Source organism: Desulfovibrio sp. (genome assembly GCA_016208105.1).
Classification (GTDB): domain Bacteria; phylum Desulfobacterota; class Desulfovibrionia; order Desulfovibrionales; family Desulfovibrionaceae; genus Fundidesulfovibrio.
In genome coordinates, this window is the sequence record JACQYS010000008.1 from 56541 (window position 1) to 114211 (window position 57671).

At 59.5% G+C, this 57671-nt stretch carries 46 protein-coding genes (1 of these 46 only partly in view); 15 read left to right on the forward strand and 31 right to left on the reverse strand.

The window, feature by feature from the left end; genetic code table 11:
• On the reverse strand, positions 1-64 hold the beginning of the coding sequence (locus tag HY795_03195; GenBank protein ID MBI4804219.1) for an MBOAT family protein. The gene continues 1325 nt to the left of window position 1, outside the view; only the first 64 of its 1389 coding nucleotides appear in the window; the start codon lies at positions 62-64; its stop codon lies beyond the left edge, outside the window.
• A gap of 247 nt (positions 65-311) precedes the next feature.
• Between HY795_03195 and HY795_03200 the strand changes: the two genes are divergently transcribed.
• A complete protein-coding gene (locus tag HY795_03200) occupies positions 312-584 on the forward strand; it encodes a hypothetical protein (GenBank protein ID MBI4804220.1) in 273 nt (90 codons plus the stop codon).
• Between the two features lie 103 nt (positions 585-687).
• On the opposite strand, the gene HY795_03205 is transcribed toward HY795_03200, so the two are convergent.
• The 3 genes from HY795_03205 to HY795_03215 all read right to left on the reverse strand — a co-directional run bounded on the left by HY795_03205 (position 688) and on the right by HY795_03215 (position 2525).
• Positions 688-1527: a ribonuclease H-like domain-containing protein gene (locus HY795_03205; protein ID MBI4804221.1), complete on the reverse strand. Its 840-nt coding sequence runs from the start codon at positions 1525-1527 to the stop codon at positions 688-690.
• An 18-nt stretch (positions 1528-1545) separates the two neighbouring features.
• Complete coding sequence (tatA, locus tag HY795_03210; GenBank protein MBI4804222.1) at positions 1546-1788, reverse strand: twin-arginine translocase TatA/TatE family subunit; 243 nt, start codon at positions 1786-1788, stop codon at positions 1546-1548.
• A gap of 149 nt (positions 1789-1937) precedes the next feature.
• On the reverse strand, positions 1938-2525 hold the full coding sequence (locus HY795_03215) for an arylesterase (protein MBI4804223.1): 588 nt from the start codon (positions 2523-2525) through the stop codon (positions 1938-1940).
• A 106-nt stretch (positions 2526-2631) separates the two neighbouring features.
• Here HY795_03215 and HY795_03220 point away from each other — a divergent pair, with 106 nt between their 5' ends.
• From HY795_03220 to rnhA, 3 genes are read left to right on the forward strand one after another with little or no spacing between them, the layout of a single operon-like run.
• Positions 2632-3297, forward strand: coding sequence for an ABC transporter ATP-binding protein (locus tag HY795_03220; GenBank protein ID MBI4804224.1), 666 nt, complete (start codon positions 2632-2634; stop codon positions 3295-3297).
• Complete coding sequence (locus HY795_03225) at positions 3294-3788, forward strand: hypothetical protein (GenBank protein MBI4804225.1); 495 nt, start codon at positions 3294-3296, stop codon at positions 3786-3788. The genes HY795_03220 and HY795_03225 overlap by 4 nt, the downstream gene beginning before the upstream one ends.
• A complete protein-coding gene (gene rnhA, locus HY795_03230) occupies positions 3775-4260 on the forward strand; it encodes a ribonuclease HI (GenBank protein MBI4804226.1) in 486 nt (161 codons plus the stop codon). Before HY795_03225 ends, rnhA begins: the two co-directional genes overlap by 14 nt.
• 306 nt (positions 4261-4566) lie before the next feature.
• Here the strand turns inward: rnhA and HY795_03235 are convergent, their stop codons facing one another.
• On the reverse strand, positions 4567-5484 hold the full coding sequence (locus HY795_03235) for a hypothetical protein (protein ID MBI4804227.1): 918 nt from the start codon (positions 5482-5484) through the stop codon (positions 4567-4569).
• A 514-nt stretch (positions 5485-5998) separates the two neighbouring features.
• Between HY795_03235 and HY795_03240 the strand changes: the two genes are divergently transcribed.
• Positions 5999-6544, forward strand: a complete 546-nt coding sequence (locus tag HY795_03240) for a hypothetical protein (GenBank protein ID MBI4804228.1) — start codon at positions 5999-6001, stop codon at positions 6542-6544.
• Positions 6545-6762: 218 nt separating this feature from the next.
• Here HY795_03240 and HY795_03245 read toward each other — a convergent pair whose 3' ends face one another.
• The 3 genes from HY795_03245 to HY795_03255 all read right to left on the reverse strand — a co-directional run bounded on the left by HY795_03245 (position 6763) and on the right by HY795_03255 (position 11791).
• The gene (locus tag HY795_03245; protein MBI4804229.1) at positions 6763-8082 is read right to left on the reverse strand and encodes a PAS domain S-box protein; all 1320 of its coding nucleotides are present in this window, start codon (positions 8080-8082) and stop codon (positions 6763-6765) included.
• A gap of 336 nt (positions 8083-8418) precedes the next feature.
• Entirely contained in the window at positions 8419-9483 is a 1065-nt protein-coding gene (locus HY795_03250; protein ID MBI4804230.1) for a phosphotransacetylase family protein, read from the reverse strand.
• A 187-nt stretch (positions 9484-9670) separates the two neighbouring features.
• Positions 9671-11791, reverse strand: coding sequence for an acetate--CoA ligase family protein (locus HY795_03255; GenBank protein MBI4804231.1), 2121 nt, complete (start codon positions 11789-11791; stop codon positions 9671-9673).
• 25 nt (positions 11792-11816) lie between these two features.
• Here HY795_03255 and rnc point away from each other — a divergent pair, with 25 nt between their 5' ends.
• Positions 11817-12506 carry a ribonuclease III gene (gene rnc, locus HY795_03260; protein MBI4804232.1) on the forward strand — a complete coding sequence of 230 codons (690 nt, stop codon included), beginning with the start codon at positions 11817-11819 and terminating at the stop codon, positions 12504-12506.
• 69 nt (positions 12507-12575) lie between these two features.
• Here rnc and HY795_03265 read toward each other — a convergent pair whose 3' ends face one another.
• The 16 genes from HY795_03265 to HY795_03340 all read right to left on the reverse strand — a co-directional run bounded on the left by HY795_03265 (position 12576) and on the right by HY795_03340 (position 32819).
• A complete protein-coding gene (locus HY795_03265; GenBank protein ID MBI4804233.1) occupies positions 12576-13472 on the reverse strand; it encodes a flagellin in 897 nt (298 codons plus the stop codon).
• 715 nt (positions 13473-14187) lie between these two features.
• Positions 14188-15825 carry a flagellar hook protein FlgE gene (locus tag HY795_03270; GenBank protein MBI4804234.1) on the reverse strand — a complete coding sequence of 546 codons (1638 nt, stop codon included), beginning with the start codon at positions 15823-15825 and terminating at the stop codon, positions 14188-14190.
• A gap of 39 nt (positions 15826-15864) precedes the next feature.
• Positions 15865-16539 (reverse strand): flagellar hook assembly protein FlgD, encoded by a 675-nt coding sequence (locus tag HY795_03275; GenBank protein MBI4804235.1) that lies wholly within the window; start codon positions 16537-16539, stop codon positions 15865-15867.
• A gap of 18 nt (positions 16540-16557) precedes the next feature.
• Positions 16558-18351, reverse strand: coding sequence for a flagellar hook-length control protein FliK (locus tag HY795_03280; GenBank protein ID MBI4804236.1), 1794 nt, complete (start codon positions 18349-18351; stop codon positions 16558-16560).
• Positions 18352-18465: 114 nt separating this feature from the next.
• Positions 18466-19863: a glycosyltransferase family 9 protein gene (locus tag HY795_03285; GenBank protein MBI4804237.1), complete on the reverse strand. Its 1398-nt coding sequence runs from the start codon at positions 19861-19863 to the stop codon at positions 18466-18468.
• A gap of 76 nt (positions 19864-19939) precedes the next feature.
• Positions 19940-21529, reverse strand: coding sequence for a glycosyltransferase (locus HY795_03290; protein MBI4804238.1), 1590 nt, complete (start codon positions 21527-21529; stop codon positions 19940-19942).
• Positions 21530-21536: 7 nt separating this feature from the next.
• A complete protein-coding gene (locus HY795_03295; GenBank protein MBI4804239.1) occupies positions 21537-21962 on the reverse strand; it encodes a hemerythrin family protein in 426 nt (141 codons plus the stop codon).
• Positions 21963-22029: 67 nt separating this feature from the next.
• The gene (locus HY795_03300; GenBank protein MBI4804240.1) at positions 22030-23220 is read right to left on the reverse strand and encodes a glycosyltransferase; all 1191 of its coding nucleotides are present in this window, start codon (positions 23218-23220) and stop codon (positions 22030-22032) included.
• Positions 23221-23226: 6 nt separating this feature from the next.
• On the reverse strand, positions 23227-23571 hold the full coding sequence (locus HY795_03305; GenBank protein ID MBI4804241.1) for an STAS domain-containing protein: 345 nt from the start codon (positions 23569-23571) through the stop codon (positions 23227-23229).
• A complete protein-coding gene (locus HY795_03310; GenBank protein MBI4804242.1) occupies positions 23559-25103 on the reverse strand; it encodes a SpoIIE family protein phosphatase in 1545 nt (514 codons plus the stop codon). The genes HY795_03305 and HY795_03310 overlap by 13 nt, the downstream gene beginning before the upstream one ends.
• Positions 25103-25570, reverse strand: a complete 468-nt coding sequence (locus HY795_03315; GenBank protein ID MBI4804243.1) for a D-tyrosyl-tRNA(Tyr) deacylase — start codon at positions 25568-25570, stop codon at positions 25103-25105. The genes HY795_03310 and HY795_03315 overlap by 1 nt, the downstream gene beginning before the upstream one ends.
• The gene (queD, locus tag HY795_03320) at positions 25567-25956 is read right to left on the reverse strand and encodes a 6-carboxytetrahydropterin synthase QueD (GenBank protein MBI4804244.1); all 390 of its coding nucleotides are present in this window, start codon (positions 25954-25956) and stop codon (positions 25567-25569) included. Before queD ends, HY795_03315 begins: the two co-directional genes overlap by 4 nt.
• Positions 25957-26001: 45 nt before the next feature.
• The gene (gene dnaE, locus HY795_03325; protein MBI4804245.1) at positions 26002-29472 is read right to left on the reverse strand and encodes a DNA polymerase III subunit alpha; all 3471 of its coding nucleotides are present in this window, start codon (positions 29470-29472) and stop codon (positions 26002-26004) included.
• A gap of 147 nt (positions 29473-29619) precedes the next feature.
• Positions 29620-31170: a type VI secretion system protein TssA gene (tssA, locus tag HY795_03330; GenBank protein ID MBI4804246.1), complete on the reverse strand. Its 1551-nt coding sequence runs from the start codon at positions 31168-31170 to the stop codon at positions 29620-29622.
• Positions 31171-31263: 93 nt separating this feature from the next.
• The gene (gene modA, locus HY795_03335; GenBank protein MBI4804247.1) at positions 31264-32022 is read right to left on the reverse strand and encodes a molybdate ABC transporter substrate-binding protein; all 759 of its coding nucleotides are present in this window, start codon (positions 32020-32022) and stop codon (positions 31264-31266) included.
• Between the two features lie 32 nt (positions 32023-32054).
• The gene (locus HY795_03340) at positions 32055-32819 is read right to left on the reverse strand and encodes an alpha/beta fold hydrolase (GenBank protein ID MBI4804248.1); all 765 of its coding nucleotides are present in this window, start codon (positions 32817-32819) and stop codon (positions 32055-32057) included.
• 420 nt (positions 32820-33239) lie between these two features.
• Between HY795_03340 and HY795_03345 the strand changes: the two genes are divergently transcribed.
• Positions 33240-34376: a TOBE domain-containing protein gene (locus HY795_03345; protein MBI4804249.1), complete on the forward strand. Its 1137-nt coding sequence runs from the start codon at positions 33240-33242 to the stop codon at positions 34374-34376.
• A gap of 12 nt (positions 34377-34388) precedes the next feature.
• Here HY795_03345 and HY795_03350 read toward each other — a convergent pair whose 3' ends face one another.
• The 5 genes from HY795_03350 to HY795_03370 form a co-directional block, all read right to left on the reverse strand.
• A complete protein-coding gene (locus tag HY795_03350; GenBank protein ID MBI4804250.1) occupies positions 34389-37880 on the reverse strand; it encodes a hypothetical protein in 3492 nt (1163 codons plus the stop codon).
• Positions 37881-37886: 6 nt separating this feature from the next.
• Positions 37887-38720 carry a DotU family type IV/VI secretion system protein gene (locus HY795_03355; GenBank protein MBI4804251.1) on the reverse strand — a complete coding sequence of 278 codons (834 nt, stop codon included), beginning with the start codon at positions 38718-38720 and terminating at the stop codon, positions 37887-37889.
• Positions 38721-40112, reverse strand: a complete 1392-nt coding sequence (gene tssK / locus HY795_03360) for a type VI secretion system baseplate subunit TssK (protein ID MBI4804252.1) — start codon at positions 40110-40112, stop codon at positions 38721-38723.
• The gene (gene tssJ / locus HY795_03365; protein ID MBI4804253.1) at positions 40109-40684 is read right to left on the reverse strand and encodes a type VI secretion system lipoprotein TssJ; all 576 of its coding nucleotides are present in this window, start codon (positions 40682-40684) and stop codon (positions 40109-40111) included. Before tssJ ends, tssK begins: the two co-directional genes overlap by 4 nt.
• A 72-nt stretch (positions 40685-40756) precedes the next feature.
• Entirely contained in the window at positions 40757-42037 is a 1281-nt protein-coding gene (locus HY795_03370; protein ID MBI4804254.1) for an SEL1-like repeat protein, read from the reverse strand.
• Between the two features lie 113 nt (positions 42038-42150).
• Between HY795_03370 and HY795_03375 the strand changes: the two genes are divergently transcribed.
• The 8 genes from HY795_03375 to HY795_03410 all read left to right on the forward strand — a co-directional run bounded on the left by HY795_03375 (position 42151) and on the right by HY795_03410 (position 56114).
• Complete coding sequence (locus tag HY795_03375; GenBank protein ID MBI4804255.1) at positions 42151-42933, forward strand: AMIN domain-containing protein; 783 nt, start codon at positions 42151-42153, stop codon at positions 42931-42933.
• Positions 42934-43210: 277 nt separating this feature from the next.
• Entirely contained in the window at positions 43211-43852 is a 642-nt protein-coding gene (locus tag HY795_03380; GenBank protein ID MBI4804256.1) for a DUF3540 domain-containing protein, read from the forward strand.
• A 17-nt stretch (positions 43853-43869) separates the two neighbouring features.
• Positions 43870-46167 (forward strand): type VI secretion system tip protein VgrG, encoded by a 2298-nt coding sequence (gene tssI, locus HY795_03385; protein ID MBI4804257.1) that lies wholly within the window; start codon positions 43870-43872, stop codon positions 46165-46167.
• 109 nt (positions 46168-46276) lie between these two features.
• Complete coding sequence (gene tssI / locus HY795_03390; protein ID MBI4804258.1) at positions 46277-48457, forward strand: type VI secretion system tip protein VgrG; 2181 nt, start codon at positions 46277-46279, stop codon at positions 48455-48457.
• Positions 48458-48477: 20 nt separating this feature from the next.
• The gene (gene tssI / locus HY795_03395) at positions 48478-50736 is read left to right on the forward strand and encodes a type VI secretion system tip protein VgrG (GenBank protein MBI4804259.1); all 2259 of its coding nucleotides are present in this window, start codon (positions 48478-48480) and stop codon (positions 50734-50736) included.
• Between the two features lie 57 nt (positions 50737-50793).
• Positions 50794-54522: a DUF2169 domain-containing protein gene (locus tag HY795_03400; protein MBI4804260.1), complete on the forward strand. Its 3729-nt coding sequence runs from the start codon at positions 50794-50796 to the stop codon at positions 54520-54522.
• A 93-nt stretch (positions 54523-54615) separates the two neighbouring features.
• The gene (locus tag HY795_03405; protein ID MBI4804261.1) at positions 54616-55698 is read left to right on the forward strand and encodes a pentapeptide repeat-containing protein; all 1083 of its coding nucleotides are present in this window, start codon (positions 54616-54618) and stop codon (positions 55696-55698) included.
• An 11-nt stretch (positions 55699-55709) separates the two neighbouring features.
• A complete protein-coding gene (locus HY795_03410) occupies positions 55710-56114 on the forward strand; it encodes a DUF4150 domain-containing protein (GenBank protein MBI4804262.1) in 405 nt (134 codons plus the stop codon).
• 202 nt (positions 56115-56316) lie between these two features.
• On the opposite strand, the gene HY795_03415 is transcribed toward HY795_03410, so the two are convergent.
• Positions 56317-57012: a hypothetical protein gene (locus HY795_03415; protein MBI4804263.1), complete on the reverse strand. Its 696-nt coding sequence runs from the start codon at positions 57010-57012 to the stop codon at positions 56317-56319.
• Complete coding sequence (locus tag HY795_03420) at positions 57009-57584, reverse strand: C40 family peptidase (GenBank protein MBI4804264.1); 576 nt, start codon at positions 57582-57584, stop codon at positions 57009-57011. Before HY795_03420 ends, HY795_03415 begins: the two co-directional genes overlap by 4 nt.
• Positions 57585-57671: the final 87 nt, after the last annotated feature.

Below are 57671 nucleotides of genomic sequence, written 5' to 3' on the forward strand. Positions count from 1 at the left end.
CGGTCCAGGCCAGGGCAAGGACCGCAAGGAAAAAGATGGCGAACTCGAGGCTAAGGAGCTGCATATGTGCCGGACATGAAACGCATGATTCTACTCGGAAGAAGACGGGCTTGACTGAGCCCTTTGCCTGTTACACTCTCGACCTGCGCCGCGCCCCTTGAGAGCGGCGTGCCTCATCAAGCAAGTCAAACTATCTCGGGCAGTTGCCACTGCCACTTTGCGGGGTGAGAGCCCCTGTCCGGCTTGGCGAGGCTATTTTACCTTTCGTGTCAAAAAAGGCAACAGCCAACCACAACCCCGGAGCCGTCCCCATGGAACAACTCTTGCGCGAACTCATTGCCATAAACAAAGAAATGTTGAACGAAATGCGGCTGTTGCGCCAGTCACTCAGCCCGGCTTCAGGCCAGACGCCAAAAATCGAACCGCTTTTCGGCCAGCAGGAGCAGGGAAAAACTCCGCCTCCTCGCTACACTCCTGAGGATCTGGAAGATATACATGGCTCTCTTGTTGAAGGGCTGAAGCAGCGCAACAAAGAGAAGAGCAACGCGTTCTCAGAATTCGAGAAGCGCCACAAGAACTGGTAAGCACGGACGGCGTTACACTAGAAAGGCCCGGCCGGTTCACTCTGCTTTCAGGGGGGAGGAGCAGTCGGGCTGACGCCTTGGACGCCTGGGAGAGGGGAACTCTTTAAAAATAGGGGCGGTAGGAGAGCCCCCGGACCTGTTGTACCACGTCCGGATCCGGCACATGGGGATTGTCGGCCAGGGCGGGTATGGGCACCGTAAGCTCCCCGGCAAATGGCGTCGCAAGAAGAAGCTCATCAAGGGCGTGGGCAAGAAGCACTTCCAGAGAAAGCACATCCGCCGCGTTATAGGCCAGAAGCGTCTCCAGCACGCGGCTGTCGCCGGTTCGCTCCCACTCCCGCCACAAGAGCACCGCGCTCCAGCCATCCACTCCGTCGAGCTCCCGCCGTGAGATCCCGTAGCGCTTTTCGCAGGCCTTGAGCCCGCCTTTAGCTCCAATTGCTCCGAGCACAAAACGCAAATCCACATGAGCCTTGGGACAACAGACGCCAAGTACGCGTTCGATGATGGGAACGTCGAAGCATTTGCCGTTGAACGTGACCAGCACCTTCACGGGGGCGAGGTCTTCTTCCAGCTCGTCCATGTTCCGGCCATGAACGTAGGTGGTAAGCCGGCCCTGGTGGTACAGGGCCACAGCCGTGACCACGGGGTGGGGTTCGCCGTCGGTTTCGATGTCCAGATAGCCGGCGTCCGGCAGAAAATGGGGGAAAAGCCTCCAGGCATTGGCCGACTTGAGCCGTGAGGCGAACCAGTCAGGATCGCCTGCTTCACGCGCGGCCAGGGACTCTTCGATTCCCTGGCGCATGAGTCCGGCCTTGCCGGCACTGACCGGCGGCACGGACGCGCAAAGGAAATCCTCCCAGCCGCGGATGCCCGCGTGCCACAGGGAGGATTCACTCTTGGGCCCCACGCCGGGGAGATGACAGAACGTATGTCCCAGCATGGCCCCAGGATACTTTGGCTAGACCTTGCTTTTGTCGGTCTGGTTCACGGTGGTGGTAGTGGTGGTGGTTGAGGCCTGAGTGGAGTGATCCTCAATCTTTTCAGGGGTGACGTCCTTGTCGTTCATCGCACCCTTGAATTCCTTGATGCTCTTGCCCAGTTCGCGGCCAAGGTTTCCTATGCGGCCCGGCCCGAAAAGCAAGATCACGATTCCCAAGATGATAAGCCACTGCCACGGGGAGTTGATAAAGCTGTAATGCATCATAAGGGTCTCCTTACTCCGAAAGGCCTCTTGATTCACATGTGCGGGATAACTAAGCCCGGCTTACGCGTTTGGCAACTACAAAACGTGAATGATGCCGTTTCGGGCCTTTACGTCGAATTTCGTCTGGCCGCCTTCTCTTGCTGGAATCATTTCCTGGAGGACAACTGCTTCATAAAGGCTTCAACATCCGGAAGAATGCGCTTCACGATTTCCTCGATGCCCCGCCCCGTTGGATGCAGGCCATCCGGCAAGTTGAGCGCCGGATCGCCGGCCACTCCTTCCAGAAAGAACGGATAAAGCCTGACCCCATGCTTCTGGGCAAGACGAGGATACACCTGCGCAAATTCTTCGCCGTAGCGTTTTCCCATGCCAGAGAGCGTGCGCATGCCCGCCAGCAGAACCGGGATGCGGGCCTGCCCGAACATCGTGAGGATCTGATCCAGGTTGGCCTCGACCAGAGCTGGATCGAAGCCGCGCAGGCCATCGTTCGCGCCAAGTTCCAAAATCACTCCGTCCGGTTTGACGGCCATAACCGCCCGCATGCGGGCCACACCTCCGGCAGTGGTGTCGCCGGAGATGCCGAAATTGATCACCTCCACATCGTATCCTCGGGCCCTCAGCTCCCGCTGGAGCACTGCCGCGAAGGATTCGTCGGGCTTCAACCCCCACCCGGCCGTAAGGCTGTCGCCAAATGCCGCGATGCGCACGGTCCCGGCATGGGCCGCGTTTTCCATCACCCCTCCCACGAACAAAAACACACATGCCGCAAGCGCGGCCAAGTACCCAATCACGTTGCCATCCCCGCTTTTCTCATGCCATGATACGCACATGGACAACGAGATGATAGTCCTTCAAAATGTTTCCCTGACCCTACAAAGCCAGGCGGGACCGGTCAACATACTGCGCAAGGCCAACCTCAAAGCCATGGCCGGCGAACATCTGACCGTGGTCGGTCCGTCCGGCGCGGGAAAGACCACCCTGCTCATGCTCATGTCCGGCCTGGAGCGCCCCACCTCGGGCATGCTGCGCGTGGCCGGGAATGAGCTCTCGTCCATGGACGAGGACCAACTGGCCCGATTCAGGCTAAACAATGTGGGTATCGTATTCCAGAATTTCCACCTGGCCCCCGCCATGACGGCTCTGGAAAACGTGGCGCTTCCCCTGGAGTTCGCCAGGCGCCCCGGGGCATTTGATCTGGCCGCAAAGGCGCTCACGCGGGTGGGGCTTTCCGCAAGAACGCACCATTACCCTGCGCAGCTTTCCGGGGGCGAACAGCAACGCGTGGCCCTGGCCCGGGCAATTGTGGCCGGACCTCGCCTTATCCTGGCGGATGAACCCACCGGCAACCTGGATCACGCCACAGGCGAGAAGGTGGTGGACATGCTCTTCGAACTGGCCGCAGAGACAAAGGCCACCATGGTGCTTGTCACCCACGACATGACCTTGGCCGACCGTTGCGGACGCAAAGCCCGCATGGAGGACGGCGTGATCGAGGACCTCTCATGACAGAGGAACGCATCGACCTGGAGGGCCCCCGAAAAAAATTTTCCGTTCCCAGGGCATTGTTGCTCGTGTGCGTTATTCTGGGCACGGTCTGGGCCTATTCCCGCCACTTCGAAGGAGTGGCCGACCGCTTCCAGCGCGTAGACGACATCCGCGACGAGACAGGCACCCTTCCCCCGGAAAAAATAAAGCTCCTGCGCGACTCTTCGCGTGCCATGCAGGACACGTACGGCGTCGCCTTGCGGGTCGTCGTGAGCCGCTCGCCCGTGTCTCCTCCCGCCCAGGACCCGAAAATATTGTTCATTGGGCTGGACGTCTCGGCAGGCAAAGCCGTTGTCGTAATCCCTCCGCTCCTGGCCAGGGCACTGCCCCCGGAGCTTGCCCAAAGGCTCTCGAGCGGCTATTTCGACCCCTTCTTCGCCGAGAACGCCTGGCCCGAGGGGCTCTACTCGTGCGTGCTCGCCATACTGGAGGCCTTACGTGAACAGCGCTGACACCGCCGATTGCCCCGTCATCATCCACACGGACGGAGCCTGCCTGGGCAACCCCGGCCCGGGCGGTTACGGGGCGGTACTCAACTGGAACGGCCGGGAGAAGGAACTCTCCGGCGGTTTCAAGCTCACCACCAACAACCGAATGGAAATCCTGGCCGTGATCGTGGCCCTGGAATCGCTGACAAAGCCCTGCAAGGTGACCGTGGTCACGGACTCCATGTACGTACGCGACGCCATCGAAAAGAAGTGGCTCACCAACTGGAAACGCAATGGCTGGAAAACCGCAGCCAAGACTGACGTGAAAAACCGCGATCTTTGGGAGCGCCTGGACAGCCATCTTGCCCTGCACACAGTGACCTTCACCTGGGTACGGGGCCATGCCGGACACGTAGAGAACGAGCGCTGCGACACCCTGGCCCGGTCAGCGGCCCAGGGCAGAGGTTTGGCTGACGATTCAGGCTACAAACGCTAGCCGACTTGCCCCCTGGCCAGCGTCTCTTTCCCGTTCCCGACTTTCCATGCAGGCAGATATAAAATGGGGATGCCCGTAAGGGCATCCCCTTGCTGATGCTCCTCCCCCCGAAGGGGTTTGCCCCGGGGAGTTGGGAGAGGGCGCCGGGTTTGAGGAGCAGGCATTCTTGGCCAAAGGCCTTCATTCTAACACTCCATGGATGTTTCACCCCCCACGGACTTGGATGATTTCGTTGCGGCCAGGCAAAAAGCTGATTCGCCATTGCCGGCGAATGTGGGCTGAGTCCCCTCTTGCATCATGCTCGCCTTATCCCGACACCATGGAAAAGAGCGTTGCCGCGGTGGAGTTTGAGCTGATGCTGGCGTTGGAATAGCTCGCCTGGCTGTTCGCAATGAGGTTTTGAAGCATGCTGAACAGGCTGTCCTCGGTGCTGGTTGTGCTCGTTTCATCAGTGGAAGAGGTCTGCGTCGGAGGCGGTGGTGGCGGGGGGGGTCCCTGAGGCTTCAGGCTGTCCATGGTGCCGGAGTTGGAAGCATCGGCAAACATTGCGGACATGCTCGAAAGCATCTGGGACGCGTTGCTGTCCGTGGAAGATGATGCCTGCAAAGCCAGGTCGGCCGAGATCTGCGCCGTAACTTCCTTGAACTTCGCGGGATCGCTTGACTGCAAAGCGGACAACTGCTCCATCAATTGCCCCATGGGATCCTGGCCGAGCTTGGAAGCCGAGGAAGCGCTCCTGAAGCTCGCATTGGACAACCCGCTGATGCTGGCATTGGATGCCCCGGACATCTCGCTCGAGATGGTGTTCAAAATCTCCCCGAACACGTCCGAACTGCTTCCGGAGCTGCCGCTCGGAGGTGGGGGCGGCGGGGAGCCTTGAGGCTTCAGGCTTTCCATTGTGCCGGTCTGGGCAGCGCTGGCGAATTGGCTGGAAAGCGTGCTCAGCGCCTGGCTCTGCTGGATGGTGGTGGCGCTTTGGGCCTGGGTGGCGAAGTCGTCGGAAATCTGCTGGGCCAATTCCTTGAACTGCTCCGTATCGGTGGTGGAAAGCTGCATGAGCTGACTCATCATCTGGCCCATCTGGGAAAAGCTAGCCTGATCCGTGGATGTTTTGGACGTGCCGCTTGAACTCGCTGTCTTTTGCTGGCTTAAGAGCTCCTCGATCTCCTGAACACTGTAGACTTGGGACGTTTGGCTGCTGCCTGTAATGCTCGTTATGCTCACTGGGGACCTCCCGGTATGCGGTTTTCAAGACTCATGGCGCCAAGCGCCGGGTCATGTTTTCCGTTATCCCCTGCGAGCAATACAAATACCTACTCATTCTACGCGTAACTCTTGTAATAAAAGAGAATTATAGTCTGTAACCTTTTGCGGAGCCAACGATCGGCACCGCCCCACCCAGGTCCTCAATAAAAGTGCTGTTATTTAATATGGTTATATCAATGGCCAATGGGCATTTTTTTCCGGACCCCTCGCTGGCCACATCCCCACATTAAAGAAATTTAACACTTGTAACCTTTTTAAATTGTTAACGAAATCCGTACAGCATACTCACACGCCCATCCCTTCGCCATCTGACAACAGACCTGAATCATTGACGTAAATCCCAAACACGCCCCTGTTTCATCTGCCGAAACGCGCTGAAAAGTCCTGTTGGACAAAGGGGTTGCGGCCATTTTGCCAGGGTAAACTCTCTGCCTGATCAGCCGATCTATGCTCCATCAACATCACAGGAGGCATGACCATTATGAGCATTTCCGGGATAACCACCAGCCAATCGTCCGCATTGAGTCTCATTTCAGGAACCAGCTACGAGTCGAACACGTCGGTGAACGACGTGCTCGCCCAGGGGCAAAGCAGCGATGCGACCACAATCTCCAAAGGCGCCCAGCAGATGAGTCAGCTGCAAAAGCTTCAGGCCAGCGATCCTGACAAATTCAAGGAGGCAGCGCAGCAGATCTCGGACGCCCTGACGGAGCAGGCCAGTTCAGCCTCAGACTCGCATGAAGCGGAAGCATTGACCGATATGGCGGCCAAATTCTCCGAAGCAGCCACATCCGGCACCATGGACAGCTTGCAGTTCAGCCCCCCGACTGACGCGTCAGCGCTTGCCGGATCGGCCTCCAACCAGCAAAAGGGGGTGTTGAAGTTCAAGAACCAGCAGGGCATCGGCAAACCCATGGCAACGATGGACAGCGTTATTTCAAACGTCTTGTCCAACATTGACTCCAGCACTACGTCTTCCATCAGCAGCGTGTCCGCCAGCAGCGAAACCGCCGCGTAGGAGCGTTCTGCCCAACTATTGCGTACCAAAGGCATCGTACGATCGTATGGTTGATGTCAGCCGGGATGCGGGAGACCATCCTGGTTTGATGCTCCACATCCCCCAACGGGGAACGTGTCCGGGGAGTCTGGAGAGGGCGCCGGACGCTGGGAGAAAAAAGAGTGGAGAGTTCAGGGAGGGCAAGAAACCACTTAGTTTACTGACTTCTCAAGAACAACTCAGAGGGAACACACCAGCTTGCTCTGCTCAATGCGCAGCACGCCTTCGTCGAACAGCTTGAGAGCCGCATTGCACACGTCCTGATCGTATTTCACCCCGGCATTCTCCGCTATCTCGTTCAAAGCCGCTTCAAGGCCCATGGCCGGACGGTACGGGCGGTGGGCGGACATAGCTTCCAGCACATCCGCAACCGCAAGAATGCGGGCGCCCAATAATATGTCCTTCCCCGAGATTCCTCTTGGGTACCCGGAACCATCCATTCTTTCGTGATGCTGCAGGATGATGTCGCTCACAGGCCAGGCGAAGGGGATGTTCTTCACTATTTCATAACCGGCTTCAGGGTGCTTCTTCATGAGCGCCATTTCTTCAGGAGACAGCACAGACGGCTTGGAGAGTATCGCCATGGGGATGCACACCTTGCCAATATCATGGAGCAGCCCGGCAATTCTCAAGCTTTCGATCTGGTCGTGCGGCAGGTTCATTTCATCAGCGATGCAGCAGCTTATCATTGAAACGATCCGCTGATGGCCAGATGTGTACAGGTCTCGTTTTTCATGCGCTGTGGAAAGTGACTCCACTGTTTCATACATCATACTCTTCAATCGTCTGTGACTTATGGTCAGTTCTTCCTCAGCCTGCCGCCGGGTGGATATGTCGCGCGAGACCATCGTAACGCCGGAAATTTCGCCCTGTGACGTCAATGGGGACAACGTTACTGAAACCGGGAAAAGATGCCCGTCTTCATGGCAATTAATGGTTTCATACCTCGAGAATGACTTTCCAGAGACAACCTCGGACATTATATGTGTGAAATCTTCTACAACACTATCTGGGACAATTTTCATTATTGAGGATTCAATAATGTTATATGACTTATAACCATATATTCTTTCAGCACCCCGATTCCAGGACATCACCCTCTTCTTCAAAGATATGCTTATTATCGCATCGTCAGATGAATCCACTATAAGAGCAAGGCGTTCAATTTCTTCAACTTGTCTTTTTTGCTCAGATATGTCTGTCAGCATAATAATAATGTGCGAACTATCCTTTGAAAAATCAACCTTAGACATCCTTATCCGAAAAAATATCCTTTCCCCGTTAGAGAGTTTAATGTCCCTCTCAAACAATTCACGCCGCAGAGGAGAAACCATGAATTCAGAGAGTTCTTTTGATAAAGACTCTACCACCAATCCAGACAATCCATCACTTCCGAAGCATTCAACGTATGCGTCATTGCGGTCAATCAGGTTTCCTTCACCGGCAAGAAGGATCGCCGGGAGAGGGAGCTCTTTAAAAACTACACGGTATTTATCCATACGATGCATCCGTCTTACCGACGCCTCCCTGCAAACAAGGCTCATCAGCCACCACGCTGATCAAAAGTTTACCTTCGCGACATGAAAGGGACATTGTTTTTCTAGCACGGTTTATACAGGGCAACAAGGAAGGCAAAGAACGAATGATCACTTTCCCGGCGAACACCTTGCCCTGGTTGTCGCCTATCAGCTGGCGCGATCAATGCCAGACATCATTCCGGCTCATGTCCGGCGGAAATGGCCTTGCCCGAACCCTCGCGACAGCAACTGTGAACAGAGGCAAAAAAAAGCGCCGGAGAACTGTTCTCCGGCGCTTTGAGATTCACGTACACTTGTCTACTTCAAACCTAATCCCTTCTTGATGTACTCGAAGTCGATGTTGGAGCTGACCAACTGCGCCCCTTGCTTGATCTTGATGATGTCGCGGAGCTTGTGCCGCTGCAGGATGGTTTCCATCTTCTTGGCCACTGAGAAGGTGTCGTCGCGCACCACGATGATTGGGATCTCCAGCACTTCGGAACGGGTGAGGATGATGTCATTGGGGTACAGGTTGCCGGTGAGCACCAGGCAGGGGCTGTCGCCCTCCAAGGCCACCAGTTGAACGTCCGAGCGGTCGCCGCCCACGATAACCGCGGCGTTCTTGTTCTTGCGGAAGTGGGTCAGGAAGTTCTCGACCTGCATGGTGCCGATGAGAAAACTCTCGACGATGCGTTCGGCCTTGTGCTGGGCGGAGATGACCTTGCCCCCCAGTTTCTCGGCCAGATCGGCAACCTTGATGGCTCCCATGAGAGGATCCTTGGGGATCACCCCCAGAACCTTCACTCCGTTGCGGTTAAGAAATGGCACGATGAGCGATTCCACCTCGTCCATGAAGTTCGGGGTGATGTCGTTTAGCACCACCCCCATGAGATGGTCGCCCAGGGATTCCTTGAGGATCACCAGATAGTCGTAGTTGAGTTCCTTCTGGAAGCGGTCGATGACGATGGCCGGTATGTCCAGGTTCTTAACCACGTCCACGCCGTCCACGCCGCAGTATTTGCCCGAGTACATGGAGCCCGAACCGGCAACCAGGGTCACGTCCTTGCCGGCTGAGAGTTTCTGGTATCCAGAGTTTATACGGCCCATGAGGTTTTCGCACTGCCCGGAGAAAGCCTTGACCTTGAAATCCTGGGTAACCAGCACCGGGGTCACTTCGGTTGGGTCTTCTTCCAGGCCAAGCACACCCTGGACGAAATTCGCGTCCTCGTCTCCGAGCTTTCCGGCAACTTCCTTGGGCATTGCCCCCACAGGCTTGTAATAGCCCACCTGGAAGCCTTCCTTCTGAAACTTAAGCCCAAGGCCCATGATGACCATGTTCTTGCCGGAATAACCCGCTGTGGAGCCAATGTAGATGCCCGCCATGGCTGATCCTCCCACCCTGCCCTGAGGTTGCGTCCTCCGCGAGACGCTTCGCGTCTGAAAAAGACGACCTGGAACCGTTGAATTCTTGCGAAATACGCGCCCACTTCTGGCGCGACATGCCGAGCAAAGCCCTCACGCAACAGCATGGGTGCCTTCTGACGACACTAGCCCTATTTACGCCTCGTGATCAACCTTCCTCTGCCCCCGGTTTGCCCAGCGTGAAACGGGCGTCCACCACGAGCGCCCCAGCCGGATTGGCCATGATCGGGTTGAAATCACACTCCTCGATCTCGGGGAAATCCACCGCGATTTGCGAGAGTGTGAGCAGAATATCCTCAATGGCGTGGAAGTCGACCGGAGCCTCGCCGCGAACTCCGCGCAGGATGGGGTAGCTCCTGATCTCCCGGACCATCTCCCCGACGTCCAGAAGAGACAGCGGGGCAAGGCGGAAAGAGATGTCCCGCAGAACTTCCACGTACACGCCGCCCAGGCCGAAAAGGATCAAGGGGCCGAACTGCGGATCGCGCTTGAATCCGGCAAAGACCTCCCGTGACCCCTTTGGGGCCATTTCCTGCACCACGCAGCCCATGACGTAGGCTTCCTTCACCCGCTTGGCCCTGTTGGTTACCGTAAGAAAAGCCTGCCGGAGTTCTTCCTCGTCTTCTATGCCCACCACCACGCCGCCCACGTCGGACTTGTGGGAGATCTGAGGCGAGGCGATCTTGATGACCACCGGAAAGCCGATGTTCTTGGCCGCCTGCACGGCCTCATCCGAGGTTCTGGCCAGTATGGTCTTGGGCACGGGCAACCCGTAAGCCTTGAGCACGTCCTGGGCCATGAATTCTACAAGCTCAGTGAAGCCTTTGGCCTTGGCCTTGGCCAGTACGTCCTGGGCCTGATACTTGTTGGATACGTAGCACACTTCCACCGGCAAGGGCCTTTTCTTCCACTCTGAGTGGCGGAAAAGGGCGTCCAGGGCCTCCACCGCAGGTTCGGGGTAGTCGTAACACGGTACGTGGGCCAGCCGCAGTATTTCCCGGGCCTTGGCCACGGTGGCCTCTCCCATGAAGCAGGCCACCATGGGCTTGCCGCTGACCTTTGCCTGCTCGGCCACGGCGCGGGCCACGGCTTCGACATCCACAGCCGGAGTCGGGGTGAGCAAAGCCAGAACCATGTGCACCATCGGGTCGGCTGCAACCACCTCCAGGGCTTTGGCGAAGCGCTCGGCGTCGGCGTCCCCGATGATGTCCACCGGGTTGTAAAGCGCCGCATATCTGGGCAGAAAGTGTTTGAGCTGGTCAACGGTCTGGCCCCGAAGCGGCGCCATGTTGAGCTTGGTCCGCTCGGCCGCGTCCGCCGCCAGGATGCCCGGCCCTCCCGAGTTCGTCACCACGCAGAGGTTCGGACCCAGTGGGAGAGGTTGGGAGGAAAAGGCAACGGCCAGATGCAGCATGTCCTCCACGCCGCGAACCCGCATGATACCGGACTGGGTGAAAGCGGCCTGATAGGCGTCCTCGGAACCGGCCATGGTTCCTGTGTGGCTGGAAGCTGCACGCGCTCCCGCAGGCGTGGTGCCTGATTTGATAACGATCACCGGTTTCACGATCGTGGATTCCTGAGCCGCCCTGATAAATGCCTGGCCGTCGGCGATGTTCTCCACGTAGCCTAAAATGACCTTGGTTTCCGGATCGTCCTTTAAGTAGGTAAGCATCCTGGTCTCATCGAGCATGGCCTTGTTGCCCAGGCTTATGAACTTGGAAAAGCCGATGCCATTGCCATGGGCCGAGTCCAAGATGGAGATGCACAGTGCGCCGGATTGGGAAAAGAAGGCGATGTTGCCTTTCACCGGGACGGCCGGCGAGAAGGTGGCGTTCAAACCGTTTGCGGTATTGACCAGCCCAAGGCAGTTGGGCCCGAGCATCACGATGCCGTGCTTTCGGCAAAGGCTTGCGGCCTCTTCTTCCAGGTAGTAGCCCTGGTGGCCGACCTCCCGGAATCCGGCGGTGATGACGATGACTGCCTTGACCGCTATGCCGGCCAGCTCTTTAAGACAAGGCAACACCTCGGGCCTGGGCACGCAAATGACGGCCAGATCCAGGCCCATAGGCAGCTCATTGACCGAGAGCGCAGCCGGGAGACCCAGGATTTCTCCGCCATGGGGGTTGACCGGAAAAATTTTCCCCTGATACCCGGCAGCCAGAAGGTTGGACACCACAAGGTACCCCACCTTGCCGGGCGAGCGGGATGCGCCGACCACCGCCACGGTGTCGGGAGAAAAGAGCGAATGCAACTGGTCGTTTCGTTCCATGCGGCCGCCGAAGGAAGGCATTGTAATGACGGAAGATGCGCTGAAAACCCTCCAAGAGTCTATTTCCTATCGCTTTGGGCAAGTCAAGCTGCTGGCGACCGCCCTCACCCACAGCTCGTTCGCCAACGAGCAGGGCTGCGACCACAACGAACGCCTGGAATTCCTGGGGGATGCGGTGCTGGAACTGGCGGTTTCCGAAGAACTCTTCAACCGTTTCCCCAATGCTCCTGAAGGCGCTCTTACAAAACTAAGGGCCAAGCTGGTCAGTATGCCAAGCCTCGCGGATTTGGCCAAAACCCTGGGCCTGGAATCCTATATCTACCTGGGCAAAGGAGAGGAAAGCCAGGGCGGCAGAGAGAGGGATTCCCTGCTTTCCGACGCGCTTGAGGCGCTCTTGGGAGCGGTATTCCTAGATGGCGGATACGAGGCGGCCAAGCATGTGGTGTTGGGGCTCTTTACTCCCAGGTGGCCCCAGGAAGTCGAACCACCCAAGACCCGGGATTACAAAAGCAGGCTCCAGGAACTGACCCAGCGCGAACACAAGTCACGCCCGATATACAGACTTTTGGGCAGCACGGGGCCGGAGCATGAGAAGCTCTTCGAGGTGGAAATCTGCCTGCCGGATGGCAGAACGGTCCTGGCCAGGGGGACAAGCGTGAAGAAAGCCGAACAGGCAGCAGCCAGACAAGCTCTTGAAATATTGGATCCTTCCTAGGTAGGCCAGGGTGGGGGCCTACTTGGCCCCCCCCTCCCTGGTCCTAGCCATTAAGAAATCGAATCAGCGCTAACCCTGGATGAGCTGCATAGCCATCTTGGGCAGGCTGTTGGCCTGGGCAAGCATGGCAACAGCTGCCTGGGTCAGGATCTGCTCGCGAACGAACTGGGTCATTTCGGTGGCCACGTCCACGTCCGAGATCCGCGATTCCGCTGCCTGCAGGTTTTCAGCCTGGATCTGCAGGTTCTGCACGGTGTTCTGCAGGCGGTTCTGGGTGGCGCCAAGCTGGGCGCGGATCTTATCCTTGGACACGATGGCCGAGTTGAGCATGGCCACGGTCTTCTGGGCGAGATCCTGTGTGGAAATGGATTGCCCTGCACCCGTGGTGTTGGCGGAGGTGTGCCCCAGGCCAAGGGCCGAGGCGGTGGAGCAGCCGATGTTGATGAAATAGTAGTCTTCGGCGCTGGAGTTGCCGGTGCCGAAGTGGATCTTGATCTTGCCCACGGGGTTCATGCCTGTACCGTCGTGGGTGGTGCCCGAAAGGTTGCCGTTAAGCAGATAGATGCCGTTAAAGTTGGTGGCGCTGGCGATACGGGTGATTTCCGAAGCCATGGCCTGATATTCGGAATCGATGATCAGACGCTGGTCGGATGTGTACGTACCGGTGGACGCCTGGGTCGCCAGCTCCTTCATGCGGATGAGCTTTTCGTCGATGACCTGGAGCGCGCCGTCGGCGGTCTGGATCATGGAGATCGCATCGTTGGCGTTGCGCACGCCTTGGTTGATGGAGCTGATGTCGGCGCGCATGAGTTCGCGAATGGCCAGGCCGGCGGCGTCGTCAGCCGCGGTGCCCACGCGAAGGCCTGAGGACAGGCGGCGAGTGGATACGCCGAGTTGGTCGTACGAGTACGCCAAGTTCCTCGAGGCGTTCATTGCCATTAAGTTGTGGTTGATGACCAGGGACATGAGAGTACCTCCTTGTGGAAAGGCAACGTTCCTTGTTGTTGACCTCCTCTTGCTTGATCCATGCCAACTCTATTTTATATAAACATTTCATACTTTTAATAGGAGGGATGCACGTTTTTCCCCCCATTTTCAAGGCTCCAGGGTCAAAGTTGCCGCGCTCAAACCCGCCCGGACGTCATGGAACAAACGCTTTGCCCAGCGGTTTACTGGTGCCCAAGTCCACGGTGGGAGGGGAACTTCGAAGCGAATATCGAAACCAGCTTTGTTGCTCTCAAGCATGATTTGAGAGTCAAAATACATGGCGCCAGCAGGATACAACTGAGGATCTCTTGGGATCAGGCAAAGGATGTAAGAATGTTGGGCGGATGAGCGGAAGCAACTGAACATTAGAAATGCTCTGGCAGCCTGAAAGAGTTTTCTCCCACACACCTTCATCATGACTGCTCAATGAGGAAGGCATCTGAACGGTACCAATCGCCAGCGCTGCTAAGCGAAAAACACTAATCTCCCTGATTTGAGCAGGAGAGTGCTTGCGGGATGCCCTCTTCGGCTGTTTGAACGCCTAGTCCCAGCAGACCTCAAGAACCTTGCGCCCAGCCCTAAATTCCACAGTTCTCGGGCAGGCAGCTTGGCGCCAAACAGCATAAGAGCTCAATAAAAATGCGCCGGGGGCTTACCCCCCGGCGCATACTGCCGTTTAATGTCCTCTTCAGTCTTAACGCTTGAGCTGTATGATTTCGCTCAGCATGGTGTCCGCAGTGGTGATAACCTTCGAGTTGGCCTGGAAGCCTCTCTGGGTGGTGATCATGTCCACCATCTGGGTGGCCATGTCCACGTTGGAGGTTTCAAGGGAGTTGCTCGATATGCTCCCGAATCGACCAGTGTTCGCCCGGCCCTCAATCGCCTCGCCCGACTCTGTCGTTTGTGCGTAGAGGTTTCCCCCCTCGCGCCTGAGTCCCCAGGGGCTGGCGAAGTCCGCCAGTGCGAGAACGTAGAGCTCTTGCGATTGGCCGTTGGAGTACTTGCCCGTAAGCACGCCGTCTGAGGAGACTGAGATGTCCTGCAATGTTCCCGGAGGATATCCGTCCTGGGACACGTACAGCGGCGCCGATGGTGCTTCGAAGTTCGTGGAGGAGAGGTTGTTTCGAATTATGTTGTCAGTGTTTATCCCCTGCAACAGGGCGGCGTTCGACAGATGCGCCTGCCCAAGCATGGATGCATCCGTGGCGGAGGTATTCCAGCTTGTCGTGGTATTCTTCAACCCGAAGTTCATCGAGATGGACACGGCGTTCGACGCTGTTGTGTAGTTCGCCCCGGACACACTTCTGAAGTTGGCAGTGAACTCCGGGTATCCGGCGGAGCTTGATATGTCTGCCAGAGTCCAGTCGCTCAGGTTGCTGACAGGGTTGGTGAAGGAATTGCCGTTGAGCGTGTAGGCGGTAATGTTCTGCAGGGCCCCGGAATCGTTGAAAGCCAGGGTGCCCAGCATGAGTACGCCGGCCTTGGAGTTGGAGATCATCTGCTGGCTTACGCCGCCGATGGTGAAGGTGCGTCCGTCCTCCAGGGGTGGGCAGGTGACCATGTATTGCCAGTACTCCCGGCCGCTCACGTCCGAGACCCTGTCGTAATAGACGGACAGGGTGTGGGAGGCGCCGCGCTGGTCGTACACCTTGATGGTGTTCTGGAAACCGAAGGCGGTGTCCGGCATGGCCGTGGCCGTTGGCTGGGCCGGGTTGAAGTTGTAGTTCTGGAACATGGAGAAGAAGGGATCCGTGGTGCTCGTCGTCTTCTGAGTGGTTCTCGGGTCGAGGTTCGAGACCAGGGACACGGCGGTTGTGGCCTGCGCCGCCAGGGCAAGGGTGTCCAGGCGCACGTCCGTGACGGTTCCCTGGGTGGGCACAGAGGTGACTGTCTCCCCGGTGGCTTCCATCTGCCGCAGGGCGTTCCTGTTAACCTGCCAACCCTGGACGGTGTAGTTGTTCGGATTGACCAGATAACCGTTCTTATTGAACGTGAAGTTGCCGGCCCGTGTATAGTGGGTGGCCTGATTATAGGCATCGCGTACTTCAAAGAAGCCTGTTCCGGAGATGGCCATGTCGGTGGTCTGGTTGGTGGTCTGCAGCGCCCCCTGGCTGAAGTCGGAAAGAATGTCCTGAATGCGCACGCCCTGTCCGAGCTGCTGGGTACCTGCCGCCGTGGCAATGGTCGTGTAGAGGAAGTCCTGGAAGTCCATCCTCTGCGACTTGTAGCCGGTGGTGTTTACGTTCGCCAGATTGTTGCCAATGACGCCCATCTTTTCGCCATGTGCGGACAGACCGGTGACACCGGTCCACATCGATGTTGAGAGACTCATATTCCACCTCCGTGATGGTCAACCCGGAAATTTGCCATTTTAAGACTTCACATCCACCACGCCAAGGACGTCAGAGAAGCTCAGGCTTCTTCCATCCTGGGTGGTCAGCACGTACGTGCCGTTGTTGTTTGCTATGCTGGAGACGATGCCGGTCACCGCTGTCTTGACCAGGGTCGAGCCCCCGCTCGCGGTCTGCGTGGTTATGCCAACCGTGTAGAGACCGTTGGCAGCGGCATTGCCCTCCGAGTCCTTGCCGTCCCACTGGAAGGCCTGCTCACCGGCCGCCTTGGCGCCCTGGTCCACGGTCCGGATGATGTTGCCGTTGGAATCCATGATGTTGATGGACACCTTGGTCGCGGCGCTGCCCAGGGTGTAGTAGAGCGAACTCACCGTATCATCGGTCTTGGCCAGCGTGTTCCCAGCGGCCTTCACCTGCTTGCCTATGAACCCCACTGCCGAGAACATCTGCTGCTGCGTGGTGGCGGCGTTCAACTTGTCGATGCCAGTATTAATGTTGGTGAGCTGCTCCAGGCTGGAGAACTGTGCCAGCTGGGCCACGAATTCCTTGTCATCCATGGGATTCAAGGGGTCCTGCACCTGCATCTGCTTGATGAGCAGGGCCAGGAAGTCGTTCTTGCCCAGTTTCGACTTGTCGGTGGTCGATGCCAGGGCCTGGCTGGCCGCTGTGCTGGAAGTAATTGTATCAACGCTCATGGGGCACCTCTGGGCGGCCTACGCCACTATGTCCAATCCGCCCTGGGAAATTTTTACCGCTGTGCCACTATACTGCATTTGATGGACCAACTCATCGCTTCCCCCAGCCAAAAGCGTCGACGTGCGCATCCGCTCCAAGGCTTCCCGCTTTTCCTGCGAGAGATTGTGCTTGTCCGCGCCAGCCCACTGCTGCCCAAGGTTGGAATCCTGGGACAGGCCCGTGCGGACTTCCAGCCTGGAGACGGTCAGTCCCTGATTCTCAAGGGCCTGCTTGAGCTGGCTCATGTTTTCCGCCAGAACCTTCTCCGCTTCGGGGGACTCCGCCCGTATGACGGCCTGAACTTCCTTTCCCTTTACCGTAAGGATCACGTTCAGCTTGCCCAGGTTTTCAGGAGAAAGCTCCAATGACAATTGCTTGGTCCCCTGCCCCAGATTCTTCAGAATGCCCGACTCCACCTGGTCCAGGAGCTGACTGGACTGGGTCGTTCCGGCATGCCCTTCCGTTGTCTGGGCCATTTTCTGAGCCTGCGAAAACAGGTTGGACGACACTCCTTGAGCGTATGCCGCGCTCCCGTCGGGCGATGTCTGGGAAGCCCCTTCCGCGCGTATCTTGCTCACGAATTCGCCCCACGATCGTTCGTGTGAACTTTTGCTCTCCTGAGAGTTTTCCTTCTCGCTGCCCGAAGACTGCGAGCCAGGCTGGCGGCCGTCTCTATGCAATGCATTGGCCTCTGGCCTCTGAGTGCCGGACTCCGCCGCCTTGTCCGGGCTGGCGGCCTTGGGAGCGTCGTTCTTGACTTCCTCCTTGACCGGAGCCGCGATGCTTTGAGGCTCTTTCAGCAGGGACGAGGTCTTCACATGAGAGGACTCCACCTTGGCGTTGATGACGTTTTGCGTGATGTCAACGCGCGCTGTGGCCTTGTCCATGGCGGGATCAACCTGATCCTTGACCAGCTTCAAAGCGTCCTTGACCTGAGACAACAGCTTCAAGGACTCGCCCTTGGCCTCACCGAGCGCCTGGCTCATGGTCTCCGGGGTCAAGGTCAGGTTTTCCTGAGGGCCGAACAACCCGAGCAGCTTCTGCTTGGACGAATCAGAGAGCTTCAAGGTATTGGCCAGAGCCTCCATTTCGCTCGCGGAAATGGTCAGGGTCTGGCTCGGGTCGAGCTCCTTGAGCTTGCCGGAAATCACATTGAACGCACGGCCGGTTTTGCCGTTGGCCAGCGCGTCGGTGAGAGCGCTGGTCTGCTTGGAATCAAAACCCAGACGGTCGAGAAGCGATGACACCTTGGACTTGTCTTCATCGCTGACAGGCTCTGCCTTGATGAACTTTTCCACCACGGCCTGCTGCACTGAAAACATGAACTGACCCCAGGTCATTCCTTCCGGGCTCTGGATCTTTTTTCCCAGTTCCTCGAGCTTTTCCTTGGAGACCCCTGCCTGCACAAGCTTGTCCGCCAGTCCGGCATAATCTTCCTGGGTCATTTTCACGTTGCGCAGCGAGGTGTCGCTCTTGGTGCTCCCCATGCTGGGCACTGCAAGCTTGGCCGTGGAAGCAGGCACGACCGAAGATGGCTTCCAGCCGGAGGCAACAAAGGTTTGTGCCGCGCTCAACACTTCATTGCTGGAATCCGAAGTTGCCTGGCCCAAATTCTGTAATGAAGCCAGCTTCCCTTTGGCAGCAGAACCCTGCGCATTCAGTTTGAGCAAGCTCTCAAAAAGGCCGACCCCCTTGCCCGCGGCATTCACTTTAGTGAAGCGATCCAGCGGGAGAATACCGAGAGTGGAGCCTACAGTGGGAAGGATTTGCATGTTTTTCTCCTGACGGCCTTACTTGTACAAAAGCCGTTCCAAGAGGATCGCATGCAATTTAAGCCAGTTAGAGATCCGGCTGGAGGGAACTATTTTCCCGATCAGCTTGAGCCTTCAGGATTGGATCGTGCGCATCAGCTCTATTGTCTCCAGGCATTGCGCCAGCGCCCCGCGCGAGAAATCGGCGTTTTCCAAATACATGTGCATGTATCCCGACAAGGGCCTTAACATGGGAGGCGAAGAGGTCCAGAAGTCCTCTCCAGGAGGAGTGCCGGACACCACCAATTCCCGAATCCGCGCGGCAAGCTTCGCCGTGGACCTTGAAAAACTCTTGGCCAAGTAGGGGTACGCGAGGGAAAGGGCCTCCCAGGATTGTTTCGGTTTCTCGGTGCCCCACAATCCGAAAAACGCCCCGAAAACACCTCTCCAGAAATCGCCAAGGTAATCCGATGCCCTTTTTTCAGCCCCGCCCAAAGGAATAAGGTCGTAAAACCCTTCAGGAGTGCGTCCAGTCCGGTACAACCGCGTTCCAGGGGGGACGAATACCTTGTTGGCGTCACGAGGGGTCAGCAAACGCCACGTCATATAGGCTACCTGGGCCGGATCGAAATGATCCAGGCAGCGGGGCGATTCGAAGCGGCAGTGCCAGCAGTCCAGGCAGGACATGTTCGCCCGCAGCACATAATGGCCCGGCGGGTATGGGCCGGTTTCCCAGGGATTCACCGGCCCCATTGAGAGGTTGAGGGTCAAGAGGCCGGACCAGGCTGCCAAATGCATGGGACCGGTATCCGGCGTGATCATCATGGAGAGGGTCTGCCCCACGGCCGCGAACTCCCGCAGGCCAAACTGCCCGCAGGCGTCCACCACCCTTCCCGTATAGAGCCGTTTGACTTCCTGGCACAGAGCCCTGTCGTCCGGTCCCCCCAACAGTACGACCTTGAGCCCCCGTTTTTCTAACTCCCTGGCTAGAGATGCCCAGAACCAGGCATCAGGGCGTTTGATCTCTTCACTTGCGCCGAGAAACAAGCCCACCGCATGGTTGTCCGAATTGTTGCTGCGGGGGAGATCGAAATGTGTGGAAGAGAAACTCCCCGGATCCACGCAGTCCAGGGCGTTGAGCTCAGACCAATGGAAACGGTTGTGCCGGTTGTTTCCGGTAAGCGCTGCCCGATACAGTTGCCACCGGCCATGTACATGCAGGCCGGACTGCGTGCGCACCGCGCCAAATTTAAGTCCGGCTTGCAAACTGCCGGCCAGCTCGGAGGCCTCAGGCCGGTGACTCAAGTTCAGGATGAGCTTGTAGCTCCTGGCAGCAAGCTCGCTGGTTGCCGTCCAGGGCAGGTAGGTGACGGGGGGAGAAACGCCCAGCAGTTCGTTGTAGAACGTCGGCTCGGCCACAACCCAGACGGGGTGGTCAGGAGAGGTGCGTTTTGTCCAGAGGAACAGCGGGAAGGACAGGATGATGTCCCCCATGCGCTGCATTTGTAAGACGAGAACCGGTTCCGTGTTCATTGCGTAAGTCTTGCTTTCGTTTGCCGTTTCTAGCTCTTTATGGGGTTGCAACACTCAAGAAGATACCTAGGGCGGTTTATGCCCCCATGTTCGCGCGCCACTTGGCCAGGGCATCTTCCCAGGCGGTCTGATCCGCTGTCAGGGCAGCCCTGGTGAAATCATCCTGTTCGAACTTTTGGTGGAGTTTGTACTGGTTGGCCCAGCCAATTCCGTATTGGGCCTGCCCCTGTGCCCCTTGGCTGCCCGTGGACTTGAAATGGCTCACAGCCAAATGCCCTTGGTAAACGGGAACTTTGCCCGCTAGAAGCAGGCGGATGTCATGATCCAGGTCGTCATACTGTGACGGGGAGTAGCGCAGGTCGAAGCCGCCGCTGGAGGCCAACTCCTTTGCCCTAAAAAAATGGCAGCACCCGGTGACCGTGGCGCAAGGCCGGACATAGGAGAACTGGCCCCGGTCCAAGGTCTGGTGGTGGCAGGATGAGAGGCTGAAGCGCCTGAGCTGTTGCCCGTCGCCCGGTAAAATTTCGAGGAAGACGTCGGCCGACTGGATGTGGGAAGGCCGCGAGAAATCGCGCACCCTTGCTCCCCAGACGCCAGCGTCGGGATACAGCGCGGCCGCTGCGCCAAGGGCAGCAAGCCAGTCCTTGGGAAGATCCACGTCATCATCAAGGAAAACCACCCAGTCGCCTGAGCGCACATGCTCAAGGCTCATGAGCCAATTACGGGCCGCCGGAGCACCCACGTTCACCGGCAGGCTCACCACTTCCATTGTCTCCGGGTCCAACCTGCCGCACCACCCTGCCAGAACGTCCGAGGTATCGTCAGTGCTGCCGTTGTCCAGCACGGTCACCCGGGCTCCACCAAGATCACTGGAGAAAACGCTCTCAAGGGTCTGATCGATGTCCCGGACCTTGTTATACGTATAGAGGAGCACTTCGACCCGGCCCGGAAGCGCTTTCCGGAGCTTTCTCTGCCCCCAGGCGATATCGTTGAGCACCAACAGGGGCTGCACTCGCCAGGGCTCCCGGACCAGACCGGCCTTAAGCCATTGCACCGCCTGAGCGAAATCTCCGCCCGCGCAATGGGCTTGGCCAAGCCGTATTTGAAGCCCCGGACACTCCCAGAGACGGGCGCATCGGGAATAATTGGCCAACGCGGCCTCGGGTTCTCCCCGCAGCATGGCCACATCTCCACCCAGAAGCCTGGCCAGGGGTTCCGGCAGGCCGGCGAGGACCGAACCGGCCCAATCCCAATCTCCGGCGTCCAGGGCATGGGTTAGGTTCAAGCGTTCCCAGAAAAGGTTGCCGGGTTCTTTTTCGCTTTGCAGGCGAAGATAGTTCCCGATCTTGGCGGTGTCGCGACGTTCAGCCAGGCGCCGGTAGTATGCGAGATCGTTTGGGGGAGCGGTATTTTGCGCCACGTGAGCCGCCAGCTCGCGAGCGGCCACGGGAGCGTGTTCAAACATCGCCGCCTGGCTGGCCAGGTCGGCGTCCAAAGGCGACTCCACCCAGGCCGCCAATGAGAGCTCACCAGCAAGACGCACATGTCCGGCGGCTCCGGCCAGACGTGCGCACGCGGCCAGATGCCCGGCACCTTCGCAGCCATGGACCAGGGCGGTTCGCAAAGGGTCAGGGAGTGTTTCGAGCAGCCAGGACATAATGGACACAATCCGCTCAATCGGTCCGCAACCTGTCCGACAGGCCGCGATCCAGCAGATGCTTGGCCAGGGTTTGGTCAATTCCGGTGGTGTGTTTCACGAACCAGACCACGATGTAGTCTAAGAACTCTTTCAGATCGAAGTCATGGTCGTGAACGAACCGCCGGTGGAATTCGAGCGCTTTCATGGAACACTCCAGATGCTCCTTCACCTGGGTGAAGTATTCCGGATATGTGGCGTGATCCATGAGGGACTCTTCGGTTTGGAAGTGGGTGATTGTATAATTATAAAACTTTCTGATGAATCTCGATATCTCTGTCTGACTCGCGCTGCGTTCGATGGCGTCGCCGATGCTGTTTATCAAGACCACGAGTTCCCGGTGCTGCTCATCTATCAGGTACAGCCCGATCGACATGCTCTCGTCCCACTCGACTATCGGCATAGTGAGCTCCTTGTTCCCCGACACCCTTGTTCCGTACAACGAAGATTACATTCGCCTATGGCTACGCTCAGGTGAACGTGGTCCGCATCACGTCCAAAAGCTGTCCCATCCGGATCACATATGTATGTTCGGCCAGCACCCGTTCCCTGGCCGCCTTCGCTATTCTGTCGCGTTCGCCTTGATGAGCCAGGTAATGTCTCACCATGTCCGGAATCTCTCCGGGGTGCGAGTACACGGCGACCTCCCTGCCGGGTTCGAAAAGCCGCTCCATCTGGGCCCGGTGGTCGGTCAGCAAAAAAGCGCCGCAGGCGGGAACGTCGAACACGCGCTGGTTCACCGCCCCCTTCATTTGCAGGCTGGTGCAGTTGAAATTCAATTTGGAGAGAGGATAAAACCCAGGGAGCTGGTCGTAGTAGGCCAGCTCCGGAAGCCTGCGCCACCTGCGCCCCTCGTCCGCGAAGGTCTGGAGCCACCCGGCATCACCCACTATGACCGGAGAAAACTCCATCACCTTGCCCAGGCACTCCTCACGATACTGACGCGTGGACTCCCAGATGACGGCGGTTTCGAAGGCCAGCTGGCGCTGAGGCGTGCCAAGCGCCTCGAAATCCTCCACCAGTTGAGGGAAATGGTCGGCAATGAAGGCCCTGACGCTCCATTCCGGATGCTGCCCGAAAGCCCTGGCCAGCTCGGACACGGCACCCAGGAGCCTTTCGCCCGGATTGGCATAAAGAAGGCGTTTGCCTGTTTTTATCACCATGGAATTGCCCACAAAGCTCACATCGGCACGCCAAGGATGATCCTGAGGCAAGGGAGCGGGTGGAGGGACGAACCGGAGTTCATCCGTGGCCAGCGGGAGGTAGAAAACGTGTTCGAAGCCTTGGGCCCGCAAGGGCTCCATGTTGTCGGCGTCCCAGGTGAAGACTGCGGTGCGTTTTGCAGCCGGGTCGGAGTACAGGGCCAGGGCCAGGGCGGGATTGTCCACGAACCAGGACGCCAGGGGGATGTCCAGCCGCGAAAGAAGCCCTGTGAGCACCCCTTCGTGGTCCACCCCCAGGTGGTTGACCGTAAGGGCGAAATGGGGCCTGAACTCCTTTATGGTCGTGACCAGGGTCCTAAGATAGTCATCCAGCACGAGTTCGTCGCCGCCGGTATCCAGGTAGCGGTAGGCGACGCCCATGCGGTCGAAGGCCGCCATGACCTCGCCCAAGAGAAAGAAGCGGCTGGTGACCAGAAGCACCCTGGGAGCATCAGGCATCAGGCGTCACTTCCCGGTCAGAACGTCCAGTTCCTGCTGATTCTCTACCACCTTGAAAAATTCCATGAGCTGTACGAGCTCAAGGGTCTTTCTTACCTGCGCGCTAGGGGAAAAAAGCACCAGGGTTTTACCCGAAGACTGCAACCGGGTGTTGCACGCAACCAGGAAACCGATGCCCGAGGAATCCATGAAGCTTATCTCGGAAAGATCCAACACCAGAAGAGAAGACGTGCCGTCCTCAAGAACCTTCTCCACCTCACGCTTGAAGGACTGGGTGATCTCCATGGTGATCTCGCCGGAATACTTCCCCATGAGGCTTTCGCCCTTGTGAATCCAGGTCAGGTTTTCCACAGGTCCTTCCTAATCAGTTTGACCACGCGCAGGACGTTTTCGCTGCCGCGGCGTTTGAGTTCGCAGACATCGGAAAGTTTACAGATGATGAACATTCCACGGCCGCATTCCGACTCGGGAGCGGCGTTCTTGAAGCTCACGTTGTCGCCGAAGCCCTTGCCCCAATCCGCCACCTCGAACTCGACCGAACGGCCAGGATGCAGACGCAGACGCACCTCCAAGGCTCCTTCGCCTCCTTGGTACGCATGCCGGCTGACGTTTGCGCAGGCCTCGGTGAGCACAATGTCCAGATCGTGAAGGATGTCCGGGTCGGATATGTATTCGCCCACAACCGCAACGGCGTCCTTGGCCAAGCTCCGGCTGGCGGATGCAGAGGATATCCCCTTGAACACCCGGGTCAAAGGGCTGCCCACGTTGACCCACAGGGCTGTCACGTCATCGATGAACACCGGCCCGGACCGCTCGCCGCATAAATTTTCCAGAAGAGTCTGCAGAGTGAAACGGCCGGAAGACAGGAGGTTTTCGGCGAGCAGCTTGAAGTTCTCCAGGCCGAAAATCTCCCGTTCCAGCCCCCGCCACTCGTACCAGCCGTCCGTATAAAGAAAAAGCCCGGCCGGTTTGGTGAAAGAGATGGTTCGGGTTTTGAATTCCTGTTCGAAAAAGCCCAGCACCGACCCGGTCGGGTCAAGCCATTGGGGTTTGCCGTCACTCCACAAGAGCGGTGGGCAGTGCCCCGCGTTGACGTAGGTCAGCGTGCACGTGTTGGGATCGATGTCCGCCGCGGCCAGGGTCACGAAGTCCGGTTCCTCACCGATGGATGACAAAAGATGGTGGCTGGCCAGGGAGAGCGTTTCCCCCAGGGAGAGATAGTGGGTTTGGGAGACGCGCACCAGGGTTCGCACCACGGCCATGAGAAAGGCGGCCCGCGCCCCGTGCCCGGACACGTCCGCCACGACGACCCGCATGGTTCCGTCGGGAAGAGTAAAGAAGTCGTAGTAGTCGCCGCTGGCCCTGCCCGAAGGGCGGTAGAGGCACTCCACCGTGTTCTCCCCCAAAAGCGGAGTGCAGTCCGGCAAAAGCCGCCTCTGCAGCCCGGCCACCAAGTCAATCTCGCGGCTTATGCGCTCATACGCCTGCCTGAGCCGCCTGTTCAGATTCACCTGTCTGGCGGCGGCTCCCACCCGGGCCAGGAGTTCCTCCCGGTCGAAGGGCTTGCCCAGAAAATCGTTGGCCCCGGCGGCGAAGGCCTTGGCCTTGAGAGCCTTGGTGTCCTGGGCCGTGAGCACGATGATCTGCACTTCGTGGTCCTGGGCCACCCCCCGGATGTGCTGCATCACTTCCAAGCCGGACTTGACGGGCATGTTCATGTCCAGGATGATCACATCGGGCTTGAAGGTGGCGTGGGCCTCGATGGCCTCGTGACCGTCTTCGGCAGACTGGAGCCGGTACTGCTGCCCAAGAATGTAGGTGAGCAGACGAAGGACTGTTTTGGAGTCGTCCACCACCAGGACGCGGATGTCCTCGGAGGTCATCAAGCGAAGTCCCTGCTGTCGAGCATGATGGTCACAGGGCCGCAGTTGGTGAGGGCAACAGACATGTCCGCCCCGAAAACACCGGTTTTCACCCGGCCTGGCAGGAGCGCTTCCATATCGGAGCACAGGCGGTCGAAAAGACTCCTGGCCACTTCAGGGGGGGCGGCTGAGGAGAAGGAAGGACGAAGTCCCTTGCGGCAATCGGCGTACAAGGTGAATTGGGACACAAGCAGAAGCTCGCCGGATGCCTCGGAAAGATTCAGGTTCATCTTGCCTGCTTCGTCGGCAAAGATCCGCAGTTTTGGGAGCTTTTCCACCATGGCCCTCCACCACGGGGATTCAGGGGCCTGCGGGCCGTCGTCCGGCCCGAACCCGGCAAACACAAGAAACCCCTTGGATATGGAGGCCACGCACGCGCCCGACACCTCCACCGAGGCCCCGGCCACACGCTGGATAAGAAGCCTCATGACACCTCGGAATAGGTGGCCTTGCTTGTGGACTTCTCGAAAACGCTCACCTCGTGTATTCCGGCGGGCAACCCCTCAAGGAGCCTTCCCAGCTCCCAGTAAATGTAGCGGGCCAGATTCTCGGCCGTGGGATTGCGGCGCTGAAAATAGGGAACGTTGTTCAAATGGGTATGATCCAGTTTGTCCAGAACCTGTTTCAAAAAACCCTTGAGGTCCTTGAAATCCATGAGCATCTCCGTGTCATGGGTGAGGCGTTCACCCTGGAACACGGCTTCGACCACGAAGTTGTGTCCATGCAGCGCCTCGCAGGGTCCGTCGTAGTTACGCAGACAGTGCGAGGAGGAGAATTCGTCGGTGATGGACAGCCTGAACACGCCACGACGCATGGGCTGCCGCTCGGCAACGGTTTTTGAAGTCACGTTGAGTCCCCTTTAAGCCGTGGCCTTGCTTGCCTCAGAGGCCAGGCAGTCGTCCACGGCTTGCCAGAATTCCGGACAAGGCCCCACCGAGAGGTCCTCGGAGAGCCCGGCCAGACATTCCAAATCGTCGAAAACCAGACGCAGCCTGACCTTGGCTGGACCTGGATACTTATTAAAGATTTCCTTGAGTCCCGCAAGGGTGCGGCAGGCGTTGGCCTCCACCCTCACCTCCAGAGGTTCGTCGCCTGCGGCAACGGCCTCGGAAAGCGACCGGGCGGACTGCACCACCAGCTTGAGCTTCACCGGGTGGTCGCCGGGCTCCTCGTTCTCCTTGCCGATCTTGGCGGTGATGAGAAGCGGCTGGTCTCCGGCCAGAAGGTCCCGGCATTTGGCGAAGGCCTCCGGGAAGAAGATGGCTTCGCCGTCGCCAGCGATGTCCTCCAGGCCGCAGAAGGCCATCTTGTCGCCCTTCTTGGTGATGTGCTCTTTCTTGGTGGTGATCACGGCGGCCACGGTCACTTCGCTGTCCGGAGTGTATCCCTTGCACTCGGAAAGGGTCTTTATGCCCATGCGCCTGATGTCGCGCGCGTAGACCTTGAGCGGATGGCTGGTGAGGTAGAAGCCCAGGGCCTCCTTTTCCTTGGCCATGAGTTCCTCGTGCCCCCACTCGGGCACCAGGGCCTCCTCGCAGTTCAGGCCGATGCCCGTGCTCTTGGACTTGGGCACCGGGGCCAGGCTCATGAGCGAAAACTGGCCGGAATTCTTGTCCTCGGCCCGCTTCTGGCCCTGGGCCACGGCCTTGTCCAGCCCGGCGGCCAGGCATGCCCGCGGCGCGCCGAAGCTGTCCATGGCTCCGGCCTTTATGAGAAACTCCAGCACCCGCTTGGTGGTTTTGCGCAGATTCACCCTGGAGGTCAGGTCCACCAGGCTTTCATAGGGCCCGTTCTCCTCGCGCTCGCGCACGATCTCATTTATGGCTTCGCCGCCCACGTTCTTGATGCCAGCCAGGCCGTAGACGATCTTGTCTTCCTTCACGCTGAAATGGCGCATGGAGAGGTTCACGTCCGGGGGCAGCACCTCGATGTCGCGGTCCGTGCAGTCGGAAATGTACTTCAGGACCTTGTCCTGGTTTTCAATGTCGGACGTGATCAGCGCGGCCATGAAGGCCACGGGGAAGTGGGTCTTCAAAAAGGCCGTGTGGTAGGAGATGAGCGCGTAGGCCGCCGAGTGGGATTTGTTGAACCCGTACTCGGCGAACTTCTCCATGAGGTCGAAGATTTCATTGGCCTGGGCGTCCGGAATGCCCTTCTTCTGGGTTCCCTCCAGAAAACGCGTGCGCTGCTTGGCCATTTCCTCGGGGTTTTTCTTGCCCATGGCCCGGCGCAGCAGGTCGCCCTCTCCCAGGGAGTATCCCGAGAGCACCTGGGCGATCTGCATGACCTGCTCCTGGTACACGATGACTCCGTAGGTGGGCTTGAGCACCGGCTCCAGGTCCGGGTGGGGGTATTTCACCTCCACTATGCCGTGCTTGCGGTCGATGAACTCCTGCACCATGCCCGACCCCAAGGGGCCCGGACGGTACAGGGCCAGCATGGCGATGATGTCCTCGAAGCAGTTGGGCTTGAGCTGGCGCAGATACTTGCGCATGCCGTCGGATTCCACCTGGAAGATGCCGTCGGTGTCGCCCCTGGAAAAGAGCTTGTAGGTTTCCTCGTCCGTCAGGGGCAGGTTGTCCAGGTCCGGCGGCTCGTGACCCATCTCCCTGATGATGTCCAGGGCGTCCTGGATCACGGTCATGGTTTTAAGACCCAGGAAGTCGAACTTGACCAGGCCGATCTTCTCCACCCGCTTCATGTCCCACTGGGTGACTATTTCCTGGTTCTTGCCCTGATAGAGAGGAACGTACTCGGTCATGGCCTTGTCCGAGATGACCACCCCGGCTGCGTGGGTGGAGGCATGGCGGGAAAGCCCTTCCAGACGGCGCGACACGTCGATGAGCCTTGCGATCTGAGGATCCTGGTCCACGAGTACGGCGAGTTCCGGCTCCATGTTGAGGGCCTTGTCGATGGTCATCTTCAGGTCTTCGGGGATGAGCTTGGCTATGCGGTCGGTCTCGCCGTAGCTCATGCCGAGCGCCCGGCCCACGTCGCGGACCACGGCCTTGGCCTTCATGGTGCCGAAGGTGGTTATCTGGGCCACGGAATCTCGCCCGTACTTCTCGGACACGTAGCGTATGACCTCGGCGCGGCGGCGCTCGCAGAAGTCCACGTCGATATCAGGCAAGGAGATGCGTTCGATATTGAGGAAACGCTCGAAAAGAAGATCGTAGGGAAGGGGGTCCAGGTTGGTGATGCGAAGCGCGAAAGCCACAAGCGACCCGGCCGCCGAGCCGCGTCCCGGACCAACGGGGATGCCCTGGTTCTTGGCCCAGTTGATGAAGTCCTGAACGATGAGGAAATACCCTGGGAAGCCCATCTTGGCGATGACGTCCAGCTCATAGTCCAAACGGTCCCAGTAACGCTTCTCATCGTCGGGGGGGAGCTTCATCTTGGCCAGGCGCTCGGTGAGGCCCTTGCGCGCCATGTCCGCCATCTCGTCGTCCAGGGTCTTGCCCTGGGGCACCTCGTATACAGGAAAATGGTGGGTTTTGAGATCAAGCTCCAGGTCAATGCGCTCGGCAATCTCACAGGTGTTGGCCAGGGCCTGGGGAAGCTCGGGAAAGGCTACGGCCATTTCAGCCGGGGAGCGGTAGTAGAGCTCCTGGGTTGTGAAGCGCATGCGCTTCTCGTCATCCACCTGGGCCTGGGTCTGGATGCACAGGAGCACGTCGTGGGCCGCTGCGTCTCCGGCTTCCAGGTAATGGCAGTCGTTGGTGGCCACCAAGGGGAGCTTCATCTCGTCGGCCAGCTCAATGACCATCTTATTGAGCTGGGCCTGCTCGGGCAGGTCGTTGGCCTGGAGTTCCAGGTAGAGCCGGTCCGGGAAAAGCGACATGTACTGGCGGGCCATCTCGCGCCCGGCGTCCATGCCTTCCTTAAGCAGAGCCTGATGAATTTCGCCCTTCAGGCAGGCTGACAGGGCGATGATCCCTTCGCCGTGCGCTGCCAGCAGGGCTTTGTCCACCCTGGGTTTGTAATGGAAGCCGGAAAGATACCCCTCTGAGGAAAGCTTGAGGAGATTCCTGAATCCAGTCAGGTTCTGGGCCAGCAGGACAAGATGGTACCCGGCGTCGCGCGGGGAGCGGGCGTTCTTCTCGGCCCGGCCGCCCTTGGCCACATAGACCTCGCAGCCCACGATGGGCTTTATGCCGGCCTTCTTGCAGTATTCGTAGAACACCAGAGCGCCGTGCATGTTGCCGTGGTCGGTTATGGCCGCTGCCGGGCACCCGAATTCCTTGGCGCGTTTGACGAGATCTCCGATGCGTATGGCACCGTCGAGCAGGGAATATTCTGTATGGCAATGAAGATGCACGAAATCAGACATTTATAACTACCTGTAAATGCGTGATTATTTTTGAGACTGGAAGAGCCGCTCCGCCCATACCCCTAGCCCATTACACGCGGAAAGCCAATCCTTGGAGGATTCTTAGGGCACTCGACCAGTCCGGCGCCCGCCAGGAATGGGAGCCCCCTACCCGCTCACCCGCATGGCCGCCGCCGGATTGATCCTGGCGATGCGCGACAGCACCTGGCGCGTATGGGACTTGCCTTCGTCGCTCACGTCCAGGGACAACACGTCGTAAGCGGCCAGCAGCGCGCGCAGAGCCGTGTCCGGCTCCCACTGTTCCAGCTTGTACTGGTCGATAAGGCTTAGGAGCTCGTCGATGTTCGGCCCGGCCAGGTCTGCCCGGCCGGACTGGGAAAGCATTCCGGCAATGGCGATGAGGCAGTCGAAGCGTTCCCGGCCTGACCGGGATTGCCTGAGCGCCTCCTGCAGGGTGGTCACGGCGTCGACGAATTTTTTCTGCGCCGCCAGGGCCTGGGCCGACTCAAACGCCTTGCCCAGGGGCGAATCCGAAGACGCGGCTTCCATGGAGGAGCCTGCCCCCAGAGCGATGGACTTGAGCCAGGTTCTTGTTTCGGCGTCGGCAAAGGGCGTCCCGTCCGAGAAGCTCATGGCTTCGATGCCCTTGAGCCGCGCGACGTAGAGCGCGGTCTGGGCCTTGAGCGAATCCAGGGCCGGGGCCCCTTTGGCGCCAAGTGAATCCAGGGCCTGGGCGGACAGGCGGGAAAGGTCCAGCCAGAAGAGATACACCGGCACCTGCGATTCTGCCCGGCGCGCGGCTTCCTCGTACTGCCTGCCTGAGACCAACTGGGCGATGGAGGATTTGATGCTCTCGTCGGGCGCCGGGATCATGGTCTGGCCCTTGTCCGCGGGAGGGAGCCCGTCCACCTTGATCCATGCCCCGAGACGGTTCAGCACATAGGCCCTGGGATCGCTGGCATCGGCTTCCAATAGAACTGCCGCGGTGGAAACCATCTGGCCAAGGCAGGCCTCCAGGCTGGCGGCCGGATCCGCAGGTCTGGCTGGCTGTGAAGGAGCGGAGCTGGCCGGGCGCGGTTGAGCCTGGGCGACAGGCTGCGCTGTTTGTTGGACGTCGTTTCCGGTTTCGGGTGCTGGCGGCGCCTCCTCCTTGGGAGTCTCCACGGGAAGGCGCTTGGCGAATTCCAGCAGATCGCGGAGCCCCGGGCCGTCCGGTACGTTCTCGGCCACGAACTTGTCCAGGGTATCGAACCCCGAGACCAGCCGTTGCACCACGTCCTGAGGAAAGGTGGAATCCGTGGTGAAGGCATCCACAAAGGCCTGCACCTGGTCTCTGAACCAACCTATGGCGTTGGCCCGGCCACGCATGCGGTTCTTGGGGGGAAAAAGGGTATCCCAGTAGGTGGTGGTCACGTCCGCCAGCAGGTTCACTCCGTCCGCCAGACCTGGGATGGCGTTTTTCTTCAGAAGCGCCACGGCCATGTACGCGGCTGTGGGCAGGTGCTTGCCTTTGGTGGTGAGGATGGTCTCCGAGAGTTTGAGAACATTTTCCCAGTCGATACCCTGCTTGTTCGCCGAGGGCATGGAAAGCTTGTCTATCTCGGCCTGAAGCTGTTCGAACTCCGGTTCATAGGAGGGATCGATTCCGGCCGGCTGAGCGGCGGAAATGGGGGTTTTGCCAACGTCTTGTATGTCCATGGCGCATCTCGGTTGGTGTTAAGCGGGCGAGGTCCGTGATGACTCGCGGCCCCCGCCCTCCATCTAACCCGAATACGCCGCAGGCAACAACACCTAAGGCTTTTGGAATCCGTATTTGGCCAATATGGCCTGCCCTTCTGAACTCAACACGAACTGAACAAAGGCTTCAGCAGCCTGCTTGTCTTTCGAGGTCTGAACAATGGCCAGGGGATACAGTACCGGAGATTTGGTGGGTATTGCCGCCACCATCTCAACAGAGTCTTTGGCTATCATGGCGTCCGTTGCGAACACGAAGCCCGCGTCCACCTCGGCCCGGGTAAGATAATCCAACACCTGTTTCACGTTGTTTCCGAAAATAAGTTTTTGCTGCAGGGAGTCCCACAATCCAGCTGCCATGAGCGCTTCGCGGGTGTAGCGCCCGACCGGCACGGTCTCCGGCTGTCCCATGCCGATGCGCGCCACCTCCGGCTTGCTCAAATCCTGCAGGGAGGTCACCTTGCCCCCGCCAGTCTTGGGCCTGGCCAGCACCAGGGAGTTGGCCACGAAATCCTTCCGGGATTCCTTCACGATCAAATCCTTTGCTTGGGCGCGGTCCATGGTCTCCTGGTCAGCGGAAGCGAACACGTCCACAGGAGCTCCCGCCTCTATCTGGGCCAAAAGCGCCCCGGAGGCCGCAAAGTTGGTGTGCACCGTGAACCCCGGGTTGGCCTTTTCGAAGGCCTGTTTGATCCCGGTAAAGGCGGCTGTCAGGCTCGCGGCTCCGGACACGGTCACCGATTGAGCCCAAATTTCAGCGGACGAACCCAACACCATCGTGAACAAGAGCATGGGCAGCACGAAAAATTTCTTCATATACAACTCCTGGAATTCATCGATTGACTTCTTCAATGGTTCCGGGTTTGCCACGCCGGCTCCTGGCCGTTTTTTCTGACGGGATTACCATTCCCCATGTGCCGGACAATCGAATCCAACGTTTTGGCCAAACGACCGGGATTGGTAACCATTGGCAATGGCCCTGTGGCCAGTTCCAACACCCTCATGCCCGTAAGCGCCGCTCTGGCTGCCTGAGCCCCGACTGCCGGATCATCCAGGACAGTGGTGCGCAGATAGATGCACGGTTTTTCCCTGTCTCTTGTTCCATAAGGGTAAGGGGTGCCGAGGCATTGGCGAGGGAACGGCTGAAGCCGAACCGATAACCAGCGCGCCATCTCCCGGCATCTCACTCCAAAGGTCTCCACAGGAGGCGGAGCAACGAGCCACTCCGAGCCGTTCTGCCGCGCGCTCAACCTGCCGCCTCCCTTGCCGGATGCCTCAAGAAAAGTCGCCCCTCGCTCAGGGACCACTCCGTCAAGGTGCACCACTCCGGCAACCTTTCCGCCGTGCCTGTGGGCCACTGCCGAGGCGATCATTCCCCCATAGCCATGGCCCACAAGTATCGCCTGATCCAAATCCTCGTGAAAGAGCATCTGGGCCACGTCCTCCACATGCATGGCCAGGACGATCTCCGGACGTAGAAGGTGCGCGCGCTCTCCGCATCCCGTAAGGGTTGGCCGATGCACGTCATGCCCCAGCGCGCGCAAGGCCTTGGCTGTACGGCCCCAAATCCATCCGCCGGTGAACGCCCCGTGGATCAGAACGAAGACGGCCACCTCAGCTCGCTCCCCTGCCGCTGAAACCGGCAGTAACGCTGTGAACCAGACTTTTGCCGATCCGTGTGTGCGGCGCAGCCGGGCCTGGTTCGCTGAAACCGTTGTCCTTCACTCTCGGCGTGGTGTGTTTGAAACCGATCGCCTTCATTGTTGAACCTTGTTTGCAGGGCCTAGTATGAAGCCATTAAGCAAACACTCTGCCAACATGAAAAGAACCGCCACACCTGTGTTCCTCAAACAGAACATGAATATGCGGGCTACAAAACTGAACCACCCAGTACAATTTTGTCCATGCACCATCCCTACAATGTATTGCCACATGACATGAAAAAAACTATCTTAAAACTACAAATAATGATCACGGGAAATACAAAACAAGTGACAGCAATACAAAATCGTTAGAGTCGCCACCTTCACAGCATGAACACCCTGCCAACCGAAATCGAAGGGCTTTTGGCAAAGCTCGACCGCAGCCAACTTGCCTTCCTGGCGAATCGCGCCCTGGAGTTGGCCGGCGAGGCAAAGCCCTGCCCGGCTAAACTCTTCGTAACCGCCGAAGGTGTTAAGCACTTAAGCGACACCCAATTGGTCAGCCTGACCGAGGCGTTCCGCAACTGGCTGACGGCCGCCCGGCCAGCGAACAGACTTGCCAGGCAGCGTATGTGGTTCGTCTACCTCATGCTTCGGTTCACCGGCGCCAGGCTGGGAGAGGTGCTCACCCTGGACGGAGCCCAGGATATCCGCCTGCCCGAGGGCGTGGTCACGTTCAAGGGAGGGGGCGAGGGAGAAGGCAGAGAGGTCCTCCTGCCCCCGGAAGTTGCGGCCGAGCTGCACGCGTGCATTTCAGCCCAGGACAGCCGATCCGTCGCCAGAGAGCTCTTCAAGCTGGACCAGGGCTACGTTCGGCGCAAATTCCAGGAGCGCGCCAGGGATGCCGGACTTCCCCCGGATTTGGCCAACCCGAGAACGCTTCGGCACACCCGGGCGGTGGAGCTCTTGCGAGAGGGCGTTCCGCTGGTGGTTCTCCAGCGGCTCCTGGGGCACAGCTCCGCCGATCTTACGGCCGGGTATCTGAACTTCAGCCCGGCCGACGAGCAGCGCATCCTCAACTACCATATTCAACGGGAACTCATCATGAAGACCAGCGCCCGCAATCTCTTCATCGGCAAGGTGACGCACATCGCCGAGAACGGCCTCCTGGCCGAGGTGGACGTGACCACCGGAGGCGGGCTCACGGTCACGGCGCTCATCACTGAAAGAAGCTTGAAGAAGATGGGAATAACCGAGGGCGGGCAGGTGACCGCCCTGGTGAAAGCCCCGTTCGTGCTGGTGGATACCGGGGAAGACGCCCCCGCTGCATCGGCCAGCAACTGCTACCGCGCCGAAGTGAGCCAGGTTCTATGCGACGGGGTGGTCTGCGAGGTGGACATGACCCTGGCCGATAGTTCGTCAGCGGTTTCGGTGATAACCCAGTCCAGCGCCAAGAAGCTCGCCCTTGCAAAAGGGGACAAGGTCTGGTGCTACTTCAAGGCAATGTCCGTGATTCTGGTGGACTGATCATCGCCAGGGCTATCTCAAACACTCACAGATGGACTGCGGCAGGGCGGTGGGCGTAACCGACAAGAGCCGTATGACCGGCTGGTTGCCCTCGAACACCCAGTTCACCTGTATCCGTTTGACCCCCATGGAACCCAGCATGTCCCTCTGCCCCGGGAAGTCGTCCGGGGTATAGGTCTTGGAGCCGCCGTTGCGGAAATCTTTCAGGAACAGGGCGAAGCCGTTGGGGCCAGGGTAGGTCTTGGCCACCTGCATGTCGTTGAAGGTGACTGTGACCGTGGTGTCTCCGCAGCCGTCGGTCTTCCACTTGAACTGGGCGCTGTCCAAGAAGTTGTAGTTGTTGAGCGTCTGCTGCTGATTGCCGCAATTCAAGGTCAGCGTGGTCAGATAGGGCTTCTGGCGCGCCTCGGGATTCACCGTGGTGGGCACGGTTTTCACTATCACGTCATACTCGGGCAGGGCTTCCTGGGTTTCCTGTCCGCCCTCGTCAAGGAAGGTAAGGAAATTGCGATGTATGGGGAAGGCCACGTTCATCCAGGATTTTGCTGTCCACCCCCGGATTTCCTTGGTCACAAACGGCCGGGCAGGCCCGTTCACGAACTTCCAGACCAGTCCGTCCTTCTTGTCAAAGAGTCCGGCCCGGTACTTGTTCTGCGGCAACCCTTGTGCCTCTGCCAGGACCCGGCTGTCCCAAAGCCTCTGCAACTCGCAGGAGGCCAGTTCCGTCGAGTAGAGCACGAAGAAGGCCAGCGGCCCGCTGACCACCTGGCTGAACACATCAGCCGACGACCCAACCCCGATAAGGGCGTTCATGCCCATGAGAGCCGTTTCAGCCGTCTGCGACGAGGCCCTGGCCACCGGAGCGCCAGCAGCCGGCTGTGCGCTCTCTCCGGATTGGCCCATGGACGCCCCCACGAACTGGAAGGCCGTTTCTGGGCTGGCCACTGAAGGGATCATGTCCGTGAGCGCCTTCTGGTATTCCTGGAATTTTCCCGTTGCAGCCAGGAGGTTCTCGAACTGCTTGGCTTCCCTGGGGTCCACGTCACCCACTATGCGCTGTACGGCCACTTCGGCCTTTTCCTTGCTTTTTTCCAGAAGGGGCTCGTTCTTACTCTGGGCCCTGGCCTGCTCCATCACGATGTGGAACCGGAAGACCTCTGTGGCCCAGGCCGGAACTGGTCCGATCTTTTTTACAGCGTCGAGGTTCTTGGCCATGCTCTCAAGCATTGCGAAATAAGGGCTGGCGAAGGTGGGCATGCGCGCGGCCATCTTGCGCTTGTCCATGTCGTCCAGGAGGAAGCCGTAGCCCGTGTGGAAGCCCTGAGCGAAATGGCTCCAGGTGAGGAAGTACTGGTTGGCGTACCAGTTCCAGAAAGCGTCGATCTTGTTCTGGAAGGCCTTGGGGTTGTCCACGGCCTGGTCGAATTCCTTGATGAAGGAGTCGATGGCCTTCTTGCCTTCGGCCGTGAACCCGGCAGCCACGAAGGCGTCCTGCCCGGAAACCTGACCAGCCCCGCCCCAGAAGTCGTTCAAGGTGACGGGGTGCAGGTATGGCCTGGTGTTGGCCCAGTCCACCAGCCACTGCATCTGGCCGTCCTTCAGGGAGGCGAGTCTGGTGAGGCGCAGCTTGAAGTCGGCCAGGTGCTGGGCCATGGATTCGTTCCACGGCTCCCAATAAAGGTAGTCCAGATAGCAGTCGTTAAAAAACGGGGCCAGCTCGGGCACCAGTTTGGGATCCACCTGGGCCAGCACAGCGTCGGGATAAGCGGGGATCTTGCGCATCTCCGCAAGCGATGCCCCGCGCTGCTTGGCCTTCAGAAGCTCTATACGCCAGACCATGTGGCCGATGTAGAGACCGATGGCCGTTTCCGATGCCCGGTTGTCCAGCGAATCCACGGAGGCGCGCATGGACGTGTCCAGGGGGGTGAGAATCTGCTCCTTGAAGAGTTTGGCGAAGCCGAGCTTCACCCGCTCTTCCCCGGTCAGGCTCTGGGTAAGGCCCATGCGAGGCAGGAGCCAGTCCTGATTCACGGTTTCCATGTGGATGATCTGGCGGCGGAACTGGTCGATGGAGAGAAGCTTCTGGTCCATGCCGCCGCTTAGGACCGGCAGGGTCGGAAACTCCGCGGAGATGACCCGCAGGGCCCGTTCGTTGTGGGTATACGAAAGGGTGAAAAGCCCGGACACGCAGAACATGATGAAGAGCCAGGCCATCACTCCGGCGAAACGGGTCTTGGAGCGCCAGCGCAAGAATTCCAGCATGGGCGCGAAGAGGTTGCGGTCCGCGGGCAAAAACCGGGAGAAGACGTCGTGGAGAAAGGCCCCGCGCTCCGTGGCCGCCCGCTCCGAGAGCTGGGCCGCCACGTCTGTCAGGTCCTCGTCCATGACATGTGCCGGGCCTTCCTGGCGGGCGCTTGCGAAAAAGACGCCCCTGAAAAGAGGAGTTTCCAGGTAGGGGTTCTCCGCGAACAGGGACCCCACGAACACCTTGAGTTTTTCCCCAAGCAGCGTGAGTTCGTCGGGCAGCATGAGGTAGGCCGGATCCATGGAAGCCGGGTCGCAGGGGAGAATGAGCCTCAAGTCCTTGAGCCTGGAGGTGACCAGAGCCAGGCCTTCCTCCAGTGCGTTGGCCGCAGGGCGCAGGGTGTTGTTGTTGACCGCGCCCATGGCCTGAAGCAGTTCGTCGTCGGGCAGCTGGTCGATCAGGCCGTTCATGCCAAGGATCTGGTCCATCTTGGTGACCATGAGATACACCGGGAACTTTGCGCCGATCACCCGCATCAACTCGTTCACTCTGCGGCGCATGCCCTTGGCGTACTCGACGAGCACCTCATCCGAGGCGTCAACGGCCTTGTCCGCGGAGATGGTCAGCATCAGGCCATTGAGAGGCTCCTTGCGCCGGTGCTTGACCAAAAGAGCCAGGAAGCGCTCCCACTCTTCGCGGTCCCGGGCTTCGTCCTGGGGGATGGCGTAACGGCCCGCGGTATCGATGATGACCGCCTCGTCCGCGAACCAGAAATCCACGTTTCTGGTGGGAGTCGGCTGGCGGTCCTGGCCGACGTCTGTGAGGATCGAAGCCAGCTTGGCCCGGCGCAACGCCAGGGACTTGCCCGAGCCTGTTTCGCCCATGACCATGTACCAGGGCTTCACGTAGACCGGGTCGCCGTACTGTCGGAGCTGCGAACCGCGAAGTATTTCGACTGCCTTGGCGAAGCGGTCCTCCACGTCGCGCAGACGCCGCGACTGCTCGCCCTGGCTGGCAGAGATGGAGGCCGTGTCCTCCTCCACCACTTTCTTAACGAATTGGCGTTCCCTGCGCCTGAACCACCAGCGTTTGAAAAATATCGTGCCGATAATGAGCCCGGCCACACCCAGGCCGATGGCCGCGGCAGCCCAGGTGGGCCAGCCCCGCCACTGAGCCAGGTACCAGGCGCCAACGCCGATGGCCGCGAACAGAAGAAGCCACAAAAAGATCTTGAGAACGATGACGAGGATGTTCTTCATGGTGCTTTACGGACCGCCCATGAAGCCGCGCAAGGCTCCAGACAGAAGGAAGCTGTATGCGAAAAAGAGCACCGCCACCGCAAGGACGGGCAGGCCCACGACCACCATGTCCACCCAGTCCATGCCGCGCCAGAATCTGCGCCGACCCCGGGTGTCGGATCCGTCCTGGCCATAAAGCCCGGGAAAGAGCCTGGCCGCCGGATCGCGCCCGTACTTGGCCACGTTTCCAAGAGCCGCGGCCACCACTTTCTGGCGAAGGGACTTAAGAACCGCCTGGTCATCGGGGTGAAAATACTTTCCGGTAAAGCCGAGCATCAGGGTGAGCCCAAAGACCTCGAGCACGCCCTTCAACCCGATACCAACTCCGTCTTCTGAAGGAGGAGGCGCGAACGGGGCCTGGGTTTTGGGAAGGGGGCAGCTTCCTTCCTCCCGCACATCCTCGTCCCCGAAGGAAAGCTCCTCCACCGTGGCCTTCTCCCCCGGAACCGAGAAGTTGAAATCCTTGTCCATCCTGGCCAGCAGGGCCTCAAGGCGGTCGAAATACTCATCGCCAGCGTTGACCGTGCTGTACACGGTGCGCTGCAAGGGCTGATGCAGCCACAGGCTTTTTCCGCCCCACTGCGACCCGAGGATCATCTCGTCCATCCAGGCGCACACGGCGAAGCGGGCGTCCTGGAACTCGGACGCGGCCACGCCCAGGGTCTTGGCCATACGCCCGGACGAATTCAGAAGTTCCTCCACCTTGGCCCGGGCCGCTTCGTATTCGGGAAAGGACTGCGGTTTGCGCACCACGTCCAGGACGAAGGTGAGGGCGGGCGTGAAGCAATCCGCCAATCGCACCTATTTGCCCCTCAGCACGGCCAAGTGGGCGCTCAAGTCCTCCGGCGGGCTGTCCCAGAACATCGACAGAGACTTGTTGCGGACCACATCGAGCCAGAGCGGGTTGGTGGTGTCCAACAGGAAGTAATGGGTGCCGGAGCGTTTGGGGAGTCCGGCCGGGGGATTCTTGGAATAGGTGAGCGGCACGCCGGGCACGGCCTTGACCAAGAGCGTGGCCATGAGCGGCGAGGCGCAGAGCTTCACCGTGGCCAGGACTGTCTGGGGCACGGACTCGGGGGTCTGGTCGGTGCGAATAATGAGCCAGAAGCGGTTGGTGGGCGTGAGCACGCGCTCTGGAATCTCGGCCACGTAATAACTGTCCTTCTTCTGGAACACGGCCAGGAGTTCGATTGACGTGCCGATCCCCTCGATCATCCGTTCGATAAGCTTGCGGGCAGCCGTGAAGCAGGCTGTCAAATCATCGTGGTTGTAGCTGGGAACGAGCTTTTCGCCGTCGAAGCGCTCGCCGGTGGCCCCGAAATCATCCGCAAAGGTGGAGAGCTCGCCCAAAAACTGCCGGTAGGTTCCGTAGACGTCCCAGGGGTGGACGGCCAATGTTTCAACCTGGTGCAAGAAAAGCGGTGCGTAGCGGTTGAGCGTCATCAGGGCCATCAGAAAGACCATGTACCCCGGGTCGAATTCCTTGGAAGTAAGCTCCCCGCGCATCTTGTAGTCCTCCAGCGCGCGGGCGCGGGATGCCACCAGGTCGGAGACGTCTTTGACCAGCTTTTCGAGGGCGGGGCTCGAGCCTATGGTCAGGCAAGGGGGGATGAACTCCTCGTCGAAGCGGATTTTCTCCGCCTCGCGTACCACGCGGGCAACCGGGATGAGCAGGTAATCACCCAGAACGGGCAGCTCATGCTCGAAATACACGGCAACGGCGAACTGCATGGTCTTCACCTGGGCCGGCGGCCCATTGCCGTGCAGATCGGGCAGGGAATCCGCGTCGGCCTTGGTGATGAATGTGGTGGAAGGCTGGCCCGTGACCGCCAGTTCCGGCATCACGGTCACGTTGCCGCCTTGCAGGTTCACCTTCTTTATGCCCAGATACACGGTGACCGGCTTGTCCGATTCCAGGGCCGCTTCGTCCAAGGAACGGGTGCCCACCACCGCGTTGCCGGGGTAGCTGACGCACGCGCCCTCGGTGAACATGGCCTCCAGGCGAGTGACCTCGATCTTCTTGGCCGCCAGGGCGTCTTCGCGCAGTTCCAGTGCTCCGATTCCCCGGAAATAGCGCAGGGAGTACTTGTTCTGCGTGGTGAATTTGTAGTGCTGGTGCCAGTCCACCAGTTGAAAATGCTGGGGCGTAAGAAAAAGGCCCTGATGCCAGTAAAGCGGCGATTGCGCGCTCACGAGCCGTCCCCCATGGTCTGTATGCCGGTTTTGCCGAGCAGTATCTTCTTGGAAAGCTTGCCCGGCTCATAGGTGGTTTCCTTCCACCAAAGCGAGCCCGAAGTGCTGGAGCTGACCGGAATTTCATAAACACGGGTGGCAGACCCAAGGTTCAGGTCGTAGTAACCGCAGGCGATAGCCACGAACTTGGCCTTCTCGTTGCGATCCACTGTGATCGCTTCGTTGCGGCCGGGCTGCACGATCACGCGCTGCGAACTGACCACGCTGGCGTCGAAATTCGCACATTCAAGGAGTTTGGAGATGCCTGGAGCGGTGGCGGCCAGCTGCTGGAAGGCCGTGGGTGCCTGAAGCTGATAGACGCAGACAACAAGGGTATGGGCCGCGCCCTCGTACTCGTTGAGGAAGGGGTCTGAGATGAAGGTCAGTTCCAGAGCCTTGGGCGCGAAAGCCCAGTTCATGGTCTGGGGGCTGTAGGATGGATTGGTGTACTGAGACGGCGGAGCGGTCTTTCCGCCTCCGCAACCCGACGCCGCGAACGCCACCAGCGCCGCCAGTAACAACACCTTCCGCATCGAATCCTCCATGTTAGCTGAAGCAATGTTCGGCCGGGGCCAAAATGTCAAGGAGCGTTGGCAGCCGCCCTCCTATCTTTTCACGCTCCAGCCCTTGGCCATCTTCTCGGCCTGGGCCTTCTGCTTGTCTGTCAGTTTCCCGGCCGCGAATTCCAGATTGCGCTTAGCCCCGGCGTTGCCCTGCCAGGCTGCCAGCGTCAGCCACATGTACCCAGCCACCGGGTTTTTCTTCACTCCCAGCCCGTCGAAATACCGGACCCCCAGGTCGTTCTGGGCGTCCGCGTCGCCCTGATCGGCAGCCTTCAAAAGCCATTTGGCCGCCTCGGCCTGATTCTGCTTCACGCCCTGGCCCTTGGCGTACAGAACGCCCAAGGTGTACTGGCCCTCGGCACTGCCCTTCTGGGCGGCCTGGGAATACCAGCGCAGGGCCTGCGCAGGGCTTTGAGCCACGCCGTGACCTTTTTCATACCACAGCCCCAGAGTGAGCTGGGCCTGCACATCTCCCTGGCTGGCCGCCTTCTCAAGCCAGTTGGCCGCCTGGGCCGGATCGTGATGGACGCCATGCCCCTTGTCGTACTTCACGGCCAGATTGAACTGGGCGTCCGGGTCGCCCTGTTCCGCGGCCTTCTGGTACCAGCGGGCCGCCTCCTGGGGGTTGGCGTGCACGCCTTGGCCTTTGTCGAAAAGCACGCCCATCTGGAACTGGGCCGGAGCGAAACCGGCATTGGCCGCCATCTGCAACCACTTGGAGGCCTCCTGCACATTGGCCGGAACCCCTCTTCCAGTGAGAAGCATTAACCCAAGCTGGTATTGCGATTTGAAGTCGCCCTGTTCGGCAGCCTTGCGGTACCAATGCTCGGCCTGGGCCAGGGTGCCGCCGGACACCTTGCCCTTGGCGATGAGTTCGGCCAGTGCGAACTGGGCCGGCATCTCCCCGAGTTCCGCCGAACGCTTGAAGGCCGCGTCAGCCTCGCCAGGTGTGCCGGCGATCTTTGAATTCTGGTTGAGAAGCACCGCCAGATGATAGAGGGCCCTGGGGTTGTCCTGGCGGCCAGCCAGCCGGTACCATTTGGCCGCCTCGGCCGGATTCTTGGGAACGCTCATCCCGAATTCGTAGAGAAGCCCCAAATGGTACTGAGCTGAGGAGTCCCCGGCCTCGGCCAGGGGCTTCAGTTCTTTCAGGGCATTGGCGTGATCCCCGCGGTTGTAAATGGCCTCCGCGCTTTCGGCGTGGACCGTACCGGCCGGGGCCAAAAGGCAGGTCAAAAGCAGAAGCCAATGTGCCGGTTGTAAGCAGGGCATTGCCGCCACCTGATGCATTGTGGTGTTCAAACGCTGTAAGCTGTACTTCATGATGCAAATTCCTTCAATACCCGCTTGAAGCTTTTCCTCTCTCAGGCTAGAGGACTGTTGCGCATGTGTATGGCCCCGGTTTGGACTGGGGCGCGGCGCCAAGGAATTCGCACATGTTCGAGACCAAGGCCGCAGGATACTCCCGAAGCTTTTATCTCGCCGCCGTACTGACGTGGACGGCGGGTGTCGCTCTTCTGTTCATCACTGCCGTCTGGGGTGGTTTTTACGGCATGATGGACGCCATGATGAGCGCCCGGGAGGCCAAACATCTGGAGCAAAGCCTCCCTGGGGCATCACATCAAGGGCAGACTGCAACCACGCCCGTGGCCCCGAACCCCTTCGAACAGCCTGCGGCTCATCTGTCACCGACCGGATGGGCTGTTTCGGAAACCGAAAAAGGGCTGCAACACCTTGAGCTACGACTCGAAAAACTGATCCAGAACGATTTCAGCTTGGACAAACCGGCTCCCCCGCCACTTTCCAACATTGCTGTCGGCGAGGTGCGTCAGGAGATCAAAAAACCGGAACCCGCGCGCCAACATTCCGGCCCTCCTCTCATGCAGGGCGAGCTGGGGGTGGTCAAGACCGTGAAGTACGAACCCGGTGACGGCCGTTTCATGATGACCCTGCAGACCAGCGCCATGCCCGAAAAAGTAAGCTTCTTTTACCTGGACAACCCCCGGCGTCTGGCGGTCAATCTTCAGGGCGCCTGGCGCAACATGGCCCCCAGGAGCACCGATTTCGCCACAGGCCCGATCTCCAAGGCAGCGGTTGGTGAGCATCCCGACTACGTGCGCGTGACGCTCCATTTCCGGGACCCCAAAGCCCCAAAGCCCGCTGACCCGGCCATCACCAAGTTGAAAGACGGACTTGGTGTAAGCTTGACCACGAAATAGCATCCCGTTTCCTCCGCTCCTCTCACGGCGAGACCTTCGCCATTCGTCTCCTTTTCCCCTGGCAACGCTTCGGAAAATCAGATAGAGTTGGATTAATCCGTTTTGCTGTTGGGGAACGGACATGACCCATCACGAAACCCTGCGATGGAATTTGAGGTTTCGCCCTTGTCCAGAACAGTTCCTGTATCGTATACACACCACACCATCTTGGCGGGTTGAACGTAATGCCGCGCAGCCATTCCAACCAGCCTCCAAGCCTTCCTCCAGGAGTACCCGCATGCAAAAGCCCAAACACATAGCCGCACCAGCCCCCTCGTTGGAGTACGGACGTGTGAAAGCGGCAACCCCCGGCCGCATCGAGGTGGAGACTTCCTTCGGCACGGTTTCGGCCGCCAGGGCCGTCAGCTGCCTGGTGGAACCCGCTGCAGGCGACAAGGTGCTCTTAAGCGTGGACATGGCCGGGGAGGCCTACGTTCTCTCCGTTCTCGCGAGCGCGTCACCAGTGGCTCTGGCCATTGACGGCGACGTACGGCTGGCGGTTCGAAGCGGTAGTTTCACGGTAGTTGCGGACAAGGACCTCACCCTCTCCTGTCCTGGCGAGCTCACGGCCGCGTCCGGCGGGATATCCGTGCACGCATCCACTGGCAACGCGGTCATCGAGCGCATGAGCTTCATGGGCCAAGCGCTGAAAACCCAGTTCAAACGCGTGCGCAGCGTGGCCCAGAGCATGGACCAGGTGTTCAGGCGCTTCACCATGCGCGCTCAGGAGTCCAGCCGGTACGTCAAGGAACACGACGAGGTGCAGGCGGGATCCCAGCGCGTCCTGGTGGAGGACCTCTGCGCCCTGCACGCCAAGAACCACTCCGTGATGGCCGAGGAACAGGTGGTGATAAACGCCGAACAGATACACATGGGCTAACGAGAAGGGAGAAGGTAATGCCTGATCAACAGCCCCACTTCACCTTCAAGATCCAGGGGTTCGACAAGGACACCTTTCATGTGGTTCGTTTCACGGGCACCGAAGGTCTCTCCAAGCTCTACCAGTTCGAACTGACGGTCCTGTCCGAAAAGACGTCCATCGATTTCGAGCAGGCTCTTTCAGGGACCGCCACCTTCACCATCAAGCGCCAGGGCATCACCGACCTCACCTGGCACGGCATTCTGCGGGACTTCCAGCAACTCCAGCGAGCCGACAAGCACGTCTTCTACCGCGCCCTGCTGGTGCCCAAGGCCTGGGAGCTCACCCAGACCCAGCACAACCAGATTTTCTTGAACATGGACATGCCCCAGTTCCTGCAGCAGTGCCTGACCGACGGCGGCCTTTCCCCGGGCCTTGATTTCGAGGTAAACGCGACCGGCAATTATCCCAAGCGCGAATACGTGTGCCAATACAACGAGACCCACTTCAACTTCGCCTCGCGCTGGATGGAGAGAAACGGCTTCTACTTCTTCTTCGATCAGTCCGGCAGCCAGGAAAAGATGATGGTCGCAGACAGCTTGAACGTCCACACTCCCCACCCTGGCGGGGGAATACTCAAGTATGCCGAGCCCACGGGCCTGGATTCAAGCCTTACAGGCCAGGCCGCCAAGAACTTCTACTGCGAGCAGCGCCGCCTGCCAAAAGAGGTATTGCTCAAGGACTACAACTACCGGACTCCCGAGCTGGACATACAGGTCAAGGAACAGGTCAGCGAGAAGGGCTCCGGCACCGTGTACATGCACGGCGGACATTTGCGTTCCCCGACGGAAGCGGCAAATCAGGCCAAGGTCCGGGCTCAGGAACTCAAGTGCCGCGAAAAGCTCTTCTTTGGCGAGTCCAACGCCCCGTTCCTTCAGCCCGGATACACCTTCACCCTGCAGAACCACTACCGCAACGACTTCAACCAGTCTTACCTGCTCATTGAGGTCAAGCACGAAGGAGCCCAGGAAAGCTGGCTCACAGCGGGCCTGGGGACCACAGGACTTGGCGACAAACTTTTCTACCGCAACGGTTTTGTGGCCATCCCGGCCAACGTGCAGTTTAGGTCCGAGCAAAAGACCCCCGCACCCAGGATTGAAGGAACCCTCTCAGCGGTCATCGACGCCGAGGGTTCGGGCCAGTACGCCGAATTGGACGACCAGGGCCGCTACAAGGTCATCATGCCGTTTGACCTCTCGGGCAGAAAGGAAGGGCACGCTTCCGCCTGGCTGCGCATGATCCAGCCATATGCCGGCTCCGGCCACGGCATGCACTTTCCCCTGCACAAGGGTACGGAGGTGGCGGTCATCCACCACGAGGGCGACCCGGACAGACCCATCATCGCCGGTGCAGTACCCAATCCCTTGACCCAGTCCATGGTCACCAGCAATAACCAGACCCAGTCCCGCATCACCACCTCCGGCGGCAACCTCATCCACATCGAGGACCAGGAGGGCAGCCAGCGCATCCTGCTTTCAAGCCCCACCCAGCAGAGCTTCGTGCGCATCGGCTCCCACAACGACCCCGACGACCCGAAACCGCCCGCTGAAGAGAAACCGCCTTCTTACAAACCAACCAAGGGCAATCTCGGGAGTTCTCTCGAGAACTGGGAATGGGCCGAAAGTCCGGACGGCCTCAAGCTCTGCAGCGTCGGGCCGATCACCATCAAAGCCCAGGAAAGCTTTGAAACCATCTTGGGCAACGAGAACGTAATCGTGTTCGGAGTAAGTACGTCATCAACGATTGGCGCCGAGATCACTTTCGTCCTGGGCGGGTTGGTGGAATACCAATTTCCCAGCAAGCTTTCCTACTCCAGCGCGGAGACTCATTTAAAAGGAGAACTCTCGAAAATATACGCCACCCAGACCGAGGTTGCCGCAAGTCAGAACACCATCGTCGACGAAATTCTCGAACTCGTGGACGAACGGACGGATATACAGAACAACAAAATTGCCCTTTGCGCCACCAAGCAGGAACTGACCACGGCCAAAACCCAGATCGGCGCAACCATGGACGCGAACTACGCGACCAAGGAAGAACTCACTGCCACAAAGAGCGCACTTACCAGTGATCTTGAGTTCATTTGCTTGGTAGCCGAGCATACCTTTGCCACCAAGGAAGAGCTCACTGCCACAAAGAGTGAGGTATCAGGGGAAGTTAACCAGGTGCGAGGTGAACTGACCACCCAATCCGGCCAGATAACCTCCATGGCGGGAGATGTCTCCAACCTGTGGGGGGTGGTCAACGTAGTGGCTGGGGAAGTCGGCTTCGTTTGAACCAGGGGCTGGCTTCGATACGCACTGAAACACGAGAGGCTCTATGCCAACCGATGTATCCCAAAAATTTGCTTTCCAAATTCAAGGTTTCGATAAGGACACATTCCATGTGGTGCGCTTCACGGGGACCGAAGGTCTTTCCAAACTCTACCAGTTCGACCTGACGCTTCTCTCCGAAAAGACGTCCATTGATTTTAAAAAAGCTCTGTCCGGAACCGCCACCTTCACCATCAAACGCCAGGAGGGCGGCGATCTTACCTGGCACGGCATTTTGAGGGATTTCCAGCAGCTGCAGCGTTCGGACAAACACGTCTTCTATCGTGCCCTGCTGGTGCCCAAGGCCTGGGAGCTCACCCAGACCATGCACAACCAGATATTTCTGAACATGGATATGCCCGAGTTCCTGCAGCAATGCCTGACGGACGCAGGCCTTTCCCAAGGTCTCGATTTCCAGGTGAATACCACGGGCAGCTATCCCAAACGCGAGTATGTGTGCCAATACAACGAGACACACTTCAACTTCGCCTCGCGTTGGATGGAAAGAAACGGCTTCTACTTCTTCTTCGACCAGTCCGGCAGCCAGGAAAAGGTGGTGATAACCGACAGCCTGAACGTCCACACTCCGAACCCAGGGGGCGATACGCTCAAATACGCCGAGCCCACGGGGTTGGACGCGGGGCTGACCGGACAGGCCGCCAAGAACTTCTACTGTGACCAACGGCGCCTTCCCAAAGAGGTGCTGCTCAAGGACTACAACTACCGGACCCCCAGCCTGACCATCCAGGCCAAGGAACTGGTCAGCGAGAGCGGCACCGGCACCGTGTACATGCACGGTGGCCACCTGCTTACTCCAACTGAAGCCGCGAGCGAGGCCAAGATACGCACAGAAGAGTTCAAATGCCGCGAGCAGCTTTTTTTCGGCGAGTCCAACGCGCCATTCCTGCAACCCGGATACACTTTCACCCTGCAAGATCACTACCGGAGCGACTTCAACCAGTCCTACCTGCTCATCGAAGTCAAACATGAAGGCGCACAGGAGAGCTGGCTTACCGCCGGGCTGGAAGCCACTGGAGTGGGAGACAAGCTCTTTTACCGCAACAGCTTCGCGGCCATCCCGGCCAGCGTGCAATTCAGGCCGGAGGTCAAGACTCCCAAGCCCAAGATAGAAGGGCCTCTTTCAGCGGTCATCGATGCGGAAGAATCGGGTCAATACGCCGAGTTGGACGACCAGGGCCGCTACAAGGTGATCATGCCGTTCGACCTTTCAGGACGGAAGGACGGGCAGGCCTCCACCTGGCTTCGCATGATACAACCCTATGCGGGCTCCGGCCACGGCATGCATTTCCCCTTGCACAAGGGGACTGAAGTGGCGGTTATCCACTATGAAGGCGACCCTGACCGGCCGGTCATCGCCGGGGCCGTGCCCAACCCCGAGACCCAATCCATGGTCACCAGCGCCAATCAGACCATGTCCAACATCACCACCTCCGGCGGCAACCAGATCCATATCCAGGACCAGGACGGCAGCCAGCGCATCCTGCTCAACTCCACCGCCAAAGGAAATTTCATACGCATCGGCGCACACAACGACCCGGCCGTTGACTGGGGCGATGTGGGGGACACCATCAAGGAAATGGCCACCGACGGCATCAACCTCACTACGCCGCAGTGGTTCAACGTCAAGGCCGAGTTCGCCAACCAGATCGTCCTGGCGGACAACACCCAGACCACCATCGGGTTCTATTCCTGCAACTACATCGGTGGTGCGCTCACCTTTTACATAGGGCCCGCCGCCACTTTCCACGTAGGGCCGCAAAAAGATTACACCCTTACGCGCAACAGAGGCCACTTCCACTTGGAAGAAGCAGGAGCGGAAACGACCAGAACTCTCGGCGCTCTGGCGGAACAGGTTATGGACCACACCCAAACCCTGGGCGAGCATACCCAAACCATAGCCGAGCACACTCAGACCATCGGTGAACACACCGAGACCATCGCCGAACACACCGAGACCATCGCCGAACACACGGAAAATATCGGTGAGATCGACCGATGGGCGGGGAGCATCGAAGAGACCATTGGAGAGATCGACCAGTTTGCAGCCCAAGTGAACCAGACACTGGCCGACCACACCCAGACCATAGGCGAGCACACCCAGACACTGGCCGAACATACCCAGACAATTGGAGAGCTGGAGCAAAACGCCGGGGACATCAACATACTGAGTGTAACCGTCAATAACATCACCACCGACAATGTCTTCATAGCTGCCACATTCAATGTTGTGTGAGCAGCATAAGGGCGATGTACATGGCCAATGCCCAACTCAAATTCAGCTTCGAAATACAGGGGTTCGACAAGGACGCCTTCCATGTGGTGCGCTTTTCCGGAGAGGAAGGCATTTCCCAGCTCTACCACTTCGAGATCGAACTCTTCGCGAGCGACATGGACGTGGATTTCGAAAAGGCCCTCTCCAACACCGCCACGTTCAGCATTAAGCGAAAGCTCGGGGACATCCCCTTTCATGGAATCCTGAAAACCTTCGAGCAGTTGAGCCATTCCGGTCCGTACACCTTCTACCGGGCCGTGCTTGTGCCCAAGGCCTGGTGGCTCACCCAGACCACCCATAACCAGGTTTTTTTAAACCAGAACAACGAGCACTTCCTCACCGCGGTATTAAAGGACGGCGGACTAAGCCCGGGCCTGGACTTCAAGCTTTCCCTCCAGGGCTCCTACCCAACCTGGGAATACATTTGCCAGTACGACGAGACCCACTTCGATTTCGCATCGCGCTGGATGGAGCGCGACGGCCTCTATTACTTCTTTCAGCAGGGTTCGACGGGAGAGAAGATGGTCATCACGGACTCTCTCACTTCCCACGGTCCCATGCCCCAGGGTGAGACCTTCCGTTATTCCCCGCCATCCAGCATGCAGGTCGGCCACGAAGAGGAAGTGCTCACGGATTTCACCCTCACCCAGCGCAGGCTCCCCAAGAAGGTGCAGCTCAAGGACTACAACTACCAGACGCCCTCGCTGGAGCTCTCGGCGGAAACCCTGGTCAGCCAGAGCGGCCAGGGCATCCACTACCTCTACGGGCTGCACTTTATGAACACGTCCCAGGGCGAAGCCCTGGCCAAGATCCGCGCCGAGGACTTCAGGTGCCGGGAAAAGCTTTTCAACGGCGTGTCCAGCATCCCCTTCGTACGCCCGGGCTACACCTTCAAGATAGACAACCACTACCGCGGCAGCTTCAACCAATCCTACCAGACCATCGCTTGCCGCCACGAAGGCTCCCAGGAGGCCTGGCTGGTTTCCGGCCTGGGCCTCACCTTCAGCAAGGAACGCGACAACCTCCTCTTCTACCGCAACAGCTTCACCGCCATTCCGGCCTCGGTGCAATTCCGGGCGGAACTCTGCACAGAGAGACCCAAGATTTCCGGCACGTTAAACGCCAAGGTGGATGCGGCCAGCTCCGGCCAATACGCCGAAGTTGATTCCCAGGGCCGCTACAAGGTCATCTTGCCGTTCGACCTCTCGGGAAGAAAGGACGGCCACGCATCGGCCTGGGTGCGCATGGCCCAGCCCTACGCCGGGGCTGGATTTGGCATGCACATGCCCCTGCACAAAGGCTGCGAAGTGCTCATAACCTTCGAGGGCGGCGACCCGGACCGACCGGTGATTGCTGCGGCCGTACCCAACCCGGAGACCACAAGCCCGGTCACTGACCAGAACCAAACCCAGGCCTGCATCACCACCTCCGGCGGCAACCAGATCCATATCCAGGACCAGGAGGGCAGCCAACGCATCCTTCTCTCGAGCCCCACCCAACAGTCTTTCGTTCGCATCGGCTCCCATAATGACCCCGACGACGGGTACGTGAAGGGCGATCACAGCGGCAACTGGGAACAAGCCGAAGACCCCGATGGCCTCAAACTCTACAGCGGCGGTCCGCTGACGGTGAAAGCCAGCGAAAGTTTTGAAGTCATCCTGGGCAACAAAAACGAAATCACCCTTGGAGCGCTCACCGACAACGTGATCGGCGAACGACTCATCACCACTATCGCCCTGTTCCAAGAAATCGATTTGACCAAGCATGTACGGTTTGGTCCGGAAATACATGAGCTCTGGCCGGCAATGAAAAAGGCCGCCGCCGACAGGGAAGATGCCATTGCGAACCTCCGCCGCGACATTGTGACCAACACCGAGTCCATCGCGGAGCACCAAAGATTCGTGACGGCGTGTTATGAGGTATTGGAAGAACACGAAGCGACCATCGCTTCTCATCAACAGAAGATCGGCACTCTCAACAGAACCGTCGGCGAGCAGACCGACACAATCGAGAGCCACCAAAGATTCATCACGGCGTGTCAGGAAATTTTAGAGGAACACGATACGACCATCGCGACCCATACCCGGCAAATTGCGACCCATGACGAGACCATCGGCACGCACTCCAGACAGATCGGAGATATAGATGATATAGCGGGAAATGTGAGCTGGATGTATGGGGCGCTGGATGCTCTTGCCACTGACGTCGATTGGGTCATAGCGAACATGAACGTGGTGTAACAGGCGAGCGGGACACCACCGGCGCGAACATCTTGGAAACAACGAACGGGAACGTGCATGAAGATACTTAAGGACTCCCACCACAGCCCTATGTTTCTTCCCCTGGCCCTGGCCGGGAAGATGCGCCTGGTGTGCTCCGTGATGGTCTATTTCGACCTGGACGACCCGGAGAACCCCCTCCCGGACCGGGAGATGTGGCCCCAGGTGATGAAGCTGCTGCCCCAGCCCCCGGTGCTGGACCCGGGCCTGCCCAAACCCAGGGCCGAGGTGCTGGCCGCTGGCAAATGTTTCGCACCGGACGGCAAGGCCAGGCAGGCCTCCCAGGTGAGCATCTCCGTGGGCGGGGTGAAGAAGACCTTGGACGTCTTCGGCAACCGGCATTGGATAAGTACCGGCGGCGGCTCCGTCGGCATCAGCGACCCGGAACCCTTTACGGAAATGCCCCTGGTGTGGGAACGGGCCTTCGGCGGCGCGCCCGACCCGAGAAACCCCAAAGGCAGGGGTTTCCCCCCGGACAAGCCCACCGGCTCTCCCATCGCCCTGCCCAACGTGGAATACCACGCCCAGCTCATCGGCTCCCCGCAGGACAGGCCCGCCCCGGCGTCCTTTCTTCCCACGGATGTCATGCACCCCGACCGCCAGAAAATGGCCGGCACCTACGACGATGCCTGGAAGAACGAACGCTGGCCCTACTACCCGGACGACTTGAACCCCGAATTCTTTTTAAACTCCACCCAGGACCAGTGGCTTCCTGACTATTTCAAGGGCGGCGAGACCATCGAGATGGTGAACATGCACCCCAAGCGCCAGGTCATTTCGTCGCGCTTGCCTCAGTTTACGGTGCGTTTGTTCCTCACACGCAAGGAAGCTCCGAAGGCCCCTCCGGAAAAGGACATGTTCGAGGAGGTAACGCTCAGGCGCGACACACTCTGGCTCTTTCCCGAAGCGGCCAGAGGCGTGCTGATTTTCCGGGGCGCCTTCAACACGGACCGTGACGACATGGCCGACCTGCGCTTCGCATTCCTGGCCACCGAGGCCATGGGCGAAGCTCCCAAGAGTCTTGAATACTACCTGGAAGCGCAGACCAAGCGCGTGGCGGCCATGAAGCCGGTTGCGCCGGCAATCCCGGACGTAAACCAGAAGGTGAACCGGGAGCTTTTGAAATTCAACCGGGTCTACAAGGATATTGCCAAGGCCAAGGCCAGCGCCATGGGGCAGACTCCCGTCATGCCGCGCGAGCCCGAAGAATTGGCCGGCATGGGCCGTCAGGTGATAGCCACCGGCATGGCCACCTTGGACAAGATGGAGGCCATGGCCCTCAAGTTCCAGGACCAGTTCGGCTGGCGCGCCACCCTGGACCCGGCGTCATTTGCTCCCAAACGCGCCAGGCTGGAAGAAACCGCCAAGAAGATCGATACGTCCGCTGCCAAAGCCTCTCAAACCAAAGCCAGTCTCACTGCCATGAAGGCCGACATGGCCAAGGACATGGGCGCACAGATGAAAGCTTCGCTCACGCCCGAACAGCTGTCCAAGGCAGGCATAGACCCGGACAACCTGCTGCCCGAAAAGGACGACGGCTTCGGGCCCTGGCACGCCATGGGATTCCCCTTCGTGATCGCCTGCCGCCGCAATCTCGAGAACGACCCGACCCTCATGGCTCAGCTCAAATCCTGCAAGTTCTCGGGCAGAACCATTTCCTCGTCCTGGGCCGGATTCAACCCCGCCCCGGTGATTCAAAACGGCCCGGAATGGGGCTTGGCGCCCGGGGAGTTCACTCTGCCCAAGGGGCTGGTGCTGCCCAGGTTCGAGGGCAAGAAACTGGTCAGAATCCTCATCCTTAAAGACTGGCCCGTCTGCGACGAAACACCGGTTTCCTCCTGGCTGGTTCCCGGCTCGGACCCCGCCCCCCTCTGGCTCCCGGCTCCGGGAGAAACAGCCCCAGTGGTGATCGCGGCCGGCGAGTTGGAGGGTCTGCTTCTGGAGCAGGAGGTGGGGGATGTGTGCCATGTGCTGGCCCTTGCCTCCGAAAAGGCCGTTCCTCCCCCCGAAGCTGCCAAGAGCCTGAAAGCAGCGCCCGCCGTGCTGGTGACTACCCCGGAAGGTTCGCAGGAAAGCCTTTCCAAGGCAGTTCCCTATCTCCCCCTTTCCGACAAGGCTCAATGGCTGCCCTTGCCCAAGGGCACCGACTGCCTCAAGTGCAGGGCACAGGGCGCAGACCTTCGCGAACTGGTGTTCGACGCCCTGCCCCCGGCGGCAATAGGCCTGCCCGAGGATGAACCCGAGCCGCCCTTCGGCCCGGCACCTGCCAAGAAACGCCCGGCCATGCCGGACATAGCCGGGCTCATCCAGGCCACCCTCTCCGAGGTCAAGGCCTTTCACGCGGCCAAGTTCGACGGACTCAAGGCCTCCATGAAGGACCTGGAGGGCCAGGCCCGGGAGGCCCTGGCCAAGCACGGCAAGGATTACGACCAGATCATGGCCGAAGCCAAGACAGCGCCCCGCACCCCCTTCGACCAGATGGGCAAAAACATGGCCGCCGAGATCCGCTCCAGGCGCGACGCGTTGAAGGCCAAGGGGCTGCTCCCCCTGGACAAGGAAGCGGACATGACCAAGGCCGCCGAGCAGGCGGAAACGCTCGGGGCGGACTCCGAGGCCCGCTGGCAGGAAGGACAGAAAAAGCTTGCAGAAGCGGCCAAGAAGATCGAAGCGGCCAAGGCCGCCAAGCCAGGCGAAATCCCAGAGGACATGAAGGCCAAGTTCAAGGAAGCGGGCATGGACCTGGACGCCATGACCAAGCGTACCCGCGAGGAAGTGATCGAGATGCACGCTGCCGGGAAGTCCCTCTCCCAGGCCATATTGGCCGATGTGGACCTCTCGGGCCTCGACCTTTCCGGAGCCGACTTCACGGGATGCCGCCTGACCAGGGCCAACTTTTCCAAGGCCAAGCTCGACGGCTGCATCTTCGCCAAGACCATGGCCCAGAACGCGGATTTCTCCGGGGCCAGCCTGAAGAACGCCCGCTTCGACCAGGCCATGCTCATGAAAACCAGCTTCAAGAAGGCCATGCTGTCCGGAGCGAATCTGCGCCAGGCCAGCCTCAAGCAGTCGGACATGGAGGGCGCGGACCTCTCCGGGGTGGATCTGTACATGGCCACCGTAGGCAAGGCCAACCTGACCGGAGCTGTGTTTGCCGGAGCGAACCTGGCGCTCATGGCCGTGCAGGAATGCCTGGCCAAAAAAGTGGTGTTCAGAGAGGCCAAGCTGGAACGGGTTCTCATGCGCAAGACGGACCTCACCGGGGCCGACTTCACCGGAGCCATCCTGGCCAGCTCGCAATTACAGCAATGCTCGGGCCAAGGGGTCTCTTTTGCCAAAGCCACCTTCCGCAAAGGAGCTCTCGCGGACTGCGAACTGCCCGGCAGCGACTTCACCGGCGTTCAAGCCAACACCGTGAACATCCGCGGATCAAACCTCGCCGGTTCGGATTTCCGCACGGCAACTCTCACGGGCTGCCGTGTGGAAGGCACGGACCTTACCAGGGCCAAGATGAGCGGCGTCAGCGCCCGGGGGACCTCTTTCCCAGGTTCGGACCTGGAAGGGGCGGATCTGCGCGGTGCGGACCTCTTGTTCGGATCGCTCTCAAAGACTCGTATCGTGGCCGCCAACCTGAGCGACTCGAACTGTTTCGGCGTGGACTTCCATAAGGCAGTGGTGGGCAAGACACGCCTGGACAGGGCCAACCTCAAAATGACCGCCCTTCACGAGAAGGCGGACCTCCTGGAGTAACAGCATGACCGCCGCTGCATTGAGTGGGAACACTCTTCTTTTCTCCAGGGAAACACCTTCTGGTTTTCTTCTACGCTTGGAGGAGCCGCTCTTATGGCCGTAAGCAATGGACCCTACACGCGCCAGGACGTGCTGGACGCGGCCCGAAACCACCGGCCCGTCATAGGGGCCGACCTTTCGGGCCTGGACCTCTCCGGAGCCGACCTTACAGGTGGGCGCTTCGAGAAGGTGAACTTCACAGGCGCCAATCTCGCCGGAGCTACCATCAAGGATGCGGGCTTCAAGAAATGCGTTTTCACTTCCGCCATTCTTGACGGATGCGATTTCACCAAAATGAATCTCTCCAAAACGAGCTTCGCCGGGGCGAGCCTTAAACACATACAGACCCAGATGACCCTGCTCGGCGGATCGGACTTCACCGGGGCCGATCTCACGGGAGCCAGGCTCTACTGGTCGGTTATTGAAAAGGCGAAACTGGACGCCGCCAAGCTCACTGGCGCCACCCTGGAGAAGCTCACCCTGCGCGCGTCTTCGCTTGCCAAGGCTGACCTTACCGGTGCCAAGCTCATCAAGGCCATTCTTACCAAATGCGATCTCAAGGGTATCGCCTTCAAAGACGTCACGTTTGAAAAGGCCCTGCTCTCCGGCTGCGACCTTTCCGGCCAGGACTTCTCCGGGCTTAGCCTCACTCAGGTGAATCTCTCCGGATCCAACCTGTCGGGGGCGAAGTTCGTCAAGAGCAAGCTCTCCTACAGCCATTTGGGCAAGGCCAACCTGGAGGGAGCGGACTTCACCGGCGCGAGCGGCTCCAAGTCCATGTATTTGGGGGCATCGCTCAAGGGTGCCAAGCTAACGGGCGGTACGTTCGTAAGTTCCGTGTTCTCCGAGGCGGACCTGTCTGCCGCCGACTTAAGCGGCGCCACGCTCTTCAAGAGCTCCTTCGCCAAAGCAAAGTGCCGGGGGGCGAAGTTCACGGGCTGCGACCTGCGCCATGCGGACTTTTCCCACGCGGACTGTACCGCGGCGGACTTCAGCCGGGCCAACATGACCATGGCCAATGTCCACATGCTTCAGGACGAGCACGCAATTTACGACCTGACCGAACGGACCCTGCTGCGCCCGACAAACAAAGATATGGCTGAGGCCGAGGCATTCAGGCCCGTCCAGCAGGCTTAGGAGAGACCATTATGTTCGCACTGACCCTGGGTTCCGGAGTGGACTTCGCCTTCCCCGACGTATGCATTACGCCTGTGGGGCCTATACCCACACCCATCCCCTACCCCAACATCTCGGAGTCCATCACCACTCAGCCCGCTGCGGACAACATCACCATCGACTGCATGCCGGTGATCAACCTCATGTCCATGGGGCTTGTGAGCGAAGGGGACGAGCCTGGAGTTTTACTCGGAGCGGTGTCCCACATGGAGTCCGGCCAGACCGATTACACGCTGGGATGCTTCACCATTTTCATGGACGCGGCCCCATGCCAGCGGCTGACCAGCCTTACCCGGCAGAACTGTTTGGTGGAACTGCCCAACGCAGTGGGCATGACCATCGCGCCGAGCCAGGTGACGGTTCTGACGTTGGGATAGCGGGGCTCCGCCCCGGGCTCCGGCAGGGCCCTGCCCTGCACCCGCCAGGGGGATGATCCCCCTGGACCCTCAGTGAATTTCAAGGGATTCGCGATAACGCGACAAGCCAGCATCAAACGAGACGCCTCGCATCGATCAGCGCGAAGCTAAAAAGGATTCCAAAGGAACTGCGTTCCTTTGGCCGCCGGAGGCTTCCCCTTCTCTATCTCCCGGTCTTGGTTGGCGTGGGCGGATTGTCCTGAATCTGTTTGGCCGTGGCCGCGGCGGACTTGGGCGTTGGCCCTGTCTGCCCCTTGGGCGTGGCCGGAGAAGCCCTGGGCGTTCCCTGCGGCGTCTGCTTGGCGGGCGCTGTCGCTCCGGGGTCGTGCACTGGTTCTTCCTGGATGGCCAGCTGGTCGAGCGGAGAAATCTGGTCCAGCTTCATGTTGCACAAGGGGGTCGGGCTCGGCAGCTCGTCCGTGACCAGGGCCTTGGCCCAGAGAAGGTCCGGATCGTCCAGGCGCTGGTCGTCGTAGAGGCCCCAGATGCCCGAATAGACCAGCTCGGCACGCTGCTTGATGAAGTCCGGCCTGTATTGAAGAATCATGAAGGCCTGGGTGTCCGTGAGGCCTACGAACGTTCCCTCACGGGTGACGCAAGTGGCTGAATCGGTGCGGGTCTTGACCTTGGCCATGTTGTAGTAGCCGCGAACCTCCACCACCTTGCGGTTGTTGATGTCGTAGTAGACCTGCCAGGTAACGCGCTCGAAGTAGGAGTAGCGCTCCATGGCCTCTTTGACCGTGAGGGTGGTGTCGAAGGGGAAGCGGGCCGCCTGGGCCAGCTGGACGTCATTTAGGGGAACGGCCAAGGCCGCCTGAGCCCAGCAAAGCACTAACAGAGACAACAATACTCGCTTCATTGGGCCCGCCCCTCTTGCTCCAGGACGCGCCGCCCACCAGCGAAAGTGCGGCTCCAGTAGGAGCCTGAGAGGTCGTCCACGCCCACCTGCCCGGAGTTCTGCGAGCTGTGAATGAAGCGGCCCTGCGACAGATAAATGCCCACGTGGCCCACCTTGCCTCCGCGGCCGAAGAACACAAGGTCGCCCGGGCGAAGCGACTCGGCAGCCACGGGCCTTCCAGCCAGGAACTGTTCGCCCGAGGTTCTGGGAAGGCTTTGCCCGGCCTTGCCGTAAGCCCAGCTGGTGAAGCCGGAGCAGTCAAACCCGGCCGGGGTAGTCCCGCCGGGCAGGTAACCGCGCCCCATTTGCGACGAGGCCACGGCCAGCAGCTTGGACGCCATGGCCGGGTCCCTGGCCAGCCAGAATGGAAGCTCACCGCGCAGGGCATTCAGGTAGTAGGAGATGACCAGAGGATCGAACGTAGGCGAGGGATTAGCGATGGCGGATCGTTCCCGAAGCCCAATGCCAAGCGCGGCGAAGCACGCCGAGAGGGCCATGAAGATCGCCAGCACCCATTTCGCCCCGTAGGTCATCCGCTCCTCTCCGATGCGCTGGTAACTGTTGTCCTTGCCATGCGGCTTGCGCTATAGCATGTATTGAAACAAAGGAAAATGCTCATC

What these genes read in the sequence shown, in the direction of transcription:
- HY795_03240 (MBI4804228.1), top strand. Translation starts at nt 5,999, where the DNA reads ATGACCATTATGAGCATTTCCGGGATAACCACCAGCCAATCGTCCGCA.
- dnaE (MBI4804245.1), bottom strand. Translation starts at nt 29,472, where the DNA reads ATGTCTGATTTCGTGCATCTTCATTGCCATACAGAATATTCCCTGCTC.
- HY795_03350 (MBI4804250.1), bottom strand. Translation starts at nt 37,880, where the DNA reads ATGAAGAACATCCTCGTCATCGTTCTCAAGATCTTTTTGTGGCTTCTT.
- HY795_03265 (MBI4804233.1), bottom strand. Translation starts at nt 13,472, where the DNA reads ATGTCCCTGGTCATCAACCACAACTTAATGGCAATGAACGCCTCGAGG.
- tssA (MBI4804246.1), bottom strand. Translation starts at nt 31,170, where the DNA reads ATGGACATACAAGACGTTGGCAAAACCCCCATTTCCGCCGCTCAGCCG.
- HY795_03400 (MBI4804260.1), top strand. Translation starts at nt 50,794, where the DNA reads ATGAAGATACTTAAGGACTCCCACCACAGCCCTATGTTTCTTCCCCTG.
- HY795_03275 (MBI4804235.1), bottom strand. Translation starts at nt 16,539, where the DNA reads ATGAGCGTTGATACAATTACTTCCAGCACAGCGGCCAGCCAGGCCCTG.
- rnc (MBI4804232.1), top strand. Translation starts at nt 11,817, where the DNA reads ATGACGGAAGATGCGCTGAAAACCCTCCAAGAGTCTATTTCCTATCGC.
- HY795_03415 (MBI4804263.1), bottom strand. Translation starts at nt 57,012, where the DNA reads ATGAAGCGAGTATTGTTGTCTCTGTTAGTGCTTTGCTGGGCTCAGGCG.
- tssJ (MBI4804253.1), bottom strand. Translation starts at nt 40,684, where the DNA reads ATGCGGAAGGTGTTGTTACTGGCGGCGCTGGTGGCGTTCGCGGCGTCG.
- HY795_03245 (MBI4804229.1), bottom strand. Translation starts at nt 8,082, where the DNA reads ATGGATAAATACCGTGTAGTTTTTAAAGAGCTCCCTCTCCCGGCGATC.
- HY795_03300 (MBI4804240.1), bottom strand. Translation starts at nt 23,220, where the DNA reads ATGCCTGATGCTCCCAGGGTGCTTCTGGTCACCAGCCGCTTCTTTCTC.
- tssI (MBI4804257.1), top strand. Translation starts at nt 43,870, where the DNA reads ATGCCTGATCAACAGCCCCACTTCACCTTCAAGATCCAGGGGTTCGAC.
- HY795_03315 (MBI4804243.1), bottom strand. Translation starts at nt 25,570, where the DNA reads ATGAGGCTTCTTATCCAGCGTGTGGCCGGGGCCTCGGTGGAGGTGTCG.
- HY795_03420 (MBI4804264.1), bottom strand. Translation starts at nt 57,584, where the DNA reads ATGACCTACGGGGCGAAATGGGTGCTGGCGATCTTCATGGCCCTCTCG.
- HY795_03405 (MBI4804261.1), top strand. Translation starts at nt 54,616, where the DNA reads ATGGCCGTAAGCAATGGACCCTACACGCGCCAGGACGTGCTGGACGCG.
- tssI (MBI4804259.1), top strand. Translation starts at nt 48,478, where the DNA reads ATGGCCAATGCCCAACTCAAATTCAGCTTCGAAATACAGGGGTTCGAC.
- HY795_03225 (MBI4804225.1), top strand. Translation starts at nt 3,294, where the DNA reads ATGACAGAGGAACGCATCGACCTGGAGGGCCCCCGAAAAAAATTTTCC.
- HY795_03200 (MBI4804220.1), top strand. Translation starts at nt 312, where the DNA reads ATGGAACAACTCTTGCGCGAACTCATTGCCATAAACAAAGAAATGTTG.
- HY795_03410 (MBI4804262.1), top strand. Translation starts at nt 55,710, where the DNA reads ATGTTCGCACTGACCCTGGGTTCCGGAGTGGACTTCGCCTTCCCCGAC.
- queD (MBI4804244.1), bottom strand. Translation starts at nt 25,956, where the DNA reads ATGCGTCGTGGCGTGTTCAGGCTGTCCATCACCGACGAATTCTCCTCC.
- HY795_03250 (MBI4804230.1), bottom strand. Translation starts at nt 9,483, where the DNA reads ATGGCGGGCATCTACATTGGCTCCACAGCGGGTTATTCCGGCAAGAAC.
- HY795_03220 (MBI4804224.1), top strand. Translation starts at nt 2,632, where the DNA reads ATGATAGTCCTTCAAAATGTTTCCCTGACCCTACAAAGCCAGGCGGGA.
- HY795_03285 (MBI4804237.1), bottom strand. Translation starts at nt 19,863, where the DNA reads ATGAACACGGAACCGGTTCTCGTCTTACAAATGCAGCGCATGGGGGAC.
- HY795_03375 (MBI4804255.1), top strand. Translation starts at nt 42,151, where the DNA reads ATGTTCGAGACCAAGGCCGCAGGATACTCCCGAAGCTTTTATCTCGCC.
- HY795_03380 (MBI4804256.1), top strand. Translation starts at nt 43,211, where the DNA reads ATGCAAAAGCCCAAACACATAGCCGCACCAGCCCCCTCGTTGGAGTAC.
- HY795_03215 (MBI4804223.1), bottom strand. Translation starts at nt 2,525, where the DNA reads ATGGAAAACGCGGCCCATGCCGGGACCGTGCGCATCGCGGCATTTGGC.
- modA (MBI4804247.1), bottom strand. Translation starts at nt 32,022, where the DNA reads ATGAAGAAATTTTTCGTGCTGCCCATGCTCTTGTTCACGATGGTGTTG.
- HY795_03370 (MBI4804254.1), bottom strand. Translation starts at nt 42,037, where the DNA reads ATGAAGTACAGCTTACAGCGTTTGAACACCACAATGCATCAGGTGGCG.
- tatA (MBI4804222.1), bottom strand. Translation starts at nt 1,788, where the DNA reads ATGCATTACAGCTTTATCAACTCCCCGTGGCAGTGGCTTATCATCTTG.
- HY795_03310 (MBI4804242.1), bottom strand. Translation starts at nt 25,103, where the DNA reads ATGACCTCCGAGGACATCCGCGTCCTGGTGGTGGACGACTCCAAAACA.
- HY795_03280 (MBI4804236.1), bottom strand. Translation starts at nt 18,351, where the DNA reads ATGCAAATCCTTCCCACTGTAGGCTCCACTCTCGGTATTCTCCCGCTG.
- HY795_03270 (MBI4804234.1), bottom strand. Translation starts at nt 15,825, where the DNA reads ATGAGTCTCTCAACATCGATGTGGACCGGTGTCACCGGTCTGTCCGCA.
- HY795_03205 (MBI4804221.1), bottom strand. Translation starts at nt 1,527, where the DNA reads ATGCTGGGACATACGTTCTGTCATCTCCCCGGCGTGGGGCCCAAGAGT.
- HY795_03345 (MBI4804249.1), top strand. Translation starts at nt 33,240, where the DNA reads ATGAACACCCTGCCAACCGAAATCGAAGGGCTTTTGGCAAAGCTCGAC.
- HY795_03295 (MBI4804239.1), bottom strand. Translation starts at nt 21,962, where the DNA reads ATGCCGATAGTCGAGTGGGACGAGAGCATGTCGATCGGGCTGTACCTG.
- HY795_03255 (MBI4804231.1), bottom strand. Translation starts at nt 11,791, where the DNA reads ATGGAACGAAACGACCAGTTGCATTCGCTCTTTTCTCCCGACACCGTG.